At 72.9% G+C, this 56529-nt stretch carries 56 protein-coding genes, 2 tRNA genes and 1 pseudogene (1 of these 59 only partly in view); 33 read left to right on the forward strand and 26 right to left on the reverse strand.

Translation table 11 applies throughout. The annotated features are described in order from the left end of the window. Positions 1–106 precede the first annotated feature (106 nt). The 4 genes from BLU42_RS02335 (at position 107) to BLU42_RS02350 (ending at position 7644) form a co-directional block, all read left to right on the forward strand. Positions 107–3457 (forward strand): transglutaminase family protein, encoded by a 3351-nt coding sequence (locus BLU42_RS02335; protein WP_091073090.1) that lies wholly within the window; start codon positions 107–109, stop codon positions 3455–3457. Beyond that, on the forward strand, positions 3454–6171 hold the full coding sequence (locus BLU42_RS02340) for a circularly permuted type 2 ATP-grasp protein (RefSeq protein ID WP_157719727.1): 2718 nt from the start codon (positions 3454–3456) through the stop codon (positions 6169–6171). The genes BLU42_RS02335 and BLU42_RS02340 overlap by 4 nt, the downstream gene beginning before the upstream one ends. Further along, positions 6168–7049: a transglutaminase family protein gene (locus BLU42_RS02345; protein ID WP_091073094.1), complete on the forward strand. Its 882-nt coding sequence runs from the start codon at positions 6168–6170 to the stop codon at positions 7047–7049. The genes BLU42_RS02340 and BLU42_RS02345 overlap by 4 nt, the downstream gene beginning before the upstream one ends. A 70-nt stretch (positions 7050–7119) precedes the next feature. Continuing rightward, on the forward strand, positions 7120–7644 hold the full coding sequence (locus BLU42_RS02350; RefSeq protein ID WP_091073096.1) for a DUF1440 domain-containing protein: 525 nt from the start codon (positions 7120–7122) through the stop codon (positions 7642–7644). Between the two features lie 188 nt (positions 7645–7832). Here the strand turns inward: BLU42_RS02350 and BLU42_RS02355 are convergent, their stop codons facing one another. The 7 genes from BLU42_RS02355 to BLU42_RS02380 all read right to left on the reverse strand — a co-directional run bounded on the left by BLU42_RS02355 (position 7833) and on the right by BLU42_RS02380 (position 14686). Continuing rightward, positions 7833–8033: a hypothetical protein gene (locus tag BLU42_RS02355; protein WP_091073098.1), complete on the reverse strand. Its 201-nt coding sequence runs from the start codon at positions 8031–8033 to the stop codon at positions 7833–7835. 181 nt (positions 8034–8214) lie between these two features. Then, positions 8215–11052 (reverse strand): bifunctional YncE family protein/alkaline phosphatase family protein, encoded by a 2838-nt coding sequence (locus tag BLU42_RS02360; RefSeq protein ID WP_091073099.1) that lies wholly within the window; start codon positions 11050–11052, stop codon positions 8215–8217. 2 nt (positions 11053–11054) lie between these two features. Next, positions 11055–12416, reverse strand: coding sequence for an ABC transporter permease (locus BLU42_RS02365; RefSeq protein ID WP_091073100.1), 1362 nt, complete (start codon positions 12414–12416; stop codon positions 11055–11057). Beyond that, positions 12413–13366 carry an ABC transporter ATP-binding protein gene (locus BLU42_RS02370; protein ID WP_231918403.1) on the reverse strand — a complete coding sequence of 318 codons (954 nt, stop codon included), beginning with the start codon at positions 13364–13366 and terminating at the stop codon, positions 12413–12415. The genes BLU42_RS02365 and BLU42_RS02370 overlap by 4 nt, the downstream gene beginning before the upstream one ends. 225 nt (positions 13367–13591) lie before the next feature. Next, positions 13592–13774: a hypothetical protein gene (locus BLU42_RS20430; RefSeq protein WP_157719728.1), complete on the reverse strand. Its 183-nt coding sequence runs from the start codon at positions 13772–13774 to the stop codon at positions 13592–13594. A 39-nt stretch (positions 13775–13813) separates the two neighbouring features. Beyond that, entirely contained in the window at positions 13814–14344 is a 531-nt protein-coding gene (locus BLU42_RS02375; RefSeq protein ID WP_197680584.1) for a SixA phosphatase family protein, read from the reverse strand. Positions 14345–14383: 39 nt separating this feature from the next. Further along, positions 14384–14686, reverse strand: coding sequence for a DUF3039 domain-containing protein (locus BLU42_RS02380; RefSeq protein ID WP_091073101.1), 303 nt, complete (start codon positions 14684–14686; stop codon positions 14384–14386). 97 nt (positions 14687–14783) lie between these two features. On the opposite strand from BLU42_RS02380, the gene BLU42_RS02385 reads away from it, so the two are divergent. Both BLU42_RS02385 and BLU42_RS02390 read left to right on the forward strand, forming a co-directional pair. Further along, positions 14784–16193 carry an MFS transporter gene (locus tag BLU42_RS02385; RefSeq protein ID WP_091073102.1) on the forward strand — a complete coding sequence of 470 codons (1410 nt, stop codon included), beginning with the start codon at positions 14784–14786 and terminating at the stop codon, positions 16191–16193. Positions 16194–16217: 24 nt separating this feature from the next. Next, on the forward strand, positions 16218–17981 hold the full coding sequence (locus BLU42_RS02390) for a DEAD/DEAH box helicase (RefSeq protein WP_091073103.1): 1764 nt from the start codon (positions 16218–16220) through the stop codon (positions 17979–17981). A 515-nt stretch (positions 17982–18496) separates the two neighbouring features. On the opposite strand, the gene BLU42_RS02395 is transcribed toward BLU42_RS02390, so the two are convergent. The 4 genes from BLU42_RS02395 to BLU42_RS02410 all read right to left on the reverse strand — a co-directional run bounded on the left by BLU42_RS02395 (position 18497) and on the right by BLU42_RS02410 (position 23382). Further along, on the reverse strand, positions 18497–20008 hold the full coding sequence (locus BLU42_RS02395) for a mannitol dehydrogenase family protein (RefSeq protein ID WP_091073104.1): 1512 nt from the start codon (positions 20006–20008) through the stop codon (positions 18497–18499). Beyond that, on the reverse strand, positions 20005–20907 hold the full coding sequence (locus BLU42_RS02400) for a carbohydrate ABC transporter permease (protein WP_091073105.1): 903 nt from the start codon (positions 20905–20907) through the stop codon (positions 20005–20007). Before BLU42_RS02400 ends, BLU42_RS02395 begins: the two co-directional genes overlap by 4 nt. Further along, complete coding sequence (locus BLU42_RS02405) at positions 20907–21872, reverse strand: carbohydrate ABC transporter permease (RefSeq protein WP_091073106.1); 966 nt, start codon at positions 21870–21872, stop codon at positions 20907–20909. Before BLU42_RS02405 ends, BLU42_RS02400 begins: the two co-directional genes overlap by 1 nt. 133 nt (positions 21873–22005) lie before the next feature. Beyond that, entirely contained in the window at positions 22006–23382 is a 1377-nt protein-coding gene (locus tag BLU42_RS02410) for an extracellular solute-binding protein (protein ID WP_091073107.1), read from the reverse strand. Between the two features lie 376 nt (positions 23383–23758). Between BLU42_RS02410 and BLU42_RS02415 the strand changes: the two genes are divergently transcribed. After that, on the forward strand, positions 23759–24550 hold the full coding sequence (locus BLU42_RS02415) for an RDD family protein (RefSeq protein ID WP_172825736.1): 792 nt from the start codon (positions 23759–23761) through the stop codon (positions 24548–24550). Positions 24551–24559: 9 nt separating this feature from the next. On the opposite strand, the gene BLU42_RS02420 is transcribed toward BLU42_RS02415, so the two are convergent. Genes BLU42_RS02420 through BLU42_RS02435 form a run of 4 tightly spaced genes read right to left on the reverse strand, consistent with a single transcriptional unit; the run spans position 24560 to position 27903 of the window. Next, a complete protein-coding gene (locus tag BLU42_RS02420) occupies positions 24560–25276 on the reverse strand; it encodes a hypothetical protein (RefSeq protein ID WP_091073109.1) in 717 nt (238 codons plus the stop codon). A gap of 57 nt (positions 25277–25333) precedes the next feature. Next, positions 25334–26002 (reverse strand): maleylpyruvate isomerase N-terminal domain-containing protein, encoded by a 669-nt coding sequence (locus BLU42_RS02425; protein WP_157719729.1) that lies wholly within the window; start codon positions 26000–26002, stop codon positions 25334–25336. 12 nt (positions 26003–26014) lie between these two features. Next, entirely contained in the window at positions 26015–26602 is a 588-nt protein-coding gene (locus BLU42_RS02430) for an isochorismatase family protein (RefSeq protein WP_091073111.1), read from the reverse strand. Beyond that, on the reverse strand, positions 26599–27903 hold the full coding sequence (locus tag BLU42_RS02435; protein WP_091079127.1) for a nicotinate phosphoribosyltransferase: 1305 nt from the start codon (positions 27901–27903) through the stop codon (positions 26599–26601). Before BLU42_RS02435 ends, BLU42_RS02430 begins: the two co-directional genes overlap by 4 nt. A 199-nt stretch (positions 27904–28102) precedes the next feature. Here BLU42_RS02435 and clpS point away from each other — a divergent pair, with 199 nt between their 5' ends. The 6 genes and pseudogenes from clpS to BLU42_RS21250 all read left to right on the forward strand — a co-directional run. Beyond that, positions 28103–28429 (forward strand): ATP-dependent Clp protease adapter ClpS, encoded by a 327-nt coding sequence (gene clpS, locus BLU42_RS02440; protein ID WP_091079131.1) that lies wholly within the window; start codon positions 28103–28105, stop codon positions 28427–28429. Continuing rightward, a complete protein-coding gene (locus BLU42_RS02445; RefSeq protein WP_091073112.1) occupies positions 28426–29001 on the forward strand; it encodes a DUF2017 domain-containing protein in 576 nt (191 codons plus the stop codon). The genes clpS and BLU42_RS02445 overlap by 4 nt, the downstream gene beginning before the upstream one ends. Before the next feature lie 34 nt (positions 29002–29035). Beyond that, complete coding sequence (locus BLU42_RS02450; protein WP_091073113.1) at positions 29036–29524, forward strand: NUDIX domain-containing protein; 489 nt, start codon at positions 29036–29038, stop codon at positions 29522–29524. A 108-nt stretch (positions 29525–29632) separates the two neighbouring features. Continuing rightward, the gene (locus tag BLU42_RS02455) at positions 29633–30937 is read left to right on the forward strand and encodes an ABC transporter substrate-binding protein (RefSeq protein ID WP_091073114.1); all 1305 of its coding nucleotides are present in this window, start codon (positions 29633–29635) and stop codon (positions 30935–30937) included. Further along, on the forward strand, positions 30934–31815 hold the full coding sequence (locus BLU42_RS02460; RefSeq protein ID WP_091073115.1) for a carbohydrate ABC transporter permease: 882 nt from the start codon (positions 30934–30936) through the stop codon (positions 31813–31815). The genes BLU42_RS02455 and BLU42_RS02460 overlap by 4 nt, the downstream gene beginning before the upstream one ends. 202 nt (positions 31816–32017) lie before the next feature. Then, positions 32018–32671 (forward strand): annotated as a pseudogene (locus BLU42_RS21250) (carbohydrate ABC transporter permease); the annotation flags it as partial. On the opposite strand, the gene BLU42_RS02470 reads toward BLU42_RS21250, so the two are convergent. Continuing rightward, a complete protein-coding gene (locus BLU42_RS02470; RefSeq protein WP_231918404.1) occupies positions 32600–33607 on the reverse strand; it encodes an EamA family transporter in 1008 nt (335 codons plus the stop codon). The pseudogene BLU42_RS21250 and the gene BLU42_RS02470 overlap by 72 nt on opposite strands. 84 nt (positions 33608–33691) lie before the next feature. On the opposite strand from BLU42_RS02470, the gene BLU42_RS02475 reads away from it, so the two are divergent. Then, entirely contained in the window at positions 33692–34591 is a 900-nt protein-coding gene (locus BLU42_RS02475) for a LysR family transcriptional regulator (RefSeq protein ID WP_091073117.1), read from the forward strand. Positions 34592–34703: 112 nt separating this feature from the next. Here BLU42_RS02475 and BLU42_RS02480 read toward each other — a convergent pair whose 3' ends face one another. Then, complete coding sequence (locus BLU42_RS02480) at positions 34704–36131, reverse strand: carotenoid oxygenase family protein (protein ID WP_157719730.1); 1428 nt, start codon at positions 36129–36131, stop codon at positions 34704–34706. A 212-nt stretch (positions 36132–36343) separates the two neighbouring features. Beyond that, positions 36344–37702 carry an esterase-like activity of phytase family protein gene (locus tag BLU42_RS02485; RefSeq protein ID WP_197680585.1) on the reverse strand — a complete coding sequence of 453 codons (1359 nt, stop codon included), beginning with the start codon at positions 37700–37702 and terminating at the stop codon, positions 36344–36346. A 72-nt stretch (positions 37703–37774) separates the two neighbouring features. Here BLU42_RS02485 and BLU42_RS20805 point away from each other — a divergent pair, with 72 nt between their 5' ends. Beyond that, positions 37775–38221, forward strand: a complete 447-nt coding sequence (locus BLU42_RS20805) for a hypothetical protein (RefSeq protein WP_172825714.1) — start codon at positions 37775–37777, stop codon at positions 38219–38221. Between the two features lie 7 nt (positions 38222–38228). On the opposite strand, the gene BLU42_RS02490 is transcribed toward BLU42_RS20805, so the two are convergent. Beyond that, positions 38229–39053, reverse strand: a complete 825-nt coding sequence (locus BLU42_RS02490) for an MBL fold metallo-hydrolase (RefSeq protein ID WP_091073119.1) — start codon at positions 39051–39053, stop codon at positions 38229–38231. Positions 39054–39069: 16 nt separating this feature from the next. Then, complete coding sequence (locus BLU42_RS02495; RefSeq protein WP_157719731.1) at positions 39070–39546, reverse strand: hypothetical protein; 477 nt, start codon at positions 39544–39546, stop codon at positions 39070–39072. A gap of 60 nt (positions 39547–39606) precedes the next feature. Here BLU42_RS02495 and BLU42_RS02500 point away from each other — a divergent pair, with 60 nt between their 5' ends. The 12 genes from BLU42_RS02500 (at position 39607) to BLU42_RS02555 (ending at position 48186) form a co-directional block, all read left to right on the forward strand. Continuing rightward, complete coding sequence (locus BLU42_RS02500; RefSeq protein WP_091073121.1) at positions 39607–40650, forward strand: LLM class flavin-dependent oxidoreductase; 1044 nt, start codon at positions 39607–39609, stop codon at positions 40648–40650. Between the two features lie 162 nt (positions 40651–40812). After that, entirely contained in the window at positions 40813–41259 is a 447-nt protein-coding gene (locus tag BLU42_RS02505; protein WP_091073122.1) for a Mov34/MPN/PAD-1 family protein, read from the forward strand. A gap of 72 nt (positions 41260–41331) precedes the next feature. Then, a complete protein-coding gene (locus BLU42_RS02510) occupies positions 41332–41622 on the forward strand; it encodes a MoaD/ThiS family protein (protein ID WP_091073123.1) in 291 nt (96 codons plus the stop codon). Beyond that, a complete protein-coding gene (locus BLU42_RS02515; RefSeq protein WP_091073124.1) occupies positions 41619–42569 on the forward strand; it encodes a PLP-dependent cysteine synthase family protein in 951 nt (316 codons plus the stop codon). Before BLU42_RS02510 ends, BLU42_RS02515 begins: the two co-directional genes overlap by 4 nt. A 67-nt stretch (positions 42570–42636) precedes the next feature. Next, positions 42637–43080: a VOC family protein gene (locus BLU42_RS02520; RefSeq protein WP_091073125.1), complete on the forward strand. Its 444-nt coding sequence runs from the start codon at positions 42637–42639 to the stop codon at positions 43078–43080. A 25-nt stretch (positions 43081–43105) separates the two neighbouring features. Continuing rightward, positions 43106–43930, forward strand: coding sequence for a glutamate racemase (murI, locus tag BLU42_RS02525; protein ID WP_091073126.1), 825 nt, complete (start codon positions 43106–43108; stop codon positions 43928–43930). Between the two features lie 30 nt (positions 43931–43960). Beyond that, positions 43961–44770, forward strand: a complete 810-nt coding sequence (locus BLU42_RS02530; protein WP_091079140.1) for an MBL fold metallo-hydrolase — start codon at positions 43961–43963, stop codon at positions 44768–44770. A 26-nt stretch (positions 44771–44796) separates the two neighbouring features. Next, positions 44797–45444 carry a hypothetical protein gene (locus BLU42_RS02535; protein ID WP_091073127.1) on the forward strand — a complete coding sequence of 216 codons (648 nt, stop codon included), beginning with the start codon at positions 44797–44799 and terminating at the stop codon, positions 45442–45444. A gap of 36 nt (positions 45445–45480) precedes the next feature. Continuing rightward, the gene (rph, locus tag BLU42_RS02540) at positions 45481–46203 is read left to right on the forward strand and encodes a ribonuclease PH (protein ID WP_091073128.1); all 723 of its coding nucleotides are present in this window, start codon (positions 45481–45483) and stop codon (positions 46201–46203) included. Then, positions 46200–46832: an RdgB/HAM1 family non-canonical purine NTP pyrophosphatase gene (gene rdgB, locus BLU42_RS02545; protein ID WP_091073129.1), complete on the forward strand. Its 633-nt coding sequence runs from the start codon at positions 46200–46202 to the stop codon at positions 46830–46832. Before rph ends, rdgB begins: the two co-directional genes overlap by 4 nt. Continuing rightward, the gene (locus tag BLU42_RS02550) at positions 46829–47623 is read left to right on the forward strand and encodes a thymidylate synthase (protein WP_091073130.1); all 795 of its coding nucleotides are present in this window, start codon (positions 46829–46831) and stop codon (positions 47621–47623) included. Before rdgB ends, BLU42_RS02550 begins: the two co-directional genes overlap by 4 nt. Further along, entirely contained in the window at positions 47620–48186 is a 567-nt protein-coding gene (locus BLU42_RS02555; protein WP_091079143.1) for a dihydrofolate reductase, read from the forward strand. Before BLU42_RS02550 ends, BLU42_RS02555 begins: the two co-directional genes overlap by 4 nt. Here BLU42_RS02555 and BLU42_RS02560 read toward each other — a convergent pair. Both BLU42_RS02560 and bcp read right to left on the reverse strand, forming a co-directional pair. Continuing rightward, a tRNA-Leu gene (locus BLU42_RS02560) sits at positions 48137–48219 on the reverse strand. The two genes, BLU42_RS02555 and BLU42_RS02560, sit on opposite strands and share 50 nt — an antisense overlap. Before the next feature lie 35 nt (positions 48220–48254). Continuing rightward, positions 48255–48743, reverse strand: coding sequence for a thioredoxin-dependent thiol peroxidase (gene bcp, locus BLU42_RS02565; protein WP_091073131.1), 489 nt, complete (start codon positions 48741–48743; stop codon positions 48255–48257). Between the two features lie 139 nt (positions 48744–48882). On the opposite strand from bcp, the gene BLU42_RS02570 reads away from it, so the two are divergent. The 6 genes from BLU42_RS02570 to BLU42_RS02595 all read left to right on the forward strand — a co-directional run bounded on the left by BLU42_RS02570 (position 48883) and on the right by BLU42_RS02595 (position 53520). Continuing rightward, a complete protein-coding gene (locus BLU42_RS02570; RefSeq protein WP_091073132.1) occupies positions 48883–49203 on the forward strand; it encodes a DUF3618 domain-containing protein in 321 nt (106 codons plus the stop codon). Positions 49204–49522: 319 nt separating this feature from the next. Further along, on the forward strand, positions 49523–50788 hold the full coding sequence (locus BLU42_RS02575; RefSeq protein ID WP_197680586.1) for an ABC transporter substrate-binding protein: 1266 nt from the start codon (positions 49523–49525) through the stop codon (positions 50786–50788). Between the two features lie 77 nt (positions 50789–50865). Further along, entirely contained in the window at positions 50866–51933 is a 1068-nt protein-coding gene (locus tag BLU42_RS02580) for a carbohydrate ABC transporter permease (protein WP_091073134.1), read from the forward strand. A gap of 122 nt (positions 51934–52055) precedes the next feature. Next, a complete protein-coding gene (locus BLU42_RS02585) occupies positions 52056–52865 on the forward strand; it encodes a carbohydrate ABC transporter permease (RefSeq protein ID WP_407940263.1) in 810 nt (269 codons plus the stop codon). 86 nt (positions 52866–52951) lie between these two features. Next, positions 52952–53218, forward strand: coding sequence for a hypothetical protein (locus BLU42_RS02590; RefSeq protein ID WP_091073135.1), 267 nt, complete (start codon positions 52952–52954; stop codon positions 53216–53218). Beyond that, entirely contained in the window at positions 53215–53520 is a 306-nt protein-coding gene (locus BLU42_RS02595) for a hypothetical protein (RefSeq protein WP_091073136.1), read from the forward strand. Before BLU42_RS02590 ends, BLU42_RS02595 begins: the two co-directional genes overlap by 4 nt. A 180-nt stretch (positions 53521–53700) precedes the next feature. Here the strand turns inward: BLU42_RS02595 and BLU42_RS02600 are convergent. The 4 genes from BLU42_RS02600 to BLU42_RS02615 all read right to left on the reverse strand — a co-directional run. Continuing rightward, positions 53701–53776: transfer RNA gene (locus tag BLU42_RS02600), tRNA-Lys, on the reverse strand. 62 nt (positions 53777–53838) lie between these two features. Next, the gene (locus BLU42_RS02605) at positions 53839–55407 is read right to left on the reverse strand and encodes a phytoene desaturase family protein (RefSeq protein WP_091073137.1); all 1569 of its coding nucleotides are present in this window, start codon (positions 55405–55407) and stop codon (positions 53839–53841) included. Between the two features lie 9 nt (positions 55408–55416). Beyond that, entirely contained in the window at positions 55417–56295 is an 879-nt protein-coding gene (locus BLU42_RS02610; RefSeq protein WP_091073138.1) for an aldo/keto reductase, read from the reverse strand. A 30-nt stretch (positions 56296–56325) separates the two neighbouring features. Next, positions 56326–56529, reverse strand: partial view of a type 1 glutamine amidotransferase gene (locus tag BLU42_RS02615; protein WP_091073139.1) — the 3' end only. It continues 594 nt past the right edge of the window; only the last 204 of its 798 coding nucleotides appear in the window; its start codon lies beyond the right edge, outside the window; its stop codon occupies positions 56326–56328.

Raw genomic sequence — 56529 nt, forward strand, 5'->3', positions numbered from 1 at the left:
TGCTACGTAACGGTCCGTGACGCGGTCGTTCACACGCCGTTCACACACCCTCCCAGCGCTCGTCGTCCGGCGGCGGGGCCCGGCCGACCCCGTTAGGGTCGGCCGGGTGAGCATCAAGGTCGCGCTGGAGCACCGCACGACGTACCGCTTCGGCGCGCCGACACAGCTCTTCCCGCACGTGGTGCGGCTGCGGCCGGCCCCGCACACGCGGACGCCGATCGAGGCGTACTCGCTCACGGTCACGCCGTCGGAGCACTTCCTGAACTGGCAGCAGGACCCCTTCGGCAACTGGGTGGGGCGGCTCGTCTTCCCGTCGCCGGCCCGCGAGCTGGAGATCACCGTCGGGCTCGTGGCCGACCTCGGGGTGATCAACCCCTTCGACTTCTTCGTCGAGGACTACGCCGAGACCTTCCCCTTTAGCTACACCCCCGAGCTGGCCGCCGAGCTGCGGCCCTACCTGGCCGACCCCGCGGACCCGCCGGGCGAGCTCTTCACCCGCTGGCTCGACGACCTGCCGATCGACACCGTCACGCCGCAGCGCGTCGTCACCTTCCTCGGCGCGCTCAACGCGTGCGTCAACCGCGACGTCGCCTACTCCGTACGGATGGAGGTCGGGGTGCAGACCCCCGACGTCACGCTCGAGCGGGGCATCGGGTCCTGCCGCGACTCGGCGTGGCTGCTCGTGGAGGCCCTGCGCCACTTCGGCCTCGCCGCGAGGTTCGTCTCGGGCTACCTCGTCCAGCTCGCCTCGGACGACCCTACGCAGGGCGGGCCCGCCGAGGACTTCACCGACCTGCACGCCTGGGCGGAGGTCTACGTCCCGGGCGCAGGCTGGATCGGGCTGGACGCCACCTCGGCGCTGTTCGCCGGCGAGGGGCACATCCCGCTGTCGGCGACCCCGACCCCGGCCTCCTCGGCGCCGATCACCGGGGCGACCGGCCCGGCGCAGGTCGAGTTCTCCTTCGCCAACACCGTCACCCGGGTCCACGAGGACCCGCGCGTCACCAAGCCGTACTCGCCCGGTCAGGTCGCGGCGCTGCAGCGATCCGGCGAGGCCGTCGACGAGCGGCTCCGCGCCGCCGGGCTCGAGCTGACCATGGGCGGCGAGCCGACCTTCGTCAGCCGCGACGACATGGTGAGCCCGCAGTGGACGGTCGCCGCGGACGGCCCGGAGAAGCGGGTCGCGGCCAACCGGCTCGCGGGGGCGCTCGCCGAGCGCTACGCCACCGGCGGGCTGGTGCAGCGCAGCCAGGGCAAGTGGTACCCCGGCGAGCCGCTGCCGCGCTGGCAGATCGGCCTGGTCTGGCGCCCGGACGGGACGCCGGTCTGGAGCGAGGCGTCCCGCCTGGCCGACCCCTTCGACGACTCCCAGGCGAGCGATGACGCGCCGGCGCAGGCCGAGGCGCTGCTGGCTGCGGTGGCCCGCGACCTCGGGCTGCCCGACGGCACGCCGCTGGCCTGCTTCGAGGACCCGCTCGCCGCGCTCGCGGTGGAGGTGCGGCAGCCCGAGGGTCCCCGTCCCGACGTCGACCCGACGGCGGCGGACCCCGCGCTCGTCGCCGATCTCGACGCGGCCATCCCCGACCCCGTGGCCTGGGCGCTGCCGGTCGTGCCGGCGTGGTTCGGCGACACCTGGGCGAGCCCGGCCTGGCGGACCCGGCGCGGCCGGCTCGTGCTGGTGCCGGGGGACTCGCCCGCCGGCGCGCGGCTGCCGCTGAGCTCGGTGGCCTGGCGCGACCCGGACTACACCGGCGAGCCCTCCTACGTCGACCCGCCCGAGGACCTGTCGGCGGCCGCCGGCCGGCCTCAGGCCGTGCTCGCCGACCCGGTCGAGGTGCCCACCCGCACCGCGGTCGTCGCCGAGGCGCGCGACGGCTTCGTGCACGTCTTCCTCCCGCCGGCCGAGCAGCTCGAGCGGTGGCTCGACGTCGTCGGGCTGGTCGACCGGGCGGCCGCCGAGACCGGCGCCCGCGTGGTGCTCGAGGGCTACGGGCCGCCGCCGGACCCGCGGATCACCTCCCTGCTCGTCACCCCCGACCCGGGGGTCATCGAGGTGAACCTGCACCCGACGGCGAGCTGGTCGGAGCTCAGCGAGCTCACCCACACGCTGTACACCCTCGCCGCCGAGCAGCGCCTCGGCACCGAGACGTTCGCGATCGACGGGCGCCACTCCGGCACCGGCGGCGGCAACCACCTCACCCTCGGCGGGCGCACGCCGGCCAGCTCGCCGATGCTGCGGCGCCCCGACGTGCTCGTCAGCATGCTCACCTGGTGGCAGCGCCACCCGTCGCTGTCGTACGTCTTCTCCGGCCGCTTCGTCGGCCCGACGAGCCAGGCGCCCCGGTTCGACGAGGGCCGGGAGGAGAACCTGTACGAGATGGAGATCGCGTTCGCCGAGATCGAGGCGTTCACCCCGGACCCGGCCCAGGACGGCGACGACGTGCCCGTGCACCGGCGCCGCGGGCTGCCCTGGGTCACCGACCGGGCCCTGCGCCACCTGCTGACCGACATCACCGGCAACACCCACCGCGCCGAGTTCTGCATCGACAAGCTCTACAGCCCCGACTCCTCGCGCGGGCGCCTCGGGCTGCTGGAGCTGCGCGGCTTCGAGATGCCGCCGCACCCGGACATGGCGCTGGTGCAGGCCCTGCTCGTCCGCGCGCTGGTCGCCCGCTTCGCCGAGGAGCCGTTCTCGGCGCCGCTGGTGCGCTGGGGCACGAGCCTGCACGAGCGCTTCCTGCTCCCGCACTTCGCGATGGCCGACCTCGGCGAGGTCGTGGCCGACCTGCGCGCGCACGGCTTCGAGGTCGAAGAGTCGTGGTTCGCGCCGTACCTCGAGTTCCGCTTCCCGCGCATCGGCTTCGCCCACGCCGGCGGGGTGCAGATCGAGCTGCGGCAGGCCATCGAGCCCTGGAACGTGCTCGGGGAGGAGGCGACCTCGGGCGGCACCGCGCGCTACGTCGACTCCTCGACCGAGCGGATCCAGGTCCTCGTCGACGGCTTCACCCCCGAGCTGCACCTCGTCACCTGCAACGGCGTGGCCGTGCCGATGACCCCGACGGGCACCCCCGGGCAGGCCGTCGCCGGCATCCGCTTCCGCGCGTGGAAGCCCTGGTCGTCCCTGCACCCGACGCTGGAGATCGACGCGCCGCTGCGCGTCGAGGTCGTCGACCGCACCAACCGCGTCTCGCTGGGCGGGGCGACCTACCACGTCGTCCACCCCGGCGGGCGCTCGTACGACTCCCCGCCGGTCAACGCCCACGAGGCCGAGGCGCGCCGCGCGCGGCGCTTCGAGGCGATGGGGCACACCCCCGGCGAGGTCGACGTCGACGCGCTCGAGGCGCAGCTCGCGAGCCGGTCCACCGACGGCACCGACTACCCGCTGACCCTCGACCTGCGCCGGCGCGTGCCGACCTCGTGGGGCCGGCCGCAGCCGAGGGCGGCGAGACGCCCGTGACCGTGGTCGACTCACCGCTGCGCCGCTACCTCGAGGCCGCGCGGCAGCCCGACGCCGAGCAGGCCGACGGCGGCCCGGACGCCCGACCCGGCGGGTTCGACGAGCTGGCGGCGCCCGACGGCACGCCGCGCTCGGCGTGGGGCGCGCTCGTCGACGACCTGGCCCGGGCCACCGGCGACCTGGCCACGGCCCGGCGCGAGGTCGCCCGCATGCTCGAGGACGACAACGTCACCTACACCCCGACCCCGGCCTCGACCCGGTCGGTCGCCGACGCGGAGGCCGGCGCGCCGCCCGCGAACGCACCGCTCGAGCAGCCCCGGCCGTGGCGCCTCGACCCGATCCCGCTCGTGCTGCACGACCGCGAGTGGGCCACGCTCGAGGCCGGCGTGGTCCAGCGCGCCGAGCTCCTCGACGCGGTCCTCGCCGACCTGTACGGCGCCCGCCGGCTCCTGGCCCGCGGCCAGATCCCGCCGTCGGTCGTGCTCGACCACGAGGAGTACCTGCGCCCGGTCGTGGGCGCCGACAGCGTGGTCGACCAGCGGCTGTTCATGACCGCCGCCGACCTCGGCCGCGACGCCTCCGGCGCGTGGAAGGTGATCTCCGACCGCACCCAGGCGCCGTCCGGCGCCGGCTACGCGATGCAGAACCGCCGGGTCATCTCCCGCGTGCTGCCCGACATCTACCACGCCGCCCAGCTGCACCGCCTCACGCCGTTCTTCCAGGCCATGCGCGTCGCCCTGGTCGAGTCGGCGCCGAGCACGGTCGAGGACCCGCGGGTCGTCGTCCTCAGCCCCGGCACCCACTCCGAGACCGCCTTCGACCAGGCGTTCGTCGCCTCGCTGCTCGGCTACCCCCTCCTCGAGGGCAGCGACCTGCTCGTGCGCGAGGGTCGCGTGTGGATGCGCGTGCTGGGCCGCCTCGAGCAGGTCGACGTCATCCTGCGCCGCGTCGACTCGACGTGGATGGACGCCCTCGAGCTGCGCGGCGGGTCCCGTCTCGGCGTCACCGGCCTGCTGGAGTGCGTGCGGCAGGGGACCGTGAGCGTGGTCAACACCATCGGCTCGGGGGTGCTGGAGAGCCCGGCGCTGCTGCCCTTCCTGCCCGACCTCTGCGAGCGGCTGCTCGGCGAGCCGCTGCGGCTGCCGTCGGTCGACACCTGGTGGTGCGGCGATCCCGACGGGCTCGCGTACGTGCGCGACCACCTCGACGAGCTCGTCGTCCGCGCGGTGAACCGCGGTGCCGGGCGCAGCGTCGTCGGCGCCGCTCTGTCGCGCGAGCAGCGCGCCCGGCTCCTGGCACGCATCGAGGCGGCTCCGCACCGCTTCGTCGGCCAGGAGGTGCTGCCGCTGAGCTCCGCCCCGACGGTGCCCGAGACCGCGCCCGACACGGACGGCGGCCTGGTGCGGCGCAACGTCGTGCTCCGCTCGTTCGCGGTGCGCAGCGGCACCTCCTACACCGCCATGCTCGGCGGGCTGGCCCGGACCAACGACGAGCACGCCCCGGACCGCGGCGCGCTGGTCACCGCCCCGGACGGCGGCGTGGCCAAGGACGTCTGGGTCGTCAGCAGCGAGCCGGTCACCACCTCCCGCAGCGCCACGACCCGGGGACGCGCGGACGAGGGCAGCGCCGTCCTGCCCGGGTCGGCGTCGGCGGCGATGGTGCCGCGCGTGCTCAGCGACCTCTACTGGTTCGGTCGCTACGCCGAGCGGGCCGAGGACCTGCTCCGCCTCGTCCTGGCCAGCCGCACCGTGAGCCTGGAGACCGACGCCGACGTCCGGCCGGGTCGCGCGCTCGTCGTGCTGCTGCACGCCGTGACGCACCTGAGCACGACCTACCCCGGCTTCTTCGCCCTGCCCGACGAGACCGTCGCCCGGCGCGCGGCCGTGCTGCCCGAGCTGCGCTCGCTGATGCTCGACCGGCGCCGTCCCGGGTCGCTCGCGCAGTCGCTGCAGGCACTCCAGAACACCGCGCAGGGGGTCCGCGACCAGCTCTCCGAGGACGTCTGGATGGTCCTGGCCGACATGGACCGGGCGCTGCAGACCCTGCGCGGCCTCGAGTCCGACCAGGGCCTGCACCTGATCGAGGCGGGCGAGCGGGTGCTGTCCGGCCTGCTCGCGCTGTCCGGCATCGCGACCGAGAACATGGTCCGAGACCCCGGCTGGCTGCTCCTCGACGCGGGTCGCGGCCTGGAGCGCGCCATGCAGGTGGTCGGGCTGCTGCGCGCGACGCTCGTCGAGTCGTACGGCCCCGACGTCGACCGCACGGTCCTGGAGGCAGCGCTGACCAGCTCGGAGTCGATCGTCACCTTCCGGCGCCGCTACCGCGGTCGCTCCGGCGTGCCGGCCGTGCTGGAGCTGCTGGTCCTCGACGCGTCCAACCCGCGCTCGGTGGCCTTCCAGCTGCAGCGGATGCAGAACGACCTGCGCGCGGTGCCGAGCACCTCGCCGACCGCCCGGCCGCTGCGGCTGCTCGACGCGCTCGCCGAGCAGGTGCGCCTCGCCGACCCGGTCGCCCTGGGCGTGCTCGGCGCGCCGGAGGACGGCGCGGGCTCCGGCGTCCCGGCCCGCCGGGAGGCGCTCGAGGCCTTCTGCACGGACCTGCACAGCGGGCTGCGCGACCTCTCGACCGCCGTGCGCGACCACTACCACGAGCCGCCGCCCACGCAGCAGTCCCTGCCGCGCCAGCAGGCCCTGCACGCGGAGAGTCGGTCGTGACCCGCTACCGCATCGAGCACGTCACGACGTACGACTACGACGCCGACGTCACGGGCAGCTTCGGGCAGTTCCACCTGACGCCGCGCGCGCTGGAGTGGCAGTCGGTGCTGGAGCACGCGGTGAGCATCGAGCCGGGCCCGGCCACGCTGCTGTCGCACACCGACCTGTACGGCAACACCAAGTCCTCGTTCCACGTGACCGACCCGCACACCCGGCTCGTGGTGCGGGCGGTCAGCGTGCTCGACGTGGTGCCACCGGTGCTGCCGCCGGAGTCGCTCGCCGTGGCCTGGGAGGACGCGCGCCCGGCCGTGCGCACCGAGGAGCCCGACGCCTGGGAGGCGGCGGACTTCACCTTCGCCTCGCCCTACGTCGACGTCCCGGCCGCGGTCGAGGCGTACGCGCGGGAGTCGTTCACCCCGGGGCGCGCGCTCGGGGAGGCGGCGACCGAGCTGATGCACCGGGTGCACGACGACTTCGCCTACAAGCCGCGCTCGACGGTCATCGGCGAGAAGGTCGTGGACCTGCTCGTCAAGCGGCACGGGGTCTGCCAGGACTTCTCCCACGTCATGGTCGCGGGGCTCCGCTCGCTCGGCCTGGCCGGGCGCTACGTCAGCGGCTACCTGGCCACGCGGCCGCCGCCCGGGAGGCCGCGCCTGGTCGGCGCCGACGCCAGCCACGCCTGGGTCGGGGTCTGGGTGCCGGGGGCGGGCTGGCTCCACCTCGACCCGACCAACGACCGGCTCACCGACGCCTCGCACGCCACGGTGGCGTGGGGTCGCGACTACGGCGACGTGCAGCCCGTGCGCGGCGTGATCTACACCGAGGCCAAGCACTCCTCGATGAAGGTCTCGGTCGACATGGCTCCCGCTGCCGCCTGATGCCCGGCACGGTGGTCGGCGTGCTGGACCCTCCCCGGCGGTGGGGCGGGCTGCCGCGCAGGATGAGCCCATGCCCGTGATCCCGCGCCTGCTCGCCGTCTCCCGGCCGTCCACCCGCCGCTTCCTGCCCGCGCTGGCTGGAGGTGTGCTCGGCGGGGTGGCCGGCGGCCTGGTCAAGGCCAAGTGGGAGCAGGTCTACCCTCCCCGGCCCGAGGACAGGACCGCGCCTCCGGAGATCCTGCTGGAGCGGGCGGGTGTCGACCCCGAGGACGGCAGCCAGGTCGAGCAGGCCGGACCTCCGGCCATCCACTACGCCTTCTCGGTCACGGCGGGGACCGCGTACGCGGTCGGGGCCGAGCTCGTGCCCGGTCTCCGCTTCGCCAGCGGCATCCCCTACGGGCTGGGCATGTGGGGCGCATTCCACCTGGGGCTGCTCCCTGCGCTGCGCACCGCGCCCACGCCGCCGCACCAGCCGACCCAGGAGGTCTGGGGCGAGGCGAGCGGCCACATCTTCTACATCCTCACGGTGGAGGGCGTGCGGTGGGCCGTGCGCCGGCTGCTCACCGGCGGTGCGGAGGAGGCCCGGGCTCGCTGAGCAGCGCCGGCGAGCCCGTCTCCTCGGCTAGGCCGTGTCTCCTTCTTCCGGCTGGCGCTGACGAGGCCCCGCATCCCGACCGGCTGCGCCGGCCTCGCTCGGCGCAGCCCGCTGCGCTCTCGCTCCTCCGGCTTGCCGGACCGGGCGCGGCTGCCACGCCAGCACCTGCCGGAACAAGGGGACACGACCTAGAAGCCGCTGCCCGCGTAGTCCTCACCCGCCGGCTCGGGCCGCTCCGCGCCGTCGGGGGCGTTGGTCGAGCCCTCGGCGTAGTCCTCCTCGACCACGGGGCCCTGGCCGGGCTCCGGGTCGGCCGGCTGCGGCGGGTCGGGCACCTCGGCGAGCTGCTCGTCGTCCATCTGGCGGGGGTCCTGCACGGGGTCGCTCACGCGTCCTCCTGGTGTCGTCGTCCTGGTGCTCGGTCGAGCGCTGGCGCGGTGCTGCCCACCACCGTGCCACCCGGACCCGTAGGGCTCCGGGAGGCAGCCGTGCCGGCCGCCGCGGACCCGGTCGGCCACGAGGGGTCGACCGGGCTCCACGACGACCGGCACGGGTCCGGGAGTCCGCCGCTCAGCGGTCCCCGTCGACCCCGGGGATGTCGGCGCCGGGGACCTGGTCGGGGGCGTAGAGCCGGTCGTCGCCCGGGTAGGGCTTCTTCCAGCCGTGCGTCTGGTACCAGGTGTAGCGGTTCAGCTGCTCGGGGTGGGCGTAGTCGGGGACCGCCCCGTTGCCCGTGAAGTGCTGCTGGTTGCCCCAGTCCTGCCACTGCTTCGCCAGCTGCTGCGCCTCGTCCGGCACGGCCGCCGCCCGCTCCTGCGCCGCGGCGACCTTCTTCGCGGCGCTGCCCCTCTTGCCGAGGGTGTCCACGCCGCACGCGGGCGGGGTGACGACCCCCTCAGTGAGCGGCACCTGGTTGCGAACCGCGTCGAAGGGCGTGTAGTCGGCCTTCTTGCTGAACGCGCCGTACATCGGCGTCGCGGCCGCGACCCTCTGGTTGAGCGGCTGCGCGCCGAGGATCTGCTCGATGGTGCGCACCATCGTGATCTGGGAGTAGTAGGTCGAGTCGACCTTGCCGTGCTTCGCCCACGGGCTGATCACCTGCACCGGGGCGCGGTGGCCGTCGACGTGGTCGGCCCCGTCCTGGCTGTCGTCCTCGACGACGAAGATCGCCGAGCTCTTCCAGTAGCGGCTGTGGGAGATCTCGTCGACGATCTTGCCGACGGCGAGGTCGCCGTCCGCCACCTGCGCCCGCGGGTCGGCGGGGCCGCCCGTGTGGTCGCTGGAGAGCCACATCATGTTGAGGTTCGCCGGGCCCTTGCTCTCGAACTCCTGCTTCCACACCTGGTAGCGGTAGAGGTCGGGGATGGAGGTGTCGAACTGCGGCGAGGCGTGGTTGCTGATCGCGTCGAGGCTCGGGATGGGCGAGTGGTCGTCGACCTTGATCGCCGGGTCGGTCAGCGCGGCCGGGTCGGCGCCCGCCTCGACGCCGGTGGCGGCGCAGTAGTACTGCTGCCAGGTGGCGGCCTCCGGCTTGTTCTCGAAGGCCATGAACTCGCCGTAGTTGCGCGCGGTCCCGCCCGCCGCCTGCACGGCGGTCCACAGGAAGCCGGAGCGCTGGTGGCCGAGCACGTCGTTCTCGGTGTCGTAGCTGCGGATGTACTCCCCGGCGCTGGACTCGGTGTACTCCGGGTTGTCCCCCTGCATCACCCAGTTGTGGCCCTCGGCGGAGTTGGTGCCCACGTCGTAGAAGTTGTCGTAGAGCCCGAACTGGTCGGCGAGCGCGTGCTGGTTCGGGGTGACGTTCGCCCCGAACTGCGCGAGCGACGGGTCGCCGTTGCCCTTGGCCACGTCGCCGTACACCTGGTCGTAGGTGCGGTTCTCCTTGACCAGCAGGAAGACGTGCTTGATCTTGGACGGGTCGCCGATCCGCGTGGGGACCGCGACCGCCTTCTTCTTGCGGCCGGTGGCCTTGGTGACGTCCTTGCCGGTCCAGCCGTTCTGGGCGAAGACCGTGGCGGTGTACTTCGCGACCTGCTTGTCGCTCGGCAGGGCGAAGGTCGTCAGCGAACCCGTGGTGCTGTGGGTGCCGGGGCCCGTCGCGAGCACGGTGCCCGGACCCTTGTCGAAGCTGAGCTCGGGTCCGCGGGCGTCGACGCCACGGGTGTTGGTCACCACCACCTGGCCGCGGGTCGTCGTGGCGACGTCGGCCGGGTAGTAGTCGGTCGGCAGCAGGCCGACGTAGTCGACCGGCTCCTGCGGGTCGGCGCCGAGGCGGTAGACGGCGAGCGCGTTGACCCGCCCCAGGGTCACGAGGAGGTGGCCGTCGGCGGTCGTGGTGACGCCGTTGGGGTGGTAGCCCACCTTCGCCGACGACCAGGGCCGGGTGCTGATCGTCTGCACGACCTGGTCCACGCGCGTGTCGATCACCGAGACGCTGTCGTCGAAGGTGTTGGTCACGAACAGCGCGTCGCCCGAGACGTGCATCGCGGTCGGGTGCAGCCCGACGCGCAGCGTGCGGACGGCGGCGTCCGGGGCCGCGGTGTCGATCACGCTCACGGTGCCGTTGGTGGAGGTCCCCTTGGTCGTGCTCGCGGGCACCTGCGTCCCGTACGACTCGATGGTGCGCTCGCCCGCCGTCGCGGTCCGGCCGCCCTCGTTGCTCACATAGAGCTTGGTGCCGACGAGCACGACGGAGCGTGGGGCGATGCCCACCGGCCAGCTGCGGGTGACCGCACCGGTCGCGGCGTCGAGCGCGACGACGGTGTCCTGCCCGTTGACGGGCACGTACACCGTGGCGCCGTCGGGGGAGAAGGCGGCCTTGCCGGGCAGCGCCGACAGCGAAGCCAGCCCGGTGTTCGGCTGGGGCGGGATGGCGACCGCGGGCAGCGCGATGGTCGTGGGCGCCGACAGCGAGCCGTCGGACCCGACGGCGAAGCGCGTGAAGCCGTTGGTCTGGGGCAGCCACAGGAACTTGCCGTCGGGGGAGAAGGTCGGGCCCTCCTGCCCGACGCTGCGGTCGGCGAGCTTGGTGTTCACCCCCGCCTTGCTGCCGACCAGCCACACCGCGCGCTGCGTGACGAGGTCGAAGACCTGGAGGACGACGCCCCCGTCGGTGCTCGACGCGGCGAGGAACCGGGCGTCGGGGCTCACCGCGGAGCCCATGAGCTTGCCGTACTTGGACAGCAGCCGCTGCCCGACGGGCTTGACGACCTGGTCCGACGACACCTGCAGGCCGGCGGAGGAGGTGCTGCCGACGTGGTGGTGGCCGAAGACGGTGGTGCTCGCGTACGCGACACCGCTGCTGGCGACCGCGAGGGCGGCGACACCGGTGACGGCGATCCGCCCCGTGCGGCCGAGACGGAGGCCTCGGGTGGTGGCCGCGGGGGCGCGGCGACGTCTGACGTGCATGGTCAGTCCTTCCGGGTGGGGGCGAGCAGGTCGACGAGGCCGTCGAACTGCCAGAGGGGGTTGGGGGCGGACCCGTAGGCGGCCTGGAGGAGGAAGAAGCCGTTGACCTCCTGCGGGCCGTCGCCGTCGGCCACGTAGCGGCCGTCGGCGGCGACGTCGAGCTGGTAGACCGCGGAGCCGACCGCCCGGGCACCGGGCAGGTGCCACGTGACGACGCAGCGCCAGTCGTTGCCGCTGCCCTCGTCCTCCACGAGGGAGCCGCCCTTGTCGCAGGCCGCACTGGTCTGCAGCTGCTCCTCGGTCACCGCGGGGCGGCCGAGCTCTGCCGCCTGCAGCCGGTAGAGGTGCGCGTACGACGTGGCGAGCGAGCCCTCGAGCCGGCCTGCGTCCACGCCCGAGCCGGTGCCCGTCGTCGTCAGCCCGAGGACGAGCACCGACACGATGCCGAGCAGCGCCAGGGGCAGCAGCCCGGCGAGGACGAGGCGGGCGCCGGAGCCGTCGTCGGCGAGGTCGGTGAAGTCGCGACGCAGGAACAGCCGGTACGCGACCAGCGTGGCGACCCCGGCCCAGGCCAGGGCGACCACCACCCCCACGACGAGCGGGGCGACCTGCACGTGCTCGACGAACAGCCCGCGCCAGGCCGTGAAGGTCTGGCTGGGCAGGGCGAGGCGCACGGCGAGCGGCAGCGGCAGCAGCTGGACGACGGCGAAGAGCACGGCGAGGACGGCCGGCGTCACGAGGCCCATGGGGGAGCGCCCGAGCGCGACCGAGCCGAGCAGCCCGACGGCGGCGAAGGCCGCGGTGGGCGCGAGGACGCACAGCCAGGCGAGCACGAAGCGGCCGGCCAGCGCCGTGCCCTGGAGCGGGTAGCCGTCCAGGCCGGCGAGCGGGCGGTCGCCGGCGGAGACCAGCCCGCCCACCAGCCCCGACACCGCGAGGCCGAGGACGAGCAGACCGATGACCGTGGCGCTCGCCAGCGCCTTGCTCGCGAAGATGCGCCGCTTGGAGCGGACGGCGACCAGCAGGTGGCGCCAGGTCCCCAGCCGGTCCTCCACGGCGAAGACGTCACCGGCGACGAGCGCGGTGAGCAGCGGCAGCGCCCACAGGCACGCGAAGGCGAGCACGACGAGCGCGCCCGCCCAGCCGGTGGAGTGCATGAGGCGGCCGAAGACCGTGTCGGCCGGGAGCGCGCTCTGCCGGCTGACGACGCCGACGAACGCGCCCGGCGCGAGCCAGCAGACGCAGACCAGGAGACGCACGCGCCACTGGGAGACGAGCTTGAGCAGCTCGAAGCGGTAGCCGCGGGCGAAGGGGGCGGGTCGCAGCGTCGCCGTGGACGCCGCTCGCACGACGGTCGTGCTCATGCGGCCGCCTCGGGCTCGGACGCCTCGTCGGTGGTGAGGGCCAGGAAGGCCGCCTCGAGCGGGGGCACGACGGGCCCCAGCTCGCGGACGCCGACGCCGGCGCGGACCAGCCGCACCACGAGCTCGTCCATCGCGGGCAGCGAGCCGCGGACCACCAGCAGGTCACCGCCGGAGCGCGAGCCCCGGTCCCGCTCGTCGAGCAGGCGGATGCCCGGCGCCTGGGCGGCGACGGCCCGAGCCGTGACGACGTCGGTGGTGCGCACCTGGTGGTCGAGGTCGCCGGTCTCGCTGGCGAGCTTCTCCAGCGGTCCGGCGAACACCACCCGTCCGGCCGACAGGACGGTGACCTCCGAGCAGAGCTCGGCGAGGTCGTCCATGCGGTGGCTGGTGAGCACGACCGCGGTGCCGTCGTCCGCGAGGTCGCCGAGGACGCGGTGGACCTGCCGGCGGGCCGCCGGGTCGAGGCCGTTGGTGGGCTCGTCGAGCACGAGCAGCCGCGGCCTGGTCAGCATGGCCGAGGCCAGGCCGAGGCGCTGTCTCATGCCGAGGGAGAAGCCGCTCACGCGGTCGTCGGCGACGTCGTCCAGGCCGACCTGGGCCAGCGCCCAGACGACGTCGTGGGGGTCGGAGCCGCGCAGCGACGCGAGGGCCGCGAGGTTCTGCCGCGGGGTGAGGGAGGGGTAGAGCCCGGGCTCGTCGACGAAGCCGGCGATGCCCGCGGGGACCGAGGTGGCCCGCCCGACGAGCGTGCCCAGGACCTCGAGCCGGCCGCGGTCGGCGGCGGTCAGTCCGAGCAGCAGGCCCAGCAGCGTCGACTTGCCCGCCCCGTTGGGACCGACCAGGCCGTGGACCTGGCCCTCCTCGACGTCGAGGTCGACGTGGTCCAGCGCGACCACGTCGCCGAAGGACTTGACGAGGCCGCGCGCCCGGACCGCTGCCGTTCCACCCACCCTGTGCTCCCCTCGAGAACTACTTAGGGAACGTAGGGATCAGGGGTGGCGGGAGGGGGGCGTGCGGGGAAACGTTAGGCGAACGGACGAAGGGCGCCGAGAGCCCGACCGGCGCGCCTGGTCTGGCCCGGGTGCCTGCGTCGCCCGCAGGAGCGCTCGACGCACGAGAACGGCAGCGGCCCCGGTGGGGGCTGCTGCCGTCGCGTCGTGCGTTGTCGGTCGTCCTCAGGTGAGCTGCAGGATCACGATCACGAGGATGATGATCACGAGGATGCCGATGATCGTCCCGATCAGGCCTCTGTTCATGGTGGTCCTTCCGTTGCGGGGCTGGGTGGTGGAGGGACGACCGCGGGGCGGCGGACGTCCCTCCACCTCGATCAGACCACCGTCGGGCCGGCCCTGGTACATCCGCAGGGGTGTACGAGGGGGGTGCAGCGGGTGGTGGGCTCAGCCGCGCGGGACCGCGTACGCGGTGAGGTTCGCCGTGCCCGGCCCGAGGTCGCCCCAGGGTCCGGCGACGTCGAGGACCGCCACGGCGCTGGTCGGGAAGTCGCCGACCGGCGCCGCCCCCCTGGCGCGGTTGAGCCGCTCGGCGAGGTCGGGGACACCGGGGGAGTGGCCCACCAGCACGGCCGTGCCGACCTCCGCGGGCAGGGCCTGCACGAGGGCGAGCAGGGTGTCGGGCCAGGCCTGGTAGACCTCCGCCTCGAGGCGCACCGGCACGTCGGCCAGGAGGTCCGGCTCGGCGGCGAGGGCGGCACCCCAGGTCTGCCGGGTCCGCAGCGACGTCGAGCAGAGCACGAGGTCGGGGTGCAGGTCCTGCGCGGCCAGCCAGCGCCCGACCGCTGCGGCGTCGCGCCGCCCACGTTCGGTCAGCGGTCGCTCGGCGTCGGAGAGGCGCGGGTCGTCGGAGGAGGCCTTCGCGTGCCGCAGCAGGACGAGCCGCCGTGACGCCGCTGCGCCGTCCTCAGCACCCACGCGGACGCACCGACCTCGGTCGGGGAACGTCCACCGGACCTACTGGCCCGAGCCCCCGCGGAAGCCGGGGCCCTTGCCCTTGTCGGGCTTGCCGGGCTTGAGGCCCTCCCAGATCTCCTTGCACTCCGGGCAGACCGGGAACCGCTCGGGGTCGCGGCTCGGGATCCAGACCTTGCCGCAGAGCGCGACCACGGGCGTGCCCATGACCATCGCCTCGGTCAGCTTCTCCTTGGGGACGTAGTGGGCGAACCGCTCGTGGTCGCCCTCCTCGACGCGGAACTCGCGGGTCTCGGTCCGCTCGTCGACGATGGTCTCGGCGCCAGGTGCTGTCTGCTGACTCACGCCCGTCAGTGTAGAGAGGTCCGTGCACGCAGGCACCCCTTCGAGGGGCGGCAGGAGCGGTTTCGTTTCCGACGCCGCAGGTGGTGGACTGACCTCGATGAGCAAGCAGGAGGCACTCCCCGTGGAGCAGGACCAGGGGAGCTCGCCACTGCCGATCTCCCAGCGCGCGCTGACGGTCGGGATCTGCACGATCACGGTCTCCATCGCCTTCGAGTCGATCGCCGTGGCCACGGCCATGCCGGTCGCGGCGCAGGACCTCGGGGGCATCGCCTACTACGCGTGGGCCTTCTCGCTCTTCGTCATCGGCATGCTGCTCGCCACCGTCCTCGCGGGGCGGGTGTGCGACCGGATCGGTCCGTCCCGGCCGCTGCTGGTGGGGCTCGGCGTCTTCGTCGTCGGGCTCGTCGTCGCGGGCACGGCCGAGACGATGGTGCAGCTCGTCGCGGGCCGGTTCGTCCAGGGCCTCGGCGGCGGCGTGCTGAACACGGCCATGTTCGTGACGGTGGCCAAGGCCTTCCGGCCGGCGCAGCGGCCCAAGGTCTTCACCTTCATCTCGACCGCCTGGGTGCTGCCCTCCTTCGTCGGGCCGCCCGTGTCGGCCTGGCTGACCTCGCACCTGTCGTGGCACTGGGTCTTCTTCACCGTCATCCCGCTGTCGGTCATCGGCGGCGCGATGGTGCTGCCCACCGTCCGCGCGATGATCCGCATCCCGATGCCCGAGGTCGGCGAGGACCCGACCCGGCAGCCTCCCGCCCCGGTGTGGGCCGCGTTCGCCACGGCCGTCGCGGCGGCGCTGCTGCAGGCCGCGGGCACGAGGCTCGACTGGTCGGGCCTCGTGCTGCTCGTCGTGGCCCTGGTGCTGCTCGGGCTCGGCCTGCCGCGCCTGATGCCGCCGGGCTTCCTCCGGCTCGGCCGCGGTCTGTCGAGCGTCATCCTGACCCGTGCGCTCCTGCCCGGCGCCTACTTCGGCGGCGAGGCGTTCCTGCCGCTGATGCTCGTGGAGCAGCGCGACGTGCCGCTGCTGCTCGCCGGTGGGACGCTGACCGTGGGCGCGGTGGGCTGGACCACCGGTTCCTTCCTCCAGGCCAACCGCCGGCTGCCGCTGCGCCGCGACCAGCTCATCACCATCGGCTGCGCGAACGTCGCGGTCGGCCTCGCGCTCGCCGGCGTGCTCGCGCTGGTCCCGACGCTGCCGTACTGGCTGATCGCCGTGGCCTGGATCTTCTCCGGCCTCGGCATGGGCTTCGCCACCGCCAGCACGTCGCTGGCCACCATCACCCTGTCCAGCGAGGACGCCCAGGGCCGCAACGGCTCCTCGCTGAACCTCGGCGACGCCCTCGGCTCGAGCGTCTTCGTCGGCCTCGCCGGCACGCTCTTCGGCGCCCTGCACCCCGGCGGCGACCTGTCGCTGACCTTCGGCGTCGTGCTGCTGAGCATGAGCGTGGTCGCCGTGCTGTCCCTGCTCGCGTCTTTGCGTGTCGGCCACCTCAGCGACCCGGTCCACTGAACCAGCCCATCTAGGATCCTTCGGATGTCTTCGCCCCAGCCCGACCTCAGCCCCGCCGGGCTGCCGCCGGCCTTCCCCGACCGGGCGGCCTGGGGCACCGCCGGGGCGCTGCGCGCGTGGCAGCAGGCCGCCCTGGAGCAGTACTTCGCCGACGAGCCGCGCGACTTCCTCGCCGTGGCCACGCCGGGCGCGGGCAAGACCTCGTTCGCCCTCACCGTCGCCTCGAACCTGCTGGCCCGCCGCCGCGTCGACCGGGTCGTGGTGGTCGCCCCCACCGAGCACCTCAAGGTGCAGTGGGCCGCCGCGGCCGCGCGCATCAACCTCAACATCGACCCCGAGTACGGCGTCCGCCAGGGCAAGGCCTCCCGCGACTTCGTCGGGATCGCGCTGACGTACGCCGCGGTCGCGGCCAACCCGCTCGCCCTGCGCATCCGCGTCGAGGGCTTCAAGACCCTCGTCATCCTCGACGAGGTGCACCACGCGGGCGACGCGCTCAGCTGGGGTGAGGCCGTACGCGAGGCGTTCGAGCCGGCCACCCGTCGGCTGATGCTCACCGGGACGCCGTTCCGCTCCGACACCAACCCGATCCCGTTCGTCCGCTACGAGGCGGACTCCGGCGGCGGCCTGCGCTCGCGCGCGGACTACGCGTACGGCTACGCCACAGCGCTCGCCGACGGCATCGTCCGGCCGGTGCTGTTCATGGCCTACTCCGGCGACCTGCACTGGCGCACCAGCGCGGGTGACGAGGTGAGCGCCCGGCTCGGCGGGCCGATGACGAAGGACCTCGCCGGTCAGGCGCTGCGCACCGCGCTCGACCCGCACGGCTCCTGGATCCCGGCGGTGCTGCAGGCCGCCGACACCCGCCTCACCGAGGTCCGCTCGCACGTCCCCGACGCCGGCGGCCTCGTCATCGCCACCGACCAGACCGCGGCGCGCGCGTACGCCGAGCTCCTCCACGCGATCACCGGGACCAAGCCGGTGGTCGTGCTGTCCGACGAGCCGGGCTCGAGCAAGCGGATCCAGGCCTTCGCCGACGGCGACGAGCGCTGGATGGTCGCGGTCCGCATGGTGTCGGAGGGCGTCGACGTGCCGCGGCTCTCGGTCGGGGTGTACGCGACGTCGATCTCGACGCCGCTGTTCTTCGCGCAGGCCGTCGGGCGCTTCGTCCGGGCGCGCAAGCGGGGCGAGACGGCGTCGGTCTTCGTGCCGAGCGTGCCGCACCTGCTGCTGCACGCCGCCGAGATGGAGCGCGAGCGCGACCACGTGCTGCGCGCGCCCGCCGGTGCCGACGACGACGGGCTCGAGGACACGCTGCTCGCCGAGGCCGAGCGCGAGCTGTCGGAGGACGACCGGCCCGAGGGCGGCGGGTTCGCGGCGCTGGCCAGCGAGGCCGACTTCGACCGGGTGGTGTTCGACGGGGGCGAGTTCGGTCTGGCCGCGGCCAGCGGCAGCGCGGAGGAGCAGGACTACCTCGGCCTGCCCGGCCTGCTCGAGCCCGACCAGGTGAAGGACCTGCTGCGCCGCCACCAGGACACCCAGTCGCGCTCGACGCCCCGGGCCGAGCGGCCGAGCGTCGACGCCACCGCGGGGGAGCGGCTCAAGGAGCTGCGCCGCGAGCTCAACGGGCTCGTCGCCGCCTGGCACCACCGCACCAGCAGCCCGCACGGCGTGATCCACGCCGACCTGCGCTCGGCCTGCGGCGGCCCGCCCACCGCGGTCGCCTCGGCCGACGACCTCGAGCGCCGGATCTCCACGATCCGCAGCTGGGCGGTCCACCGGCGCTCGTAGGCGTACGGCACGCGCGCGTGCGGGTCGCGGTGACGGTTGGTCGGGGACTGGTCCCCGGTCCTTGCGCACCGGATCCGGCCACTGCGCCCAGGTTCGTGTCAGTGCGCCCACGCTGCACCCTGGGCTCGGTGTCGGCAACCTGTGCGCGCACAGGTTCCCGACCATGCGTAGTCGCGCCTGGTCGGCAGACGGGTTGATGCGCCGCGGGAGTGCGTGCCAGGGTGCCGTGCCCAGCACTGCGCCCAGGTTCGTGTCACTGCGCCCACGCTGCATCCTGGGCTCGGTGTCGGGAACCTGTGCGCGCACAGGTTCCCGACCACGCGGAGTCGCGCCTGGCTAGATAACGGGTTGGTGCGCCACGGGAGGTGCGCCGCCGGGTGCGGTGCCCAGCACTGCGCGCAGGTTCCCGTCACTGCGCCCACGCTGCACCCTGGGCTCGGTGTGGGGAACCTGTGCGCGCACAGGTTCCCCACACCGCAGCGACCCGGGTGAGCGACGTCGCAGAAGGGCGAGGTTCAGCGCGCGTTCGCGACCAGGTCCTCCAGCGTCGCCCGGCTGCCGCGCTCGTGCAGCGAGGCCAGGGTGGCCAGGTAGGGCTTCGTGAACTCCTCGTGCTCGGCCAGGTCGCCGAACAGGTCGGTGTTGCGCACGAAGGCGAGCGGCTCGTCCTTCTGCCGCGCAGCGATCTCCTTGAGCTGGTCGGCCAGCTGGTCGACGACCTCGATCGGCTCGCCCTGCTCGTCGACCGCCTCGTCGTAGCGCGCCCAGCTGGCGACGATCGCCGCCGAGAGGGTCACGTCGCGCCCGGCGGCCACGTTCTCCTTGATGACGGGCACGAGCCACTTGGGGATGCGGTCCGAGCTCTCGGCGCAGAGCCGCGCGACGGTGTCGCGCACGCCGGCGTTGCTGAACCGCTCGATCAGCTGCGGCTTGTAGACGTCGAGGTCGATGCCCGGCACCGGCTGCAGCGTCGGGGTCGCCTCGCGGTTCATGTAGTCCAGCAGGAAGGTGGCGAAGAGCGGGTCCTGGCACACCTCGTGCACCAGCCGGTAGCCGGCGAGGTAGCCGAAGTAGCACAGCGCCTGGTGGCTCGCGTTGAGCAGGCGCAGCTTCATCAGCTCGTATGGCTCGACGTCGGGCACGACCTCGACGCCGACCTCGTCGTACGGCGGGCGTCCGTCGGTGAAGCGCTCCTCGAGCACCCACTGGGTGAAGGGCTCGCACACCACCGGCCAGGCGTCCTCGACGCCGAAGCGCTCGGCGACCTGGGCACGGTCCTCGTCGGTGGTGACCGGCGTGATGCGGTCGACCATCGAGTTGGGGAACGCGACGTGCTCGGCGACCCAGTCGGCGAGGCCGGCGTCGCCCGACGCCTCGCCCTTGAGCCGGGCGTACGCGGTGAAGACCTCCTGGGCGATGTGGCCGTTGCCCTGGATGTTGTCGCAGGACATGATCGTGAACGGCACGACCCCGCGGTCGCGGCGGCGCAGCAGCGCCTCGGTGACGAGGCCGAAGACGGTCTGCGGTGTCGCACCGGCCTGGAGGTCGGCGACGACCTTGGGGTTCGTCGCGTCGAACTTCCCGGTGACGGGGGAGAAGTTGTAGCCGCCCTCGGTGACGGTGAGGGAGACGATCCGCGTGGCCGGGTCGGCCATCTTCTCGATCACGGCCTCGGGGTCGTCGGGGGCGTACAGGTACTCCACGATCGAGCCGATGACCCGGGGCTCCCAGCTGCCGTCGGCGTCCTTGAGCACGAGGGTGTAGAGGCAGTCCTGCGAGACCAGCGCGTCGCGCATGCGCAGGTCGAAGGGCATGACTCCGACGCCGCAGATGCCCATGTCGAGCGCCTTGCCCTCGCTCATCAGCCGGTCGAGGTACATCGCCTGGTGCGCCCGGTGGAAGCCGCCCACGCCGAAGTGCACGATGCCCGTGGTGACCTGGCTGCGGTCGTACGTGGGCCCGGGGACGTCCAGTGACCCGACGGTGGCGGCGGAGAGCTTGACCGGCGTGCTGGTGGCGGCGCTCACTTGACGGCGCCCAGCGACAGCCCCTGCACCAGCTTGTCCTGGGCGGCGAAGCCGGCGATCAGCACGGGCAGCGAGACGGCCGTGGCGGCGGCGCAGACCTTCGCCAGGAACAGGCCCTGGGAGGTGACGAAGCTGGTCAGGAAGACCGGCGCCGTCTGGGCCACGATGCTGGTCAGGGTGTTGGCCAGCAGCAGCTCGTTCCAGCTGAAGATGAAGCAGATCAGCGCGGTGGCCGCGATCCCGGGGGAGATGATCGGGACGATGATGCTGCGCAGGGTGCGGAGCAGCCCGGCGCCGTCGATGGCCGCGGCCTCGAAGAGCTCGACGGGGATGTCGGCCAGGAACGAGCGCAGCATCCACACCGCGATCGGCAGGTTCATCGCCGTGTAGAGGATGACGATGAAGTTGATGTTGTCGAGCAGCCCGATCGTCTTGGCGATGATGTAGAGCGGCAGCAGGCCCGCGACCGCCGGCAGGAACTTCGTCGACAGGAAGAAGAACATGACGTCGGTCCACTTCTCGACCGGCTTCACGCTCAGTGCGTACGCGGCCGGGATGGCCAGCAGGATGACGACGATGGTCGAGACGATCGAGGCGGTCGCGGAGTTGATCAGCGGCGGCCAGGGGCTCGCGCCCGAGGAGGCGCCGAAGAACTCGCGGTAGCCGTCCAGGGTGAGCGGGGCGAAGAAGCTGGGCGGGTTCGTCGCGGCGTTGAACTCCGAGTGGAGGCTCGTCAGCAGCATGTAGAAGACCGGGAAGACGAAGAGGATCCCGATCACCCAGGCGAGCAGGCCCAGGGCGATGTTCGCACCCCGGCCGCCCCGGCGGCGGTTGCGGGCGTTGGAGGCGCGCCGGGTGGCCGCCAGCTTCGACGGTGCGGAGGCGAGTGCGGTGGTCATCAGTTGCCTTCCTCGAACAGGCTGGACACGGTGCGCAGGGCGAAGGTGGCGACGATGATCGTGCCGATGACGACAATCACGCCCTGGGCCGACGCGAGGCCGTAGTCCTGGGCGTTGTAGAGCGTCTGGTAGATCGTGTACGGCAGGTTCGCGGTGTCGTACGCGCCCGCGGTCAGGGTGAAGACCGAGTCGAACTGCTGGATGATGTAGATCGTCCCGAGCAGGCCGGCCAGCTCCAGGTAGCGGCGCATGTGCGGCATGGTCATGTTGACGAAGGTCTGCCAGGTGCCCGCGCCGTCGACGGCCGCGGCCTCCATCACGTCACCGGGGCGCGACTGCAGCCCGGCCAGCAGGATCAGGGTCATGAAGGGCGTCCACTGCCAGATCAGCTCGCCCATGATCGCCAGCCGCGGGAAGTCGGTGATCCAGTCCGGCTGCGGCGCGTTCGCGCCGAAGACCTGGGTGAGCAGGCCGTTGAACAGGCCGTACTCGGGGTTGTACATCGCGTGCTTCCACAGCAGGGCCGCGGCGACCGGCACGACGAGGAACGGCGCGATCATCATCGTGCGGACGACGCCGCGGCCGATGAAGTTGCGGTTCAGCAGGAGCGCGATGCCCAGCCCGAAGGCGAGCGAGACCAGCACGACGGTGACCGTCAGCAGGATGGTGAACAGGACGCTCGTGCGCAGGCCGGCGTCGGTGAAGACGGTGACGAAGTTCTGCAGCGTGCCGAACTTGATCTCGTCGGGGTAGTTGGCGTTCCAGTTCGTGAACGAGACCAGGATCGTCGCCACGAAGGGCAGCTGGGTCATGATCACGACGAAGACGAGGGCCGGCAGCAGCGGCACGCGCCGCGCCCAGCCCTTCTTGTCGCCCCAGCGCTCGGCGAAGCTCGGCTGCGGGACCTTGGTCCTCTTGCGACCCGGCGCCGCCTGGTCGGGCGGTGTGGCGGTGGCGGTGGCCATGCGCTGCTCCTCGCGATGGGTTTCGTGACGGGGTTCGTGGTCTGCGTGGTGGTGCGTGGGTGGGCCGTGGAGACGGCCCGAGGCCGGGTCGTGCCGCGCTGGTCAGCGCCGCACGACCCGACCTCGGTGGGTGCTACTTGTTCTTGTACTTGTCGCCCGCGGCCTGCGCGAGCTTCTGGCCGTTGTTCAGCGCGTCGTCCACGGTCGTCTTGCCGGCGATCACGCCGGAGATGTCCTGGCTGATCTTGGTGGCGAAGTCGGTGAACTCGGGGATGTCGACGAACTGGATGCCGACGGTCGGGCGCGGCTGCACACCCGGGTTGGTCGGGTCAGCCGACTCGATGGCCGTCTTCGTCGGCTCGGCGAAGGCTCCGGCCGCCTTGATGTAGTCGGCGTTCGCGTAGGTCGACTCACGCTTGCCGGCCGGCACGGTCGCCCAGCCGTCCTGCTGACCGACGAGGTTCTCGTAGTCCTTGCCGGACGCCCAGGAGATGAACTTCCAGGCGTTGTCGGCCTTCGTGCTCTTCTTCTCGATCATCCACGACCAGGCGTAGAGCCAGCCGGAGGCCTTGGTCTCCTTGACCGGGGCCTGGACGTAGCCCATCTTGCCCTTGACCGGGGAGTCGGGCGCCTCGAGCGAACCGGCGGCGGAGGTCGCGTCGTACCACATCGCGACCTTGCTCTGCGTGGTCGCGGTGAGGCACTCGGCGAAGCCGGCCTGCGCCGCACCGGACTCGCCGTGGGCCTTCACCAGGTCGGTGTAGAAGGTCGTGGCGTCCTTGAACGGCTGGGCGTTGACCTGGGCGTTCCAGTCCTTGTCGAACCAGGTGCCGCCGAAGGTGTTGACGACGGTGGTCAGCGGGGCGAACACCTCGCCCCAGCCCGGCAGGCCGCGCAGGCAGATGCCCTTCATGCCCGACTCCGCGCCGTCCATCTTGGCCGCGGCGGCCGCGACCTCGTCCCAGGTCGGGGTCTCGCTGAACTTGACGCCCACCTTCTCGGCGATGTCCTTGCGGTACATCAGGAAGGACGACTCGCCGTAGAAGGGCTCGCCGTAGAGCTTGCCGTCGGGACCCGTGAGGGACTTCGTCATCGACGGGAAGATGTCCGCCTGGTCGAACGTGGTGTCGCTCTTGTAGGCGGGGATGTCGCTGAGCGGCGTCAGCCACCCGTTCTTCGAGTAGATGGGGACCTCGAAGTTGGACAGGGTCGCCACGTCGAACTGACCGGACTGGTTGGCGAACTCCTGCGCGGCCTGGTTGCGCATGTCGTTCTCGGGCTTGACGGTGAAGTTCACCGTGATGCCCGTCTGCTTGGTGAACTCGCCGATGTGCTTCTGCAGGGCGAGCATCTGGGGGTTGTTGACCATGAGGACGTTGATGGAGTTGTCGCCTCCGCCACCACCGCTCCCTCCGACTCCGCCGGCACCACCGGCACCGCTGCAGGCGGCGGTCGCGGCGAGGACGGTGGACAGGCCCACGGCGGCGACCAGCTTGGACGTCAAGCGCATCTGGGTAAAACCTCTCTGACTCCGGACGGGGACCGCAGGGGAGTCAGCGTGCTGCTCCGGTGCGGCGGGGGCCGCCCGCCCGACCGGCGGAGCAGGAGGCCGGCGACGTCGAGGCCGGGTGCAGGGGTCAGGGCGCTGACGCCCGAACCCCTTCGTCCACGGCCTGATCGGTCGCTGATCAGCACACGTCGCTCCGCAGGCCGTCACCGGCTGCCCTTGCTGGCACAGGTATATCTGAACAAAGCCTGGATGACCAGTCTTCTGCGCATGTTGCCCGAGTCTTTGTTATCGGATCGAGACGGCCCGCTTTCGGGGCGAGATCGTGCCCACCTGGTTGGAATCGGTCCCACCGGCGCTGGAAACTACGATGGCGTGCATGTCAGACATCCCCGTCGGCTCGCCCCCGGCCCCTCCGGGGCGGCACGCAGCGCCGGGCGGCTGGTACCCCGACCCGCTCGACGCCGCCCGCGAGCGCTACTGGGACGGCTGGCAGTGGTCCCGCACCACCCGCGAGGCGGAGCTCGCCGTCGCCCCGCCGCCGCCCCCGCCCGTGGGTGCCGGACCGGGCCCGTACGGCGTCCCGCCGGCCGCTGCGTACGGGGTCCGGGCGACCGGGGTCTCGCGGCAGGCCGCGACCACGGCCGACGGCGTCCCGCTGGCCGGCTGGTGGTGGCGCGCGCTCGCCGGGCTGATGGACGCCCTGCTCGTGGGGACCGTGTCCTTCCTGCTGACGCTGCCCTTCTACCGCGAGATCGTGACCGCGGTCAGCGCGTACTGGGGCGAGGCCTACCGCGCCGCCCAGGCCGGTTCGACCACGCCGCCGCCCACGCCGAACTTCGCCACGCTGATCACCGGGACCGACCAGCTGCTGATCATGCTCGTGACCTTCGCGGTCGGCATGGCCTACCACCTCCCGCTGCTGCGGTTCCGCTCCGCGACCCTCGGGATGATGGCGTGCGGGCTGCGCGTCGTCCCCGTCGACGAGGGGCGGTCGCAGGAGCGGCTGACCTGGTCGTGCGTGCTCGTGCGCGCGCTGATCTGGGTGCTCCCCGGCGCACTCAGCCTCCGGATCCTCACCGTCGCCGACGTGCTGCTCCCGCTCTGGCACCCCAAGCGCCAGACCCTGCACGACCTCGCCGCGCGTACGCAGGTCGTCCGCGGGCGCTGAGCCCGCGGCTCAGAGGAGCCCGGCGCGGGCCAGTGCGTCGAGCGTCGTGGCGGGGTCGTCGCAGTCGACCGCCCGCAGGCGCCGGCGTACGCGGGCCTGCGTCGCCTCGTCCCAGCCCGCGAGGCCGGTGACCGCCCGGTGCGCGTCGACGTCCGCCAGCAGGGCGTCGGCGTCCTCGGGGTCGGCGCCGTCCACGAGGGCCTCGACGGCCATCAGCAGGCCGAGCAGCCCGTACGGCCCGACGGGGTCCGGCCCCAGGCCCGTCGCCTTGAACGGCAGGTCCGACTCGACGAGGGCCGAGAGCAGCCTGGCCGCGCCCGGACCCACCGTGATCCGCCCGCGCAGGCCCGCGGCCTCGACCACCTCCACCGCCTCGACCAGCCCGGTGCCGGCGGGGAGCCCGACGAAGACCTCGACGTCGTCGGGCAGCCCGGCAGCGGCCGCGACGACGCGACCGGCGTTGCCGGGCAGGTCGTCCAGGTCGCGCAGCACCGTCTCCACGGCGACCAGGCGGAGGCCGGCGGTGCGTCCGGGCAGCGCCGCGACCGAGCCGGCCCCGCCGCTGGTCACCACGCTCAGGTCGACGTCGGGGTCGAGGCCGGTGAGCCGGTCGTCCCCGACGACGAGCGGACCGAGCGCCCAGCCGTCCGTGCGCAGGCGCAGGGCGCGGTGGGCGGCCCCGTCCTGGCGTGAGGCGTCGTGCAGCAGGGCCCGGAAGACGTCCATGCGCCGACAGTCTGGCCCCTGCCGGGCCCGGAGCGGGCACCCGCGTCCGCGCCCGCCTCAGAGGACCGGCAGCCGCTCGGCGGCGACGCCGAGCCCGTCCTTCTCGGCGGCCGTCGCCGACCGACGTCCAGTGCCGAGCAGGAGCGCGTCCACGTCGTCCCGCACCGGCAGCGGCGCCTCCAGCAGCGCCTCGAGCGTGCGGCGTGCGAGAGCGAGCACGCCGGGACGCGGCTGGGCGACGTCGAGGTCACGACCGAGGTCGAGCTGGTGCACGGCGAGCTCGACCGCCCACGTGGCCAGGAGGTCGCCGGTCGTGAGGGCGCAGCCCTGGAACGCGAGCACGCGGTCCGGCAGCCGTGCGGCGGCGGCGGCGAGTGAGTCGGAGACCCGGTCGAGCGGTCCCAGCGCGCCCCGGGGCGTCCGGGTGGCGGCCGCCACCCGACGGACGGCCAGGAGGCCGTCGACCGCGCCGCCGCCCGGCGGCTGCGTCTCCCAGTAGGTCGCGGCGTCGTGGGTCGGCGTCTCCCGCTCGTCGGCGGCGAGCAGGCCGGCGGCCAGCTCCTCCAGGCCGAGCCGGACGTGCACGACCACGTCGACCACGGCCCAGCCCCAGCACCGCGAGGCCGCGAGCAGCGCGTGGTCGTCGAGCGGCGCGACCGCGGCCCGGAAGCCCTCGAGCGCGTCCGCGAACGCCGCCCGGCCCTCGCCGTGCGGGACGCCCAGCACCCGGGCCAGCGCTCAGCCCTCCCGGACCGCCACGCCGGCCGTGCGCCAGGCGTCGAGGGTGGCCCCGACGCGGTCGGGCGCGACGGCGGCGGTGAGCCCGACCAGCACGGTGGGGGACAGGCCCTCCTCGGCCGCGTCGAGGGCCGTCGCGCGGACGCAGTGGTCGGTGGCGATGCCGCACAGGTCGACCCGGCCGACGTCGTGGGCCCGCAACCAGTCGCCGAGCCCCGTGCCGTCGGCGTCGCGGCCCTCGAAGCCGGAGTACGCCGCGGCGTACTCGCCCTTGTCGAAGACCGCGTCGAAGTCGCCGGCCTCCAACGGCGCGGTCAGCTCGGCGCCCTCGGTGCCGGCGACGCAGTGGCGCGGCCAGGAGTCGACGAAGTCCGGGTGCTTGGAGAAGTGCGTGCCCGGGTCGATGTGGTGGTCACGGGTCGCGACGACGAGGTCGTAGCCGTGGTCGGTGCCGAGCAGCTCCTTGACCCGCGCGGCGACCGAGAGCCCGCCCGCCACCGCCAGCGAGCCGCCCTCGCAGAAGTCGTTCTGCACGTCCACGACCACCAGGGCCCGCCGGGTCGGCGGGTGCGCGGTGCCGGCGCTCACCGCGGGCCCCCGGCCGTGGCGTACGGGTTCGCGGTCGGCGCGGCCGCCCCGACGAAGCGGGTCGGGATGACCGGCTCGCCCTTCGAGAGCTTGCGGGCCTCGAGCGGCAGCTCCGCGCGTGCCGCCCGGTGGCGCTCGCGCGCCGCCTCGAGCGGCTCCTCGCCGACGATCTCGCCGTCGCGCACCAGCGGGACCAGCAGCGGGCGGTCGTTGCCGTCGTCCTCGGGCGCCGTGCCGATGCCGATCTCCTCGGCCTCGGCCACGCCGCGGGCGTCGATGCGGCGCAGGGCGTACTTGCGGCCACCGACCGACACCTTGTCCTGGCTCTTCTTCGCCACCGGCACGAGCGGTGCGTCGGCGGCGTCGGAGGCGGCGCGGGCGACGAGCTTGTAGACGAAGCCCGACGTGGGGTGGCCGCTGCCGGTGACCAGGGCCGTGCCGACCCCGTAGCTGTCGACGGGCGCCCCCGACAGCGACGCGATGGCGTGCTCGTCCAGGTCGCTGGTCACCACGATGCGGGTGCTCGTGGCCCCGAGGGAGTCCAGCAGCGCGCGCACCCGGACGGCCAGCGCGGAGAGGTCGCCGGAGTCGAGCCGCACCGCGCCGAGCCGGCCCTGGGTCAGCTCGACCCCGAGCCGCACGGCCGGCTCCACGTCGTAGGTGTCGACGAGCAGCGTGGTGCCCTCGCCGAGCGCGGCGAGCTGCGCGGTGAAGGCCTCCCGCTCGTCGGCGTGCAGCAGCGTGAAGGAGTGCGCGGCCGTGCCCGTCGTCGGCACCCCGTAGCGCCGGCCCGCCTCCAGGTTGGACGTCGCGTCGAAGCCGGCGACGTACGCGGCGCGGGCCGCGGCCACCGCCGACAGCTCGTGCGTGCGGCGCGAGCCCATCTCGACGCACGGCCGGCCGTCGGCGGCCAGGGTCATGCGCGAGGCTGCGGAGGCGATCGCCGAGTCGTGGTTGTAGATGCTGAGCAGCAGCGTCTCGAGCACGCAGCACTCGGCGAAGCTGCCCTCGACCACCATCAGCGGCGAGCCCGGGAAGTAGACCTCGCCCTCGGGGTAGCCCCACACCTGCCCGCGGAACCGGAAGTCGGCGAGCCAGGCGGCGGTCCGCCCGTCGACCACGCCGCCCTCGGTCAGGAAGGTCAGCGACTCCTCGTCGAAGCGGAAGCTCCGCAGCGCCCGGAGGGCGCGGCCGACGCCCGCGACCACGCCGTAACGGCGCCCGTCCGGCAGCCGCCGCCCGAAGAGCTCGAAGACCGAGTGCCGCTCCGCCGTCCCCGCCTGCAGGGCCGAGCGGAGCATCGTCAGCTCGTACTGGTCGGTCAGCAGGGCCGTGGTCGGGGCCTCGCGCGGGCCGAAGCGCGCCCGGCGCGCCTCGCCCTGCAGCTCGCCCGGCCGGCCGGTCGTCGCTCCACCGTCGCTCACGCGCGCCAGCGTACGAGGGGCGCCGGTGCGGGCCCCCGCGGGCGGTGACCGGCCCGAGCCGCCAACCCCTGCGATGATGGAGGGCGTGTCTGAGACCGGAGCGCCCACCGTGACGCCGGCCGGGGGCACCGCGGTCGCCGAGCGGCCCCTCGAGGAGTTCCGTGAGGACGTCCCGTGGGTGACGATCGTCTGGGACGACCCGGTCAACCTCATGTCCTACGTCGCGCACGTCTTCACCACGTACTTCCACTACGCCAAGGCCAAGTCCGAGCGGCTGATGATGCAGGTCCACACCGAGGGCAAGGCGATCGTCTCCAGCGGCAGCCGCGAGGCGATGGAGCGCGACGTCACCGCGATGCACGAGTACGGGCTGTGGGCGACGCTCGACAAGGCCGACTCATGAAGAAGTTCTCGCGGAAGCGCGGAGTGCTGACGACCGCGCTCAGCGCGTACGAGGTGGAGCTGCTGACCTCGCTCGTGCGGCAGGTCGTGGAGCTGGTGTCGGACGGGGAGCCCGAGGGCTACGCGGCTCCGGACCCGGCGGCGGACCCGTTCGAGGCTCTGGCCGCCGACCTCGCCGTGGACCCCGACGAACCGGAGGTCCCCGAGGACCCGGTGCTGCGCCGGCTCTTCCCGAACGCCTACCCGCACGATGCGGCGGCCTCCTCGGACTTCCGGCGCTTCACCGAGCGCGGGCTGCGGACGACGAAGGTGACCGACGCCCAGGTCGTGCTCGACGACCTCGGGGCGACCGACCACGGCCGGGTCGACCTCCGTGTCACGCCGGAGCACGTGGACGGGTGGCTGCGCACCCTGACGAGCGTCCGGCTCGCGGTGGCGACGCGGCTCGGCATCACCGACACCGAGTCGGCCGAGGAGCTCGCCCAGCTCGACGACTCCGACCCGCGCAGCTACATGGTCAGCGTCTACGACTGGCTCGGCTTCGCCCAGGAGACGATGGTCGGGGCGCTGTGACACCCACCGGTCGCCCGCGGACGGGCGTGCGCTGATGCTCCACGACGGCAACGGTTGGGTGGCCGACCACCAGGGCCAGCGGCACTGGGGGCGCTTCGGTGCGGCGGGCCTGCTCCTCGTCGACCGGCGCGGGTCCGGCACGCCGACCGTGCTGCTGCAGCACCGGGCCCGCTGGACCGCGGACGGCGGCACCTGGGGCATCCCGGGCGGCGCCCGCGACAGCCACGAGGACGCCGTGGCGGCGGCGCTGCGCGAGGCGTTCGAGGAGACCGAGGTGCCGGCCGAGGCCGTGCGCGTGTCCGGCGACCCCTACGTCGACGACCGCGGCGGCTGGAGCTACACCACCGTGCTGGCCGAGCTGGTCCGCGACGTCGAGCTCGTGGTCGAGGAGGAGTCCGAGGCGCTCGCCTGGGTCGCCGTCGACGAGGTCGAGCGGCTCCACCTGCACCCGGGCTTCGCGCTCAGCTGGCCGCTGCTGCGCGCCCGGCTGGAGGACGAGGCGCCCCCCACCACGACGACCTGAGGGCGGCCCGGGCGCAACCGGATCACCGGCCGTGAGGGAATGTCGGAGGTTCGACCCGTGCGGCACCGTCCGGTGCCGGCGTGGCCGCCGACCCGGCAGGAGCCCCTGATGGACCTCACCCGACGTCGCTTCCTCGCGGCCGGCACGGCCGCGGTGGCCGCACCGCTGGCGCTGTCCGCCTGCGGGGGCTTCGCCCCGGCCGGCAGCCAGGCCTCGCAGGCCGCCGGCACGCTCAGCTTCACCACCTGGGGCACGGACGCCGAGCTCGCCGGGTTCCGCGCCGTGATCGCCGCCTTCCAGCAGGCGAACCCCGGCACGACCGTCAACCTCAACGCCGTCCCGTACGAGCAGATGTTCAGCAACATCGACGCGCAGATCCAGGCCGGCAACCCGCCGGACGTCTTCCGCGTGCCGTACTACACGTTCGGCAGCTACGCCGGCGCCGGACAGCTGCTCGACCTCAGCACGCTCCTGGCCCAGGACTTCTCGGGCCGCTTCACCGAGCAGGCCTGGGCCGCGGTGCAGAACGGCGGCAAGCCGTACGGCGTCCCGCACCACACCGACACCTCGGTGATCCTCTACAACAAGACGCTCCTCGACGCGGCCGGCGTGACGTCGGTGCCGAACAGCCCCGAGGAGGCCTGGACCTGGGACCAGCTGCTCGAGGTGGCCGGCAAGCTGCGGTCCTCGCTGCCCGGCTCGAAGTTCCCGATGGCCTACAACTGGCAGGGCAACGGCGTCACCCGCTGGCTGAGCCTGCTCTTCCAGGCCGACGGCCGCTTCCTCGCCGAGGACCTCAAGGCGCCCGCCGTCGACTCCGACGCCGGCCGGGCCGCGGTGGACTTCAGCAAGCGGTTCTTCGCCGACAAGCTCGTCCCGGCCAACGACTCGGTCAAGTCGACGACCTACGCCGCCGACACCTGGTACTCCCAGACCTCGGCCATGGTCTGGGGCGGGGCGTTCATGCTCCCCGACGCCGACAAGACCGCGAGCTTCGAGTGGGGGGCGACGTACGCGCCGCGCAAGGTCCGCGGCGGCGGCGACTTCGGCGGCAACGCCCTCGTCGCCACGGCGAAGGCCAAGGACCCGGCGCTCGCGGCCAAGTTCCTCACCTTCGCCACCGAGGCCGAGCAGCAGCGCGACTTCTGCGTGGCCGCCTCGCTCCTCCCGACGCGGGCGGACCTCGTGCAGGACGGCATCGAGTTCACCGTGCGCGGCGACCTCACGAAGGTGTTCCTCGGCCAGGCCCGGCAGGTGCGCGCGAGCGACTCCGGGCAGGTCGCCTCCCCGTCGATGTCGAAGATCATCACGGTGCTCAAGGACCAGCTCGAGCAGGCGTTCGTGGGCGGGCAGTCGACCGAGGACACCATCGCCGGGCTGAGCAAGGGCATCGCCGGGGCGACCGGCGCGTGAGCTCGCGCCAGACGCGCGGCGAGGCGCGGGCGGCGTACCTGCTGCTCAGTCCCAACCTGCTGCTGCTCGGCCTGTTCGTCTTCGTGCCGCTGGTCGGCGCGGCGGTGATCAGCCTTCAGCGCACGGACGGCTTCGGCGGCGGGACGTTCGCCGGCCTGGCGAACTACGCCAAGCTCCTCGGCGACCCGCTGTTCTGGCGCTCGCTGGTCAACACGACGGCGTTCACCGTGCTCGTCACGCCGCTGTCGATGGCCCTCGGGCTCGGCGCCGCGGTGCTGCTGAACACGGTCCTGCCGGCCCGGCCCGTGTTCCGCTCGGTGCTGATCCTGCCGATGGCGATCTCCGGCGTCGCGACGGCGCTGCTGGGCGTCCTCGTCTTCGACGAGAACACCGGCCTGCTCGACCTCCTGCTGCGCACGGTCGGGCTGCCGGCCGTGCCGTGGCAGTCCGGCAGCGCGGCGGCGTTCGCCTCGGTCGTGCTCGTCACCCTGTGGTGGCGCGTCGGCTTCAACATGCTGATCTACCTCGCCGGGCTGCAGGGCATCGGGCCCGACCTGTACGAGGCGGCGACGCTCGACGGCGCCAACCGCTGGCAGCAGTTCCGGCACCTCACCTTCCCGCTGCTCGGGGCGTCGACCTTCTTCCTGCTGATCATCAACGTGATCTTCAGCTTCCAGGTCTTCGACATCGTCTTCGTGCTCACCGGCGGCGGTCCGCGCAACGCGACGTCGGTGCTCGTCACGTACGCCTACGACACGGGCTTCGAGGTGCGCGACCAGGGCTACGCGGCGGCGATCGGGATGGTGCTGCTCGTGCTGACCATGGCGTTCACGCTGCTGCAGTGGCGCACGAACCGGAGCCGGGACGTCGTCGAGTGAAGCGGATTCGTCGAGTGAGGAGCGTCGAGTGAGCGTCACCGTCGAACCGCCCGGCTCGGCCGACGCCGTTGCCGAGCCCCGCAGGGGCCGTACGGGTCGGCGGCCCGGGAGCCACCGCTCGCGCAGCGCCCGCGGGCTCCTCGTGCTGCGCCTGCTCGCGGCGGTCGTGGTCTGCGTCGTGGTCGTGGCCCCGCTCTACTGGATGGTCGTCGTCGCGCTGTCCTCGCGCAGCGAGCTGCTGGGCGGTGAGCTCCGGCTGTGGCCGCGCGCGCTCACGGTCGAGAACTTCGACCGCGTCTTCTCCTCGTTCCCGGTGCTGACGTGGTTCGGCAACTCGGTCTCGATCGCGCTGACGACGGCGATCATCACCGTCGTCGTGAACCTGCTGGGCGGGTACGCCTTCGCGCACCTGCGGTTCCGGGGCTCGTCCGCGCTCTTCCTGACCGCGCTCGCCACGCTGACCCTGCCGGTGCAGGTGATCATGGTCGCGCTGTTCCGGCTGGTGACGACGCTCGGCCTCTACGGCAGCTACTGGGCGGTGATCCTGCCGACGGCGGCGTCGGCCTTCGGGCTCTTCCTGGCGCGGCAGTCGATGCTGTCGATCCCGCGCGACCTGGTCGAGGCGGCGCGGATCGACGGGGCGGGGCACTGGCGCGTCTTCACCCGGATCGTGCTGCCGCTGTCCAAGCCGCTGGTCGCCGTGCTGTTCTTCATGAGCCTGCTCGGCAGCTGGAACGACTTCGCGTGGCCGCTGATCGCGCTCCAGGACAACCGGCTCTTCACGCTACCGATCGGCCTGCTCTACCTGCAGGGGCAGTTCGGCCCCGACTACGGCGCCACGATGGCCTTCGCCCTCATCAACGTCACGCCGATGGTCGTGCTGTTCCTCCTCTTCCAGCGCTACTTCGTCCAGGGGTTCGCCCGCAGCGGCATCCGCTGACCGGCTGCCGGAGCGCTCCGCGCCGATCCCGGCGGCGACGACGAAGGCGACGCCGACCAGTGCGGGCGCGGCCGGCACCTGGGCGAGCACGACCAGCCCGACGAGCATGGCGAACGCCGGCTCGAGGCTCATCAGCGTGCCGAAGGCGGCGGTGCTCAGACGTCGCAGCGCGAGCATCTCCAGGCTGAAGGGCACGACGGGCAGCAGCACCGCCAGCCCGAGACCGGCGAGGAGCAGCTCGGGCGTCATCCGCCCGACGACCGAGGGGCCCACGGTCAGCGTGGCCACGAGCGCCGCGACCGGCATCGAGATGCCGAGGCCGGTGAGCCCGGAGACGCGGTCGCCCACGCGCTGGGTGAGCAGGATGTACGCCGCCCAGCAGCACGCCGCGGCGAGCGCGTACGCGACGCCGGCCGGGTCCGCGGAGCCCGCCCAGGGCCGGGTCAGCAGCAGCACGCCGACGGCGGCGAGGACGGGCCACACGAACCGCCCGGTCCCGCGACCCCGGGCCACGGCGACGCCGAGCGGCCCGAGGAACTCGATGGCGCTCGCCGTGCCGAGCGGCAGCCGGGCGACCGCGGCCATGAAGAACAGCGTCACCGCGGCGGTCGCGACGCCGAGGCCCACCGCCGTGCCCCACGCGGCCCGGGTCAGCCGTGCGCGCCACGGCCGGGCGAGGAGCAGCATGATCGCGCCGGCCCAGACGAGGCGGAGCCAGGCGGCCCCCTCGGCGCCGACGCGGTCGATCAGGGTCACCGAGACGGCGAGGCCGGTCTGGACGCAGACCATCGCGGCCATGGCCATGAGGGCGCCCTGGCGGGAGCGGTCCGGGACGGCGTACGAGGCGTGCACGGCACCAGTCAAGACCGGGGGAACCCTTCGCGTCCACGTCGATCTGACGTACTCACCGTTCACGAATCGTGGACAATGCGTGACGTGGACCTGCGTCGCCTGCACCTGCTCGTCGAGCTGTCGCGGCTCGGGTCGATGCGCGCGGTCGCCGACACCCACGGCCTGACGACTTCGACCGTCTCGCAGCAGGTCGCGGCGCTGGCCCGCGAGGTCGGCACGTCGCTCGTCGAGCCCGACGGCCGGAGGGTGCGCCTCACGCCGGCCGGGCGCCGGCTGGCCGACCACGCGGTGACGATCCTGGCCGCGGCCGACGCCGCCCGCGTCGACCTCGACCCCGCCGCCGAGCCCGCCGGGACGCTGCGCGTCGGGGGCTTCTCCACCGGGATCCGCACGTCGCTGCTGCCGGTCGTCGCCGAGCTCGAGCGGACCCACCCGGCGGTCGAGGTGCTGATCAGCGAGTACGAGCCGGCCGAGGCGCTCGCGCTCCTGGCCGAGGACGACCTCGACCTGGCCCTGACCTACGACCACAACCTGGCGCCCGTGGCGCTGCCGCCGACGATGTCGGCGAGCCCGCTGTGGACGGCGGCCTGGTCGCTGGCGGTGCCGGCCGCTCCCGACCTGCCTGACGCGAGCGTGGGGTTCGCGAGGTGGGCCGACCGGGACTGGATCGTCAACTCCCGCAACACCGCCGACGAGGACGTGCTGCGCACCCTCGGGGCGCTCGCCGGCTTCACCCCGCGGGTGCGCCACCGGATCGACAGCCTCGAGCTCGTCGAGGACCTGGTCCTGGCCGGGCAGGGGCTCGCCCTGCTGCCCGCGGCGAGCCGGCCGCGCGCGGGGGTGAGCCTGCTCGAGCTGCGGGACCCGCCCGTCCTGCTCACCGCGTACGCGGTCACCCGCCTCGGCCGCGAGCGCTGGTCACCCCTGCGCCTCCTCCTCGACCGGCTCGCCGCCCAGGACGCAGGCCCTCAGGACGCTCCCTGAGCCTGTCGAAGGGCGAACCCGAGAACGCTCCCTGAGCTTGTCGAAGTGCCCGGAACGGGTCGGCTTTCTCATGCAGCAACGACGCCGACCACTTCGTGGCCCTTCGACAGGCTCAGGGAGCGTCGTCGTACCACTGCCCGTGGAAGCCCAGGGGCAGCGCGTCCGGAACCTCCGCCCGGGCGACCTCGGTGAACGTGTCGGCGTCGAGCGCGAGCAGGAACGACCGCCGTGCGACCGAGTCGAGCACGAGGGAGAGGACGACGCCGGCGTCCTCGGCGGTGCTCGAGGGGTCGTCGACCAGGACCGGCTCACCGGGCCAGCAGCCCTCGGCCGTCCAGGTCCGGCTGCTGCCGTCCTCGACGTCGACCTTCACCAGCCGGTCGGAGAACGAGGTCGTCAGGGTGTCCGGCGTCCCGACGCCGTAGACGTGGCGGTAGGGCAGGCCCGAGCGCTGGACGTACGCGATCGCCGGGAACTCGAACGGCGTGCGGCTCAGCAGGCGCCACGTCACCGGCCCGCCGTCCAGAGGCACCCGGTAGCGGCGCAGCTCGCCCGCCGGCGTCCGCGGGCCGGGCCCGCGGAGGGCGTCGAGGTCGAACTGGTGCATCGCCTGCTCACCAGGGACCGACGGCAGGTCCACCAGCAGGGCGCCGTCGGACTCGAAGGCGTTGACCTGGTGGTAGCAGAAGAAGGCGGGGACCACGCTGCGGCAGACGACCGAGCCGGTGACGCGCTCCACCACGGTGAACCGGGTCCCGCGTTCGGGCCGCCAGTCGTGGCTGTCGACGAGCGAGCGGCCGACGAGCAGCGACAGGGTGTTCGCCAGCAGCGGGTACTCGAGCAGCACGACGAACCGCGCGGTCATCGCGAACGAGTGCATGTACGACGGGTGCTCGGTCGGCACGCTGGCGACCAGGCGGCGCTGCAGGCTGTCGTCGTCGAGCTCGTACACGTGGTAGCTGCTGCGCCGCCCGTACTGCAGGGTCAGGCCGGTCAGCAGACCGCGGGCCTGCTCGTGGTGCGGGTGCGCGCAGCACCAGTCGCCGGGCAGGTCGTCGTCGTAGCGCAGGACGTCGGTGGTCTCGAGCGTGAACGGGTCGTACGGGATCGCGTCCGGGGTCTCGGTCACGGCCACGTGGCGCCCGCCGAGGCGCAGCACGTTGACCACGGCGTTCGTCCCGGTCTCGGGCGGCCGGCCGAAGCGCGCCAGCCGCGCGGGCCACGACCGGGGCGGGGTGGTGCCGACCTCGGCGAACCCGAACGCCCCGGTCTCCGTCGCCGCCCGCCAGGCCGGGCTGCGCACGTAGCGACGGGCGTAGGAGACCCGGCCGTCGCGGACCGTGAAGCGCTGGAGCAGCGCCAGCCCGTCGAACCAGTGGCGTGCCGGCTGCCCGCGACCGCCGGGCTGCGCGGTGAAGCGGCCGGGGCCGTTGCGCACGAGCGTGCCGCCCAGCCACGCCGGCCACGTTCCCGTCGTCTCGAGCTCGGCGTCGACGACCTCGGTGTCGATCCCCTCGAGCCCGACCCGGTAGTCGCCCACGGTGGTCCTCCCGTCCTCGCTCCCAGCCACCGTAGATGGCGGCCCTTCGACAGGCTCAGGGATCGTGGCTGGGTCGGTGCGCGGCTACCGGACCACGACCCCTGAGCTCTTCGAAGGGCGCCCCAGCGGCGGGGAGCAGCAGGGGCCGTGGCCGGGGAGGTGTCCCGGCCACGACCCCTGAGCTCGTCGAAGGGCGCTGGCGGCCCCGCGGCTCAGTGCCGGTCGATGACCAGGAACTGGCCGTCGTCGACCGAACCGTCCGGGCGCGTCTTGGCGACGAGGCCGAAGGGGGCGGCGTCGCCCGCGCTGTCGCCGATGCCGAAGTCGCTGTCGTTGGACACGATGATCCGGCGGCCGCCGTCGAGCACCGCGACGCCCTCGATCTTGTCGTGGTCGAAGAAGGTGCCGCCGGGCGCGGCGGCGTTGGTGAGGGCGCCGAGGTCGAGGTAGAGCTTCTTGCTCACCGGCGTCACGCCCGCGGTGGTCAGCGCGCTCGTCGCGGAGGCGCTGTCGCCGGTGCCGGCCACGGACTCGAGGCTGAGGCCACCCAGGGACACCCCGGTCGTCGCGCTGTACGGGCCGGCCGTGGTGCCCGGACCGACGTCGGTCGCCCCGCTCAGGTCGACCTCGTAGAGCTTCTTGACCGCGCCCGGCCCGAACTCGCCGTCACGCTCGTCGACGACGAAGCGCGTGGCCGACAGCGCGGCGATCTCGCTGACCGCCGTGCCGAGCGCCTTCGGGTTGTCGAGCACGTAGGCGTACTCGCGGCTCACCTTCGTCCTCAGGTCCACGGTGACGATCCGGGTGACCGCGACGGACTTCGGCTTGCCGGCGTCGGCCTGGGTCAGCGCCGACTGCATGATCCCGACGAGCGTCTTCCCGTCCGGCGTGATCGTCAGGCCCTCCATGCCGCGGTTCGGCGTCCGCAGCGCGAGCTCGCGGGGCAGCGAGCCGTCGAACGGCGAGAGCCGCTCGATCGCGCGCCCCTTCCTGCTGAAGTGCGTGATGAACGGGCCGTACTCGTCGGACACCCAGAAGGTCCCGTCCTTCAGCGCCACCAGGCCCTCGGAGTCGTAGCCGTACGGAGACGCCGGCAGGACCTTGCCGTCGAGGTCGGTTATCGTCTCGCCGGTGCCGGCCTGGGTGTTGACCTGCCCGTTGTACGGCGTGCCGTCCTTGGCCCGCAGCTCGATCCGCTTGACGAGCCTGGCGCTGCCGTCCTTCTTGAGCGTGAACTTCCCGATCGAGGGCACGAAGCCGGGGCTCGGCTCGATCTTGCTGTCGTCGGGGCCGTCGACGTTCGGGCCGCGGTCGGTCAGGCCGTACACCTGGTCCTTGTGGCCGGGCACGGGCACGACCGCCGAGCCGTAGCCGTCGCCCCGGACCTGCACGCCGCCGACGGTGCCGATCGCGGCCACGCGCTCGGTGTAGACGCGCAGGGAGAGCGAGGTCGACGGGCGGGGGCCGGGGGCGGGGGCCGGCTTGGCCGAGGCGGCGGGGACGGCGGTCGCGGTGGCGGTCAGGGCCAGGCCGGCGACGAGCGTTCCGAGGAGGAGGGGGCGACGGGTCACGAGGCGCGAACCTAGGGCGGCGCGGTGAACCGCAGGTGGCGTCGAGGTGACGGTTCGGCGCAGGATGGAGCCATGAGGGGACGGGTGCTGGTCGTGCTCGTGCTGGTCTTGACGGTCGCCGTGATCGTCGCCTCCACGGTCTCGTACGTGCGGCAGCGGCGGGCCCCGGTCGTCGTCGACGCCGCGTGCCCGGCGCTCCTGCCCGGCACCAGCGACGCGACGGACGACTACGGCGACGTGGTCGCGTGGCGGGGGCAGAGCCTCTGGCGCACCGAGGAGCGCACCACCGCCGGCGAGCAGGTCGGCATGGTCGGGTGCTCCGTCACCTCGATGCCCAACCCGGACGGGCTGCGGGTCTCGCAGCTGCCCTGGGCCGACGGGACGGCGACCGTCCTCGAGCGCGGCACCACCCTGCACCTCCCGCAGGAGGACCGCGACGGTCCGGCCCTGGTCGCGCGGACGGCGGACGGCGACGTCCTCTACTGCCCGGAGGTCGTGGACGCGCCGCAGACCTGCTGAGGACCGGTCAGGTCCCGGTGAGATGGTCGAAGTCCCCGCGGACCCAGGCCACGTAGCGCTCGGCCGAGCGGGCGACCCACGTCGAGGCGTCGGCCCGGACGCAGCCCCCGAAGTTGTCGTAGAGCCGCTCGGGCCCCAGCGCCAGCACCCGGTCGGCGACCCTGCGGACGACGGCGGCCGACAGCGGCACCTGGTTGGGATAGCTGCGCATGAAGGACACCCAGTGCTCGTCCGGCGTACCGGCGACGGTGTCGCCGGTGAGCAGCACGGTCCCGCCGTCCGCGCCGGTGAACCGGGCGACCGCGCTGCCCGGGAAGTGCCCGCCGACGCGGTGCAACGTCACGCCCGGCAGCACCTCGTGCGTCTCGCCCCAGCCCTGCACGCGCTCGTCCTCGCGCTGGACCCAGCCGCGGTCCCGCTCCTGGACCCACACCGGCGCGTCGAAGCGTCGCGCCCAGTCGACCTGCGCGCCGAACATGTGCGGGTGGCTCGACGCGACCGCGGCGACCCCGCCGGCGCCGCGCACCGCCGCCTCGAGGTCGTCGTCGACGTAGCCGTTCGGGTCCCAGAGCAGGTTGCCCGCCCCGGTCCGCACGAGGAGCGCCCGCTGCCCGATCCCGACCGACGGCTCGACGCGGATCCCGAGCAGGCCGGGTTCGACCTCCTCGAGGCGACCGCTGCGCCCCTCGGCCGCGAGCTCGGCGAGGGTGGTCCAGCGCTGCCCGGAGGGGCGGACGTACTGCCGGTCGTCGCTGCAGATCGCGCAGGTCGCGGGCGGCTCGGGCGTGTCCGGCCGCTCGACGGCGCAGGTGCGGCAGGTCCAGACGGTCACGGTCGGCTCCTCGGGGTCAGGTCGCGAGCGAGTGGGGGAGCGGGCCCTGCGCCAGCTCGGCGTACGCCGCGTCGAGCGCGGTCGCGGCCACGCCGAGACCCTCGATGCGCCCGACGGCGTCCGCGAGCCGGGGCGAGCGGCCCTCGTGGGCGAGCAGGTCCATCGCCATCGAGAGCACCAGCGCGTGGCTGTGCAGGCCGACGTCGAGGACGTGGCGCAGGCGCTCGTCGTCAGGGTGCGCGCAGCGGGAGGGCAGCTCGTTGCGGAGGCTGAAGAAGCGGCGGACCAGCGGGCCGCCCCGCGGCGCGATCAGGCCGAGGTGGCCGTGACGGCGGATCTCGCCGAGGACGGCCTCGGCCCGGTCCTGAAGGATGACCGCCTCGGCGGCGGCCCGGCGCAGCCGGGTGCGGTCCTCGACCACCGGCTCGGGGCGCGCGACCGCGTCGGTCAGCACGGCACCACTGCCGCGCAGCCAGCTCCACAGGCGGCTCACGCGGCTCACAGTAGGCCCGGGCGATGCGCGCGGCCAGGGGCGGCGGATAGCGTGCGGGGCATGGCTGGACAGGACACGGGGCGGCCGCTGCGACGGCTCGGCTTCCTCACGATCGGCCTCTTCGACCCCGCCGACCCCGGCCCCGGCCACGCCTTCACCCTCGAGATGATCGAGCTCGGCGAGCGGCTGGGGTTCGACAGCGCGTGGCTGCGGGACCGGCACCTGCAGCACGGCATCTCCTCGCCGGTCGCCGTGCTCGCGGCGGCCTCCCAGCGCACCTCGCGGATCGACCTCGGCACGGCCGTCATCCCGCTCGGCTGGGAGAACCCGCTGCGCCTGGCCGAGGACCTGGCCACGGTCGACGTCCTCAGCGGCGGCCGGCTCAACCCGGGCATCAGCGTGGGGCCGCCGATGGCCTGGGACGACGTCAAGGCCTCCCTCTACCCCGACACCGCCGAGGTCGAGGACTTCGGCTACGGCCGCGTCGAGCGGCTGCTCGGCTTCGTCTCCGGCGAGCGCGCGAGCACGTTCACGGGCACCCGGGGGATCGAGGTCTTCTCCGACCGCGTCCAGCCGCAGTCTCCGGGGCTGCGCGAGCGCCTCTGGTACGGCGGCGCCAGCTTCCGCTCGGCGCGGTGGGCCGGCGAGCACGCGATGAACTTCCTCACCTCGAGCGTGCTCAAGGTCGACGAATCGCTGCCCGAGGGCGAGGCGTACGACTTCGGCGCCCTGCAGGCCGAGCAGGTGCGGGCCTACCGCGCCGCGCACCCGGCGGGCGAGGCGGCACGGGTCTCCCAGGGGCTCGTCGTGCTCCCGACCGACAGCACGACCCGCGAGCAGCGCGAGCGCTACACCGCGTACGCCGACGCGCGGCTCGAGCGCACCCGCGAGCCGCAGGGCCCGGGCCGGCTGCTCTTCGCGCCCGACCTGGTCGGCACCTCCGAGGAGCTCGCCGAGCAGCTGGCCGCGCACGCGGCCTTCCGCGAGGTCGACGAGGTCGCCTTCGCGCTGCCCTTCACCTTCGAGCCGGAGGACTACGTCCAGATCCTCACCGACATGGCGACCCGCCTCGGCCCGCTGCTCGGCTGGGAGCCCTCGGCCTGACCACTGCACTTCCTAGCGCCAGTCGCGCAGGACGCCTCACGGTCGGGCTCGAACCTACGTCAGGCCTCGCGCTGGCGCTAGAAAGTGCAGCGCTGTCGGTCACGAGGTCTCAGCCGTCGGAGCACGACAGCCCCTGGCGAGCGCTCGACCTAGGGTGACCGCGTGCTCCGGATCAGCCAGGACCTCGTCGACGGGATGGTCGCCCACGCGCGCGCGGACCACCCGGACGAGGCGTGCGGCGTCATCGCGGGACCCGAGGGCTCGGACACGCCGCTGCGCCTCGTGCCCATGATCAACGCGGACCGCTCGCCGACCTTCTTCCGCTTCGACCCGAGCGAGCAGCTCGAGATCAGCAAGCAGATGTGGGCCGCCGACGAGGAGATCGTGGTCGTCTACCACTCCCACACCGCGACCGAGGCCTACCCGTCACGCACCGACGTCTCGTACGCCGCGGAGCCGCAGGCGCACTACGTCCTGGTCTCGACCGCGGAGTCCGGCCGTGAGCCCGGGCCGGTGTCGGTCCGCTCCTTCCGGATCCTCGAGGGCGTGGTCACCGAGGAGGAGATCGAGGTCCTCCCGGCGCCCGACGCGCAGGGCGAGACGGAATAGGGCGTCCGCGGGTCGCGTTCGACCCGGGGCAGGGCCAGCACGGACCAGTACGCGAGTGGAAGTGAGCAGGACATGGCGGTAGAGGTGCGGATCCCGACGATCCTGCGGACCTACACGGGCGGCGAGAAGGCCGTCTCGGGGCAGGGGACCACCCTCGCCGAGTTGTTCGACGACGTCGAGGGCCGGCACCCCGGCCTGCGGGCGCGGATCGTCGACGAGAAGGCCGACAGCACCGCGCTGCGCCGCTTCGTCAACGTCTACGTCAACGACGAGGACGTCCGCTTCTCCGGTGGCCTCTCGGCCCCCGTCGCCGACGGCGACGTCGTCGTCGTCCTCCCCGCCGTCGCGGGCGGCTCGCTCTGACCCGCTTCGCCTCCCTCGAGGACTCGGTCGGCGGCACCCCGCTGGTCGGGCTGCCGTCGCTCTCGCCGAGCGAGGACGTGCGGCTCTGGGCCAAGCTCGAGGACCGCAACCCGACCGGTTCGATCAAGGACCGTGCGGCTCTGGCGATGATCAGGGCCGCCGAGGCCGACGGCCGCCTCCGGCCCGGCTCGACCATCCTCGAGCCGACCAGCGGCAACACCGGCATCTCGCTGGCGATGGCCGCCAAGGTGCGCGGCTACCGCATGGTCTGCGTCATGCCCGAGAACACCTCGATCGAGCGCAAGCAGATCCTGGCGATGTGGGGCGCGGAGATCGTGTCCTCCCCGGCCGCCGGCGGCTCGAACGAGGCCGTCCGCGTGGCCAAGGAGGTCGCGGCGGACCACCCCGACTGGGTGATGCTCTACCAGTACGGCAACCCGGCGAACTCCGAGGCGCACTACCTCACCACCGGGCCCGAGATCCTCGCCGACCTGCCCACGGTCACGCACGTCGTCGCCGGCCTGGGCACCACGGGCACGTTGATGGGCATGGGCCGCTTCTTCCGCGAGCACAAGCCGGACGTGCAGATCATCGCGGCCGAGCCCCGCTACGGCGAGCTCGTCTACGGCCTGCGCAACCTCGACGAGGGCTTCGTGCCCGAGCTGTACGACGCCAGCCTCGTCGACCGCCGCTTCTCGGTGGGTGCGCGCGACTCGGTGCGACGGGTCCGTGAGCTGCTCGAGCGCGAGGGGATCTTCGCGGGCCTGTCGACCGGCGCGATCGTGCACGCCGCGATGGCGCAGGCCACCCGCTCGGTCAAGGCGGGAGAACCTGCCGACATCGCCTTCATCATCTGCGACGCCGGGTGGAAGTACCTGTCGACCGGGGCCTACAACACCGACCTCGACACCACCGAGGACTTCCTCGACACCCAGGTCTGGGCGTAGGCCAAGACTTGTCGTGCGCGACCCGTTCGCGCACGTCAGACGCTACGGAACAGGGCAGGATGGCCCCATGAGCCAGCACCCCGCCGAGGCGGTAAGCCCCACCGGTCTCCACCACGTCCGCCTGACCGTCACCGACATCGCCCGCTCCAAGGCGTTCTACACGACCCTGCTCGGCAGCGAGCCGGTCATCGACCAGTCGGACCACGTCGACGAGCCGGGGGTGAAGGAGAGCCAGGAGCAGTTCTACGGCGGCTGCGTGTTCGCCGTCGGCGACCAGATCCTCGGGCTCCGCCCCGTCGCGGAGCCGGGCGACCGCTTCTCCTCGACGCGTGTCGGCCTCGACCACGTCGGCATCCAGGTGGAGTCCCGCAGCGACCTGGACAAGGCCGTCGAGCGCCTGGACGCCGACGGCGTGCCGCACGGCGAGATCACCGACATCGGCTCGATGGTGATCCTGTCGATCCAGGACCCCGACGACATCAACCTCGAGCTCGCCTTCCCGACCAGCTGAGGCCCGCCCCCTAGGATCGGTCGACGTGGCAGCAGGGGTCGGGACACAGGCGCCGATCGGGATCTTCGACTCCGGCTTCGGCGGGCTCCTCGTGGCCCGCGCGGTGACCGACCTGCTGCCGTACGAGGACATCGTCTACCTGGGCGACACGGCCCGGTGCCCCTACGGGGACCAGCCGATCGCTCAGGTGCGCGAGTATGCGCTCGAATGCCTCGACCACCTCGTCGCTCAGGGCGTGAAGGCCCTCGTGATCGCCTGCAACGCCGCCAGCGCCGCGGTCCTGCGCGACGCGCGCGAGCGCTACTCCGTGCCCGTCGTCGAGGTGATCTCGCCGGCGGCCCGGCGGGCGGCCGCCGCTACGCGCAACGGCCGCGTCGGGGTCATCTGCACCGAGGCGACGGCCACCTCGCAGGCGTACGACGACGCCTTCGCGGCCGCGCCGCGCATCGACCTCACGACCGTGGCCTGCCCGTCCTTCGTGCCCTTCGTCGAGGCGGGAATCACCGGCGGGCCGGAGCTCCTCGCCGCCGCCGAGGAGTACCTGGCGCCGCTGCGGGGCGAGGGCGGCGTGGGACGTGACGGCGTCGACACGCTGATCCTCGGGTGCACCCACTACCCGCTGCTGACCGGCGTCATCTCCATGGTCCTCGGCGACGAGGTCACGCTCGTGTCGAGCGCCGACGAGGGCGCCAAGGCCGTCTACGTCGAGCTCACCCGGCGCGGCCTCACGCACGACGAGCCCCGGCCGAGCAGCCACCGCTTCCTCACCACGGGCAACCCGGAGGCCTTCGAGCGGCTCGGCGCCCGGCTCCTCAACGGTCTCGTCACCGACGTCGAGCAGTTCGTCTGATGCGGCGACCTCGGTGAGGCGGTGCCGTCGATGAGGCTGACGGTGGTCGGCTGCAGCGGCTCGGTCTCCGGGCCGGCCTCGCCCGCGTCCTGCTACCTGGTGCAGGCGCCGTACGAGGGGCGCACGTTCAGCCTCGTGCTCGACCTCGGCCCGGGCGCGTTCGGCGCCCTGCACCGGCACCTCGACCCGCGCACCGTCGACGCGTACGCCTTCAGCCACCTGCACCCCGACCACTGCCTCGACCTGTGCGCGGCCTACGTCGCCGCCCGGTACTCGCCGACGGCGCCGTGGCCGCGGGTCCCCGTCCTGGCCCCCGCGGGCGCGCCGGAGCGCTTCGCCCGGGCGTACGACGTCGAGCCGCGCGTCGGCGCGGCGCCCGAGGGCGGCATCTCGATCGCGGACTGGTTCGACCACCGGCCCTGGCGCGACGAGCAGCTCCTCGGGCCGTTCCGCGTCGCGGTCGCCCCGGTCGACCACCCGGTCGAGGCGTACGCCGTCCGCGTCACCGAGGCCGCGAGAGGCGCGTCGCTCGTCTACTCCGGCGACACCGGGCCGTGCGACACGCTCGTCGAGCTGGCCCGCGGCGAGGACGGCGGCGGGGTCGACCTGCTGCTGGCCGAGGCCGCCTTCCTGGACGGACCCGACCTGCCCACGGGCGTGCACCTGACGGGGCGCCAGGCCGCGGCGGCCGCGCAGACCGCGGGGGTGGGTTCGCTGGTGGTCACGCACATCCCGCCGTGGCACGACCCGCAGCGCGTCCTCGCCGAAGCGGCCCCGCACTTCTCGGGCCCCACGTCGCTCGCCGAGACCGACGCGGTGCACACGATCTCGCCCCGCTGACCTGTGGTCTGGCCCAGACTCCTGCCGTGGACGTCGATCTGGAGGCCTTCGAGACCCGCTGGTCGCGCTCCCGCGTGCGCCGCCTGCTCGTGTTGCCCGCCGTGGTGGCGGGCGTGGTCGCGCTGGCGTGGTGGGCGGGCCTGCTGCCGCCGGCGGTCGCGGTCGTCTTCCTCGTCCTCAGCCTCGGCCTCCTGCTCCTCCTCGCCGTCGCCGCTCGCGCATCCGCGGCACACCCGGTCGCGCTGCGGATCGACGAGCTCGGTCTCACGCTCCCGGGCTGCCCAGCCGTTCCGTGGAGCGACGTCGAGGTGGTCGAGGTCGGTCCGCTGAGACCAGCCTGGCCGATCGGGCGACCGAAGCTCGTCGCCGCCGTGCTGCCGCGACCGGGTGTCCGGCTGGGTTCGACGCCTGACCGAGGACTCAAGGGCTCCGGCTGGGCGGACGGCCTGCGCCGCCGGCGCTACGGCACCGAGCTGGTGCTGCCGCTCTTCGTCCTCGAGGCCGAGCCGGAGGTCGTGGTCGGTGCCATCGAGACCCGAGGTCGCGTCCCCGTGCGGCGGCTGCTGCTCCACCGCAGTCGCGGTGTCTGGCTGGCACTCCTCGTCGTGGGCGTCGTGCTCGTCGCCGTGGTCGCCGTCCTGCTGCTCCTCGCCCTCCTCTGGATGGTCGTCTGACGCCGGTGTCAGAGGTCGCACCTAGGCTCAGGGACCATGACCACCCGCGCCGACGGCCGCAGTCCCGACGACCTCCGCGAGGTCACGATCACCCGCGGCTGGCTGGAGCAGGCCGAGGGCTCGGTGCTCGTCGAGTTCGGCAGCACGCGCGTCCTCGTCGCGGCCAGCGTGACCCAGGGCGTGCCGCGCTGGCGCAAGGGCTCCGGGCTCGGCTGGGTGACCAGCGAGTACGCGATGCTGCCTCGCGCGACGAACACCCGCAACGACCGCGAGTCGGTCAAGGGCCGCATCGGCGGGCGCACGCACGAGATCAGCCGGCTCATCGGCCGCAGCCTGCGCGCGGTGATCGACTACGCCGCCCTCGGCGAGAACACGATCGTCCTCGACTGCGACGTCCTCCAGGCCGACGGCGGCACCCGCACGGCCTCCATCACGGGCGCGTACGTCGCGCTGGCCGATGCCGTCAGCTGGCTGCGCGACCGCAACGCGCTCAACGGCGAGCCGCTGACCGGCTCCGTCGCCGCGGTCTCGGTCGGGGTGGTGGGGGAGACCCCGATGCTCGACCTCGCCTACTCCGAGGACTCCGTGGCCGAGGTCGACCTCAACGTCGTCACCGACGGCACCGGTCGCTTCATCGAGGTCCAGGGCACGGCCGAGGGGGCACCCTTCGACCGCGCGATGATGGACACGCTGCTCGACCTCGGCGTCGCCGGCACGGCCCGGCTGACCGAGCTGCAGCGCGCCGCGCTCGCGTCGTGACCGCGACCGGTCCGGGCCGGACGGTCGTGCTCGCGACGAACAACGCCCACAAGCTCGTCGAGCTCCGCCGCCTCGTCGCCGAGGCGGGTGCGGACGTGACGGTGCTCGGGCTCGGCGACCTGCCGCGGTACCCGGAGCCGGCCGAGACGGAGCGGACGTTCGTCGGCAACGCCCTGCTCAAGGCCCGGGCCTGCGTGGCGGCGACCGGGCTGCCGGCGCTGGCGGACGACTCGGGCATCGCCGTCGACGTGCTGAACGGGATGCCCGGCGTCCGCTCGGCCCGCTGGTCGGGTCCGGACGCGACGGACGCGACGAACAACGCCCTGCTGCTCGCGCAGCTCGACGACGTCGAGGACCCCGACCGCACGGCGTCCTTCGAGGCCGCCGTGGCCCTGGTGCTGCCCGACGGCCGCGAGCACACGACGACCGGCCGGATGACGGGGCGGCTCCTCCGGGCCGCGGCCGGCGAGCACGGCTTCGGCTACGACCCGCTGTTCGTCGCCGACGGGCAGGAGGTCAGCAACGGCCAGCTCGACGCGGCGGCCAAGGACCGGATCAGCCACCGCGGCCAGGCGGTCCGTGCGATGGTGCCGGTGCTGCTCGAGGAGCTGACGAAGGAGCCGCAGTGAAGACCTACCTCGACCTCGTCCGCCACGTCCTCGAGGACGGTGTGGAGAAGTCGGACCGGACCGGGACCGGCACGCTCAGCACGTTCGGCCACCAGATGCGCTTCGACCTGCGCGAGGGCTTCCCGCTGCTCACCACCAAGAAGGTGCACACCCGGTCGGTGTTCGCCGAGCTGCTGTGGTTCCTGCGCGGCGACTCCAACGTCGCCTGGCTGCACGAGAACGGCGTCTCGATCTGGGACGAGTGGGCCGACACCGACGGCGAGCTCGGACCGGTCTACGGCGTGCAGTGGCGCTCCTGGCCCACGCCGGACGGACGCCACGTCGACCAGGTCGCGGAGGTCATCCGCTCGATCAAGGCCAGCCCCGACTCGCGGCGCCACCTCGTCAACGCCTGGAACGTCGGCCAGCTCGACGAGATGGCCCTGCCGCCCTGCCACACGCTGTTCCAGTTCTACGTCGCCGAGGGGCGGCTGTCCTGCCAGCTCTACCAGCGCTCGGGCGACGTGTTCCTCGGCGTGCCCTTCAACATCGCCTCGTACGCGCTCCTGACCCACCTCGTCGCGCAGGTCTGCGGGCTCGAGGTCGGCGACTTCGTGCACGTCCTCGGCGACGCCCACCTCTACCTCAACCACCTCGACCAGGCGCGGCTGCAGCTCACCCGCGAGCCGCGGCCGCTGCCCCGGCTCGTGCTGAACCCCGACGTGCACGACATCGACGGCTTCACCCTCGACGACATCAGGCTGGAGGGCTACGACCCGCACCCGGGCATCAAGGCCCCGATCGCCGTATGAGCCCCTCGCGCGGCCCCGAGCTCGTGGGCATCGCCGCCGTCGCCCGCAACGGGGTCATCGGGGCCGACGGCGACATCCCGTGGCGGGTGCCGGCGGACTGGCGGCGGTTCAAGCGGCTGACGACCGGGCACACCCTCGTCATGGGTCGCAAGACCTACGACTCGATCGGCCGGCCGCTGCCCGACCGCACGACGGTGGTCGTGACCCGCGACCGGAGGTGGCGCGGGGAGGGCGTGCTGGTGGCGCCGACGATCGACGAGGCACTGCTGGTCGCCGCCGGGCGCGAGGCCGAGCAGGAGGTCGGGACCGTCTGGGTCGCCGGGGGAGGGGAGGTCTACTCCGCCACCTGGGACCGGCTCGACCGTCTCGAGCTCACCGAGGTCGACGTCGAGCCCGAGGGTGCGGTACGTCTGCCCGCTGTCGAGGCCGAGATGTGGCGCGAGAGCGGCCGCGAGGCGTACGCGGCGGAGGACGGGGTGCCCGCGTTCGCCTTCGTCACCTACGTGCGGCGCGTGCCGGAGAAGGGACTCGAACCCTCACGCCCTGCGGGCACAGGAACCTAAATCCTGCGTGTCTGCCAGTTCCACCACTCCGGCCGGCGCCCGAGCGTAACCCGGGGCGCAGGAGCCTCCTAGGCGCCGGCGGGGACGCCGAGCTCGCGCTTGAGCTTGTCCACGTGGCCGGACGCGCGCACGTTGTACTGCGCGACCGCGACGGTCCCCTCGCCCTTGGCGTCCACGTCGACCACGAACGTCGAGCGGATGACGCCCTCGACGAGCTTGCCGTAGAGCAGCTTCTCCCCGAAGGCCCCGTACGCGGTCAGGACCTCCTTGGCCGGGTCCGAGAGCAGCGGGAAGGCGACCGACTGCCGCTCGCGGAACTGCGCGAGCTTGGCCTGCTCGTCGGGGGAGATGCCGATCACGTCGTAGCCGGCGGCGCCGAGGTCGTTGATGGCCGCGGTGAAGTCGACGGCCTGCGTGGTGCAGCCCGGGGTGAGCGCCGCCGGGTAGAAGTAGACGATCACGCGCTTGCCGGCGTAGTCGGCCAGCGACACCGACCGTCCGTCGGCGTCGGGCAGGGTGAAGGCGGGGGCGGTCGCACCGGCGTCCAGTCGGGTCACGGGCGCGACTCTAGTGCCCGCCCCCGGGCCCGCGTCTCGTGCGGTCCGCGGTCGGCAGCGAGGAGGTGGCCACAACCACTAGGCTTCGTCGGACCGCCCCCGGCACCGTCGGGAGCCCGCGCGAGGAGCAGGAGGACAGGTGTCGACCCAGGCCAACGAGCCCAGCCTCACCGGTCGGACGAAGTCCCAGATCGAGGCCGACCTCGGCGCCACGCGCGAGCGGTTGGCGGCCTCGGTCTCCGGCCTCATCGACGAGGTGCACCCCACGCGCATCAAGCAGCGCACGGTGGACCGGCTGCGTGCCGCGATCCAGACGCGCAAGGACGACGCCCGCGCCTACGTGTTCAACTCCCGCGGCGACCTGCGCACCGACCACGTCATCACCCTGGCCTCCGTCGCCGCGGGCACGCTGACCGTCGTGCTGGTGCTGCGTTCGCTGCTCAACCGCGGTCGCCGCTGACCCCTCGGCCCGGCCGTCCTGCGGCTGCCGGCCGGACCTCGCTCACGCCTTGACGACGCTCCACATCTCTTAATGGATTAAGGCCTGCACCCGGTCGTCGAGCGCTTCCCAGAAGGCGCGAAAGCGTGTTACCGCGTTGATAACGATCTTTGCCAAATCGTTGTGACAGGTTGCGCCCAGGGCGTTCTCAGCCCCTAGTGTGGCCCGACAGCACCCCGGAACAGGTGCGTCTTCGACACAATGAAGTGAGGCCTTTATGCGTTTCGTTCGCTCAGGGCGCCGCGTCGCGGTTGCTGCTGTCTCCCTCAGCGCGCTGCTCGTGGCCGCCGCCTGCGGTGGCAGCAGCTCCGACTCGGGCTCCGGCACCGGCTCCTCCGCCCCCGCCGTCGACTTCACCAAGCAGGGCGACATCGAGCTCTGGAACGGCAAGGACACGTCGGGCAACCTGCCGAAGCTGATCGCGCAGTTCAACGCGCAGCACCCCAACGGCAAGGTCACCTTCCACGAGCTCCCGGACAACGCCGACCAGCAGCGTCAGCAGATGATCCAGAACACCCAGATCAAGAACCCGGCCATGGCCGTCATCAGCATGGACGTGGTGTGGACGTCGGAGTTCGCGGCCAAGGGCTACGTCGTGCCGCTGCCGACCGACCAGTTCCCCACCGAGGGCTTCCTGCAGTCCGCCGTCGCCGGTGCGACGTACTTCAACAAGCTGTACGCCTACCCGTCGACCTCCGACGGCGGCCTCCTGTACTACCGCAAGGACCTGCTCGACAAGTACAACCTGCAGCCGCCGACGACGTTCGACGAGATGAAGACCGCCTGCGACACCATCAAGAAGGGCGAGAACAACTCCAAGCTCGACTGCTACGCCGGCCAGTACAACAAGTACGAGGGCCTCACGGTGAACTTCGACGAGGCCGTGCACAGCGCCGGCGGCGTCATCGTCGGTGACGACGGCAAGCCGAACGTGGCGACGCCCGAGGCGGCCAAGGGCCTGCAGACCCTCGCCGACTGGTTCAAGAACGGCGACATCCCCAAGGCGGCCATCACCTGGCAGGAGGAGAACGGCCGTCAGGCGTTCGAGGCCGGTCAGCTGATCTTCCACCGCAATTGGGGCTACGTGTACAACCTCGCCCAGACCGACAAGGACAGCGTCGTCAAGGGCAAGTTCGATGTCGCGCCGCTCCCGGGCATCTCCGGGCCGGGCGTCTCGAGCCTCGGTGGCCACAACTTCGCCATCGCGGCGAACGCCGAGAACAAGGGCACCGCCGTCGACTTCCTCAAGTTCATGAGCTCGGAGGAGGTCCAGAAGTCGAACACGCTGGCCACCTCGCAGTCGCCGACGATCGAGAAGCTCTACACCGACTCCGACCTGGTCAAGAAGTTCCCCTTCATGCCGACCCAGCTCAAGTCGATCCAGACCGCGATCCCGCGACCCAAGGCCGTCGAGTACGGCGACGTGACCCTGGCGATCCAGGACGCCGCGTACGGCGCGCTGCAGGCGGGGGCCAACGGCCAGACGGCCGACTCCACCACCGCCCTCCAGGGCCTGCAGACCAAGCTGCAGACGCTGATCAAGTAACGATCGGTCTCGCCCATCGGGTCCCCGGCGCGCTGCGCGCCGGGGACTCGCGGGCTCGTCTCCTAGGAGGTCACCGCATGGCCACTGCCACGGTGGAAACACGTAGCGCTCCCGCCGCCTCCGGCGACGGCCGCAAGAGCAGGAAGAACGCGCTCAGCGACGGGCAGGGCCGTCTCGCCTGGATCCTGCTGGCGCCCACCCTGCTCGTCATCCTCGTCGTCGCCGGGATCCCGGTCATCATCTCGATCCGCGAGTCCTTCTTCGCCACCAACAACGGGGTCGACCCCGTCACCGGCATGGTCGCCGGCGGCGAGCGGTTCGTCGGCCTGGGCAACTTCACCGCGATCTTCGCCGGCGACAACCCGGTCGCCGGGTCGTGGGGGACGGTCGACCGGTTCTGGAACGCCTTCTGGAACACCACGGCCTTCACCGTCGTCTGCATCGTCCTCGAGACGATCCTCGGCGTGGCGATGGCCCTGATCATGTCGAAGGCCTTCAAGGGCCGCGGGATCGTGCGCGCCGGCATCCTCGTCCCGTGGGCCATCCCCACCATCGTCTCGGCGCTGATGTGGAAGCTGATCTTCGACGCCGACGGCATCATGAACCGGGTCCTCGGTCGACAGGTCCTCTGGCTCGCCGACACCGGCTCCTCGTTCTGGGCCGTCGTCATCGCTGACACGTGGAAGACGGCGCCCTTCATCGGGCTGCTGACCCTCGCCGGCCTCCAGACCATCCCGGCCGAGGTCTACGAGGCCGCCAAGGTGGACGGGGCCACGACCTGGCAGCAGTTCACCCGCATCACGCTGCCCCTGGTCAAGCCGACGCTCGTCGTCGCGGTGCTCTTCCGCACCCTCGACACGCTGCGCATGTTCGACCTGCCCTTCGGCATGATCGGCGCGGGCAAGTACCGCGTCGAGACGCTGTCGATCTTCTCCTACCTGGAGGCGACGCAGACCAGGTACGGCCCGGCCGCGGCGTACGCGATCGTGCTGTTCATCTACGTCCTGCTCGTGGCCTTCGTCTTCGTGAAGGTCCTCGGGGCCGACGTCATCGGTGACACCGGGATGCCGAAGAAGAAGAAGGACAAGAAGAAGGCGGGTGCCGCCGGGGCGCCCGGGCTAGAGATGGCGGGAGGGGCTCACTGATGGCCACCACGACCACGCCCCCGACCGCGCAGTCGCACCTGTCGCAGGCCGAGGTCGCCGAGCTGGCCCGGGAGAAGCAGAGCCCGAAGGCCAAGATCGGGATGGTCGCGTCCTACGTCGGGATGGCGCTCATCGTCCTCTACTGCATCATCCCGTTCTACTGGATGGTCGTCTCCTCGCTGCGCGACCCGAGCCAGGGCCGCAGCACGCAGTTCATCCCCGACCCGATCTCGGTGGAGAACTTCAAGGGCGTCTTCGCCGGGCAGAACAACTTCGGGCGCTCGCTGATCAACTCGCTCATCGTGTCGGGGGCGACGACCGTGCTCACCCTGCTGTTCGGCATTGTGGCGGCGTACGCGCTGGCTCGGCTGACGTTCAAGGGCAAGGGCCTCGTGCTCTGGGTGATCATGGCCTGCTCGATGTTCCCCGTCATCATCCTGATCCCGCCTCTGCTGAAGATGTTCTCCTCCACGGAGCCGTTCGAGTGGTTCCCGCGGTGGGTGGACACCTACCAGGCCGTCATCGTCCCGTACCTGAGCTTCGGGCTGCCGCTGGCGGTGTGGAACCTGACCGCCTTCTTCAAGCAGCTCCCCGTGGAGCTGGAGCAGGCCGCGATGGTCGACGGCTGCACCCCGGGGGTGGCCTTCCGCAAGGTGATCCTGCCGCTCGCGGCGCCCGGCGTGTTCACCACGGCGATCATCGTGTTCATCGGTGCGTGGAACGAGTACCTGCTCGCGCTCACGTTCCTGCAGGCCGCGGACAAGCAGACCGCCACCGTGGCGATCAGCAAGTTCACCGGGACGACCGGCTTCGACACCCCGTACGGCACGATCATGGCCGCCGGTGTGATCGTGACGGTTCCGCTCCTCGTCGCGGTGCTGCTCTTCCAGCGCCGCATCGTCGCCGGCCTCACCGCCGGTGGCGTGAAGTAGGGGAGCCACCCTCCCTCAGGACCCACGACGGGCCCGGTCACCTCGGTGACCGGGCCCGTCCGTCGTCTGTCGGCAGTGCTTGCGCCGTGGAGCCGAGGGGACGCTTCCTGGCTCCTCGAAGAGGCCGGGGACCCTTCCTGAGCCTGTCGAAGTCCCCCGAAGAGGTCGGCGAGCAGGCCCTGTGCTCGTGCCATCTCTACCTAGCGAGCGACATCGACCCCCGCCGCGAGGGCCGCCCGGCGCGCCGCTACTACCGGCTGACCGCCCTGGGCGCCGAGTCGGCCCGCGCGGCCCTCGAGCGCGTGCACCGGCCGCACCAGCGCCGACAGCTCGGCGGGGTGCGACCCGCGTGACCCCGACCCGTCCGACCCGCACGGCGGGCCGCCTGGTGGGGCTGGCCGTCGCCGTCCTCCCCGCTCCGCAGCGGGCCCGCTACGCCCGCGAGCTCTACGCGGAGCTCTACGGCATGACCTCCCTCCAGCAGCTGCGTCATGCGGGCGGGCTGCTGCTCCACGCGTTCGCGCTCAGGAGCGCCCTCGTCGCCACCACCCACTCCGAGGAGACCGCCCTGACGACCACCACGAAGCCGCTGCGCTGCCGGCTGGGGATCCACCGCTGGGACGAGCGCGAGAACCCGGAGACCCACGAGCGCTAGCAGGTCTGCGAACGCTGCGACGCCTACCACGAGCGTCCCCGGGCGACCGCGGGCACGGGCGCCGCCAGCACGACCAACGGCGAGATGTTCTGAGCCGTCCCGCGGTGAGACTCACCAGCATGTAGACCCGTAGCAAGACAGAACCGCCCGGTCCAGGGGACCGGCCTGTTCTGTGTGCTCTGGTGCGCCGCGAGGGAATCGAACCCCCAACCCGCTGATTAAGAGTCAGCTGCTCTGCCTGTTGAGCTAGCGGCGCGCGAGGAGAAACACTACCAGCGTCGGGCGCCAGACTCGAATCGAGCTGAACCCCAACTCTGGTCAGACCTCGGCGAGCACGGCCATCGCCGCATTCTGACCGCCCAGGCCGCTCACGGCGCCGCCCCGGACGGCCCCGGAACCGCAGAGGAGCACCCCCGGGTGCGCGGTCGCCACGCCCCAGGCCTCGTCGGGCGTACGCGGCAGGTCGCCGTCGGCGAGCCACGGCCAGGCGAGGTCGCCGTGGAAGATGTGGCCGCCGGGCATCCGCAGCTCGTGCTCGAGGTCGACCGGGGTGACGACCTCGATGCAGGGCCGCCCGTCGCCGTCGGTCGCCAGGCAGTCCTCGAGCGGCTCGGCCAGCACCGCCTGGAGCGAGCGCAGGGCCGCGTCCCGCGCCCGGTCGCGCATCCCGGCCGGATCGTCGCGGAAGAGCCGCGCGGGCGCGTGCACACCGAAGAGCGTCAGCGTCTGGTGCCCCGAGGCCCGCAGCTCCTCACCGAGGATCGAGGGGTCGGTCAGCGTGTGGCAGTAGACCTCGCTGGGCAGCGGGTCGGGCAGCACGCCAGAGGCCGCGGTGTCGTACGCCTCGTCGAGCCGGACGGCGCTCTGGCCGAGGTGCAGGGTGCCGGCGAAGGCGGTCGCGGGGTCGACGCCGGAGCGGAGGCGGGGGAGGCGGCGCAGCAGCAGGTTGACCTTGAGCTGGCTGCCCTCGGGCGCGGGGCGCGGCTCGACCGGGCTGCCGAGCAGTCCGTTGGCGACGGCGGGCGCGCATCCGAGCAGGACGTGCCTCGCAGCGAACCTCGATCCGTCGGCCAGCGCGACCTCCGCACCGCCGCCGGGCAGCGGTGTCAGGCCGGTGACGACCGCGCCGGTCCGCAGGTCCGCCCCGGCCGCCCGAGCCACCCGGACGAGCTCGTCCGCGACGCGGCCCATGCCGCCGACGGGGACGCGCCACTCGCCCGTCCCGTTGCCGATCAGGTGGTAGAGGAAGCAGCGGTTCTGCACGAGGCTCGCGTCGTCCGAGCGGGCGAACGTCCCGATCAGCGCATCGGTGAGCACCACGCCCCGGACGGCGTCGTCGGCGAACGTCCGCGTCAGCACCTCGCCGACCGGACGCTCCACGAGGTCGTGCCAGAGCGCGTCCGGCACCGCCGTGCGCAGCTCGGCCGCGTGCGGCAGGGGTCGGGTGAGGGTGGGCACGACCACCGCCGCCAGCTCGGCGACCCGGTCGTAGAAGGTGCGCCAGGCCTCGTACGCCTCGTCGCCACCGGTCAGCGCGCGGAAGGACGCCCGCGTCGCCGCGCCCTCGGACCGTTCGACCAGCAGGTCGCCGCGCTGGGTGGGCGTGTACGACGCGACGCGCCGTGAGCGCAGCTCGAGGTCGAGACCGAGCTCGGCGACGACGCTCGCGGGCAGCAGCGAGACGAGGTAGGAGTAGCGCGACACCCGCGCGTCCACGCCGGGGAACAGCCGTGCGCCGGCGACGGCGCCGCCCAGCTCGTCGCGGGCCTCGAGCAGGGTGACGCGGCGGCCGGCCTGCGCGAGGTAGGCGGCGGCGACGAGGGCGTTGTGCCCGCCGCCGACCACGACGACGTCCGGGTCGACGTCCGGCTCATGCGTCGCGGGCATCGACCGACCTCAGGGCCGGCCGGTGGCGCTGCAGCGCGCCAGCTCGTCCGCGGTGAGCACCAGGTCGGCGGCCTTGGCCGAGTCGGTGATCGAGGCGGCCCGGCGCGCCCCCGGGATCGGGATGACGACGTCGTCCAGCGACAGCTCCCAGGCGAGCACGACCTGCTGGGGGCTGACGCCGTGCGCCTCGCCGATCTCGGCGAACGCCGCGAACTCGCGCCCGATGCCCGTCGCGCCGCCGCCCCCGAGCGGGCTCCAGGGCAGGAAGGCGATGCCGTGCTCCGCGCAGAGGTCGAGCTCGTCCTGGCTGGACCGGAACCGCGGCGAGAACTCGTTCTGCACGCTGGCCAGGCCGCCCTCGCCCAGCACCTCGATGGCGACCTCGATCTCCTCGACGTTGGCGTTGGAGATGCCGATCGCCTTGATCAGGCCCTCGTCCTGCAGCGTCTTGAAGTTCGCGATCACGTCGCCGTAGACGAGCCAGCGGTCCGGGCGGTGCCACTGGTAGAGGTCGAGCTGGTCGACGCCCAGGGCGGTCAGCGACTTCTCCACCGCCGAGCGCAGGTAGTCCAGGGAACCGTCGCGGCGCCGGGTCTCGCCCTCGCCGCGGACGATGCCGCCCTTGGTGCCGATGACGACGCCCTCGGTCGAGCCACCGTACGTCCGCACGGCCTCGCCGACGATCCGCTCGTTGTGGCCCATCGAGTCCCACGTCGGCGCGTACACGTCGGCCGTGTCGATGAAGGTGATGCCCGCGTCGAGCGCGGCCTGCACGGTGGCGACGGCGTCGTCGTGGTCGGGGTAGACCTGGTCGTTGTTCATGGACATCGGCATGGCGCCGAGCCCGATCGCCGACACGGTGAAGGGTCCGAGCTGCCTGGTCTGCACCGACGTGACCCTACCGAGGGGCCGTCCCGGCTAGCGGGTGCCCCGGACCGCGGCGAGGCGCTGCGTGCGCAGGGCGTCGATCTCGGGGCGGGGGAGCGGTGCGAGCTCCTCGCCGAGGGCGAGCTCGAGGAGGTGGTCGGCCAGCGCCGGGTTGCGCGCGAGCACGGGACCGTGGGGGTAGGTGCCGATGACGGTCCCGTTGACCGCGCCCTCGGTGCCGTCGGCGCAGTTGCC

The organism is Microlunatus sagamiharensis (genome assembly GCF_900105785.1).
Taxonomy (GTDB): Bacteria; Actinomycetota; Actinomycetes; order Propionibacteriales; family Propionibacteriaceae; genus Microlunatus; species Microlunatus sagamiharensis.

Bases quoted from the DNA above. Each gene is read 5' to 3' on its own strand.
- rph (WP_091073128.1), top strand. From the start codon at position 45,481: ATGACCACCCGCGCCGACGGCCGCAGTCCCGACGACCTCCGCGAGGTC.
- BLU42_RS02405 (WP_091073106.1), bottom strand. From the start codon at position 21,872: ATGGCCACCGCCACCGCCACACCGCCCGACCAGGCGGCGCCGGGTCGC.
- BLU42_RS02530 (WP_091079140.1), top strand. From the start codon at position 43,961: ATGAGGCTGACGGTGGTCGGCTGCAGCGGCTCGGTCTCCGGGCCGGCC.
- BLU42_RS02435 (WP_091079127.1), bottom strand. From the start codon at position 27,903: ATGCTCCGCTCGGCCCTGCAGGCGGGGACGGCGGAGCGGCACTCGGTC.
- BLU42_RS20805 (WP_172825714.1), top strand. From the start codon at position 37,775: ATGAGGGGACGGGTGCTGGTCGTGCTCGTGCTGGTCTTGACGGTCGCC.
- BLU42_RS02510 (WP_091073123.1), top strand. From the start codon at position 41,332: ATGGCGGTAGAGGTGCGGATCCCGACGATCCTGCGGACCTACACGGGC.
- BLU42_RS02520 (WP_091073125.1), top strand. From the start codon at position 42,637: ATGAGCCAGCACCCCGCCGAGGCGGTAAGCCCCACCGGTCTCCACCAC.
- BLU42_RS02555 (WP_091079143.1), top strand. From the start codon at position 47,620: ATGAGCCCCTCGCGCGGCCCCGAGCTCGTGGGCATCGCCGCCGTCGCC.
- BLU42_RS02400 (WP_091073105.1), bottom strand. From the start codon at position 20,907: ATGACCACCGCACTCGCCTCCGCACCGTCGAAGCTGGCGGCCACCCGG.
- BLU42_RS02360 (WP_091073099.1), bottom strand. From the start codon at position 11,052: ATGCACGTCAGACGTCGCCGCGCCCCCGCGGCCACCACCCGAGGCCTC.
- BLU42_RS02445 (WP_091073112.1), top strand. From the start codon at position 28,426: ATGAAGAAGTTCTCGCGGAAGCGCGGAGTGCTGACGACCGCGCTCAGC.
- BLU42_RS02450 (WP_091073113.1), top strand. From the start codon at position 29,036: ATGCTCCACGACGGCAACGGTTGGGTGGCCGACCACCAGGGCCAGCGG.
- BLU42_RS02385 (WP_091073102.1), top strand. From the start codon at position 14,784: ATGAGCAAGCAGGAGGCACTCCCCGTGGAGCAGGACCAGGGGAGCTCG.
- clpS (WP_091079131.1), top strand. From the start codon at position 28,103: ATGGAGGGCGTGTCTGAGACCGGAGCGCCCACCGTGACGCCGGCCGGG.
- BLU42_RS02420 (WP_091073109.1), bottom strand. From the start codon at position 25,276: ATGGACGTCTTCCGGGCCCTGCTGCACGACGCCTCACGCCAGGACGGG.
- BLU42_RS02350 (WP_091073096.1), top strand. From the start codon at position 7,120: ATGCCCGTGATCCCGCGCCTGCTCGCCGTCTCCCGGCCGTCCACCCGC.
- BLU42_RS02365 (WP_091073100.1), bottom strand. From the start codon at position 12,416: ATGAGCACGACCGTCGTGCGAGCGGCGTCCACGGCGACGCTGCGACCC.
- BLU42_RS02390 (WP_091073103.1), top strand. From the start codon at position 16,218: ATGTCTTCGCCCCAGCCCGACCTCAGCCCCGCCGGGCTGCCGCCGGCC.
- BLU42_RS02455 (WP_091073114.1), top strand. From the start codon at position 29,633: ATGGACCTCACCCGACGTCGCTTCCTCGCGGCCGGCACGGCCGCGGTG.
- BLU42_RS02580 (WP_091073134.1), top strand. From the start codon at position 50,866: ATGGCCACTGCCACGGTGGAAACACGTAGCGCTCCCGCCGCCTCCGGC.
- BLU42_RS02415 (WP_172825736.1), top strand. From the start codon at position 23,759: ATGTCAGACATCCCCGTCGGCTCGCCCCCGGCCCCTCCGGGGCGGCAC.
- BLU42_RS02500 (WP_091073121.1), top strand. From the start codon at position 39,607: ATGGCTGGACAGGACACGGGGCGGCCGCTGCGACGGCTCGGCTTCCTC.
- BLU42_RS20430 (WP_157719728.1), bottom strand. From the start codon at position 13,774: ATGTACCAGGGCCGGCCCGACGGTGGTCTGATCGAGGTGGAGGGACGT.
- BLU42_RS02585 (WP_407940263.1), top strand. From the start codon at position 52,056: ATGGCGCTCATCGTCCTCTACTGCATCATCCCGTTCTACTGGATGGTC.
- BLU42_RS02410 (WP_091073107.1), bottom strand. From the start codon at position 23,382: ATGCGCTTGACGTCCAAGCTGGTCGCCGCCGTGGGCCTGTCCACCGTC.
- BLU42_RS02605 (WP_091073137.1), bottom strand. From the start codon at position 55,407: ATGCCCGCGACGCATGAGCCGGACGTCGACCCGGACGTCGTCGTGGTC.